This window comes from Cupriavidus sp. 05N39 (assembly GCF_056397325.1).
The window spans coordinates 1-56,700 of the sequence record NZ_JBFTNE010000003.1; the positions used below are offsets into that span (position 1 = coordinate 1).

Annotated in this window: 52 protein-coding genes and 1 pseudogene (1 of these 53 only partly in view); 26 read left to right on the top strand and 27 right to left on the bottom strand. The window is 65.9% G+C overall.

Annotated features, from left to right (window positions below; genetic code table 11):
* Positions 1 to 83: 83 nt before the first annotated feature.
* The 6 genes from iscA to AC1DN0_RS01875 form a co-directional block, all read right to left on the bottom strand.
* Positions 84 to 404 (bottom strand): iron-sulfur cluster assembly protein IscA, encoded by a 321-nt coding sequence (gene iscA / locus AC1DN0_RS01850; protein ID WP_017229301.1) that lies wholly within the window; start codon positions 402 to 404, stop codon positions 84 to 86.
* A gap of 31 nt (positions 405 to 435) precedes the next feature.
* Positions 436 to 840 carry a Fe-S cluster assembly scaffold IscU gene (iscU, locus tag AC1DN0_RS01855; protein ID WP_045238072.1) on the bottom strand — a complete coding sequence of 135 codons (405 nt, stop codon included), beginning with the start codon at positions 838 to 840 and terminating at the stop codon, positions 436 to 438.
* A gap of 49 nt (positions 841 to 889) precedes the next feature.
* Positions 890 to 2,113, bottom strand: a complete 1,224-nt coding sequence (locus AC1DN0_RS01860; RefSeq protein WP_477145520.1) for an IscS subfamily cysteine desulfurase — start codon at positions 2,111 to 2,113, stop codon at positions 890 to 892.
* A gap of 62 nt (positions 2,114 to 2,175) precedes the next feature.
* Positions 2,176 to 2,730 (bottom strand): Fe-S cluster assembly transcriptional regulator IscR, encoded by a 555-nt coding sequence (gene iscR / locus AC1DN0_RS01865; protein ID WP_035859280.1) that lies wholly within the window; start codon positions 2,728 to 2,730, stop codon positions 2,176 to 2,178.
* Positions 2,731 to 2,810: 80 nt separating this feature from the next.
* Entirely contained in the window at positions 2,811 to 4,901 is a 2,091-nt protein-coding gene (locus AC1DN0_RS01870) for a site-specific recombinase (protein ID WP_441630002.1), read from the bottom strand.
* 47 nt (positions 4,902 to 4,948) lie between these two features.
* Positions 4,949 to 5,440 (bottom strand): low molecular weight protein-tyrosine-phosphatase, encoded by a 492-nt coding sequence (locus tag AC1DN0_RS01875; protein ID WP_477145493.1) that lies wholly within the window; start codon positions 5,438 to 5,440, stop codon positions 4,949 to 4,951.
* Between the two features lie 182 nt (positions 5,441 to 5,622).
* On the opposite strand from AC1DN0_RS01875, the gene AC1DN0_RS01880 reads away from it, so the two are divergent.
* Positions 5,623 to 6,078 carry a hypothetical protein gene (locus tag AC1DN0_RS01880; protein ID WP_441630000.1) on the top strand — a complete coding sequence of 152 codons (456 nt, stop codon included), beginning with the start codon at positions 5,623 to 5,625 and terminating at the stop codon, positions 6,076 to 6,078.
* A gap of 72 nt (positions 6,079 to 6,150) precedes the next feature.
* Here AC1DN0_RS01880 and AC1DN0_RS01885 read toward each other — a convergent pair whose 3' ends face one another.
* The gene (locus AC1DN0_RS01885; RefSeq protein ID WP_441629998.1) at positions 6,151 to 6,450 is read right to left on the bottom strand and encodes a putative quinol monooxygenase; all 300 of its coding nucleotides are present in this window, start codon (positions 6,448 to 6,450) and stop codon (positions 6,151 to 6,153) included.
* Between the two features lie 83 nt (positions 6,451 to 6,533).
* Positions 6,534 to 8,633, bottom strand: a complete 2,100-nt coding sequence (gene uvrB / locus AC1DN0_RS01890; protein ID WP_477145494.1) for an excinuclease ABC subunit UvrB — start codon at positions 8,631 to 8,633, stop codon at positions 6,534 to 6,536.
* A 157-nt stretch (positions 8,634 to 8,790) separates the two neighbouring features.
* Between uvrB and AC1DN0_RS01895 the strand changes: the two genes are divergently transcribed.
* Positions 8,791 to 9,987: an amino acid aminotransferase gene (locus AC1DN0_RS01895; RefSeq protein WP_441629994.1), complete on the top strand. Its 1,197-nt coding sequence runs from the start codon at positions 8,791 to 8,793 to the stop codon at positions 9,985 to 9,987.
* Positions 9,988 to 10,261: 274 nt separating this feature from the next.
* The gene (locus AC1DN0_RS01900; RefSeq protein WP_276288595.1) at positions 10,262 to 11,503 is read left to right on the top strand and encodes a polyhydroxyalkanoate depolymerase; all 1,242 of its coding nucleotides are present in this window, start codon (positions 10,262 to 10,264) and stop codon (positions 11,501 to 11,503) included.
* A 71-nt stretch (positions 11,504 to 11,574) separates the two neighbouring features.
* Here AC1DN0_RS01900 and AC1DN0_RS01905 read toward each other — a convergent pair whose 3' ends face one another.
* Positions 11,575 to 12,210, bottom strand: a complete 636-nt coding sequence (locus AC1DN0_RS01905; protein ID WP_045238081.1) for a TetR/AcrR family transcriptional regulator — start codon at positions 12,208 to 12,210, stop codon at positions 11,575 to 11,577.
* 203 nt (positions 12,211 to 12,413) lie between these two features.
* Here AC1DN0_RS01905 and rsxB point away from each other — a divergent pair, with 203 nt between their 5' ends.
* Both rsxB and nth read left to right on the top strand, forming a co-directional pair.
* On the top strand, positions 12,414 to 13,235 hold the full coding sequence (rsxB, locus tag AC1DN0_RS01910) for an electron transport complex subunit RsxB (protein WP_441629991.1): 822 nt from the start codon (positions 12,414 to 12,416) through the stop codon (positions 13,233 to 13,235).
* The gene (gene nth, locus AC1DN0_RS01915) at positions 13,232 to 13,876 is read left to right on the top strand and encodes an endonuclease III (protein ID WP_441629989.1); all 645 of its coding nucleotides are present in this window, start codon (positions 13,232 to 13,234) and stop codon (positions 13,874 to 13,876) included. The genes rsxB and nth overlap by 4 nt, the downstream gene beginning before the upstream one ends.
* Before the next feature lie 84 nt (positions 13,877 to 13,960).
* Here nth and AC1DN0_RS01920 read toward each other — a convergent pair whose 3' ends face one another.
* The gene (locus AC1DN0_RS01920) at positions 13,961 to 14,548 is read right to left on the bottom strand and encodes a malonic semialdehyde reductase (RefSeq protein WP_035868490.1); all 588 of its coding nucleotides are present in this window, start codon (positions 14,546 to 14,548) and stop codon (positions 13,961 to 13,963) included.
* Positions 14,549 to 14,632: 84 nt separating this feature from the next.
* The gene (locus AC1DN0_RS01925) at positions 14,633 to 15,577 is read right to left on the bottom strand and encodes a DMT family transporter (RefSeq protein ID WP_477111070.1); all 945 of its coding nucleotides are present in this window, start codon (positions 15,575 to 15,577) and stop codon (positions 14,633 to 14,635) included.
* A 137-nt stretch (positions 15,578 to 15,714) separates the two neighbouring features.
* Here AC1DN0_RS01925 and AC1DN0_RS01930 point away from each other — a divergent pair, with 137 nt between their 5' ends.
* Both AC1DN0_RS01930 and AC1DN0_RS01935 read left to right on the top strand, forming a co-directional pair.
* Positions 15,715 to 16,146 carry a DUF1841 family protein gene (locus AC1DN0_RS01930; RefSeq protein WP_441629985.1) on the top strand — a complete coding sequence of 144 codons (432 nt, stop codon included), beginning with the start codon at positions 15,715 to 15,717 and terminating at the stop codon, positions 16,144 to 16,146.
* A 137-nt stretch (positions 16,147 to 16,283) separates the two neighbouring features.
* Positions 16,284 to 17,597, top strand: coding sequence for a phospholipase A (locus AC1DN0_RS01935; RefSeq protein ID WP_477111071.1), 1,314 nt, complete (start codon positions 16,284 to 16,286; stop codon positions 17,595 to 17,597).
* 29 nt (positions 17,598 to 17,626) lie between these two features.
* Here AC1DN0_RS01935 and AC1DN0_RS01940 read toward each other — a convergent pair whose 3' ends face one another.
* Positions 17,627 to 18,067 (bottom strand): thioredoxin family protein, encoded by a 441-nt coding sequence (locus tag AC1DN0_RS01940; protein WP_477111072.1) that lies wholly within the window; start codon positions 18,065 to 18,067, stop codon positions 17,627 to 17,629.
* An 89-nt stretch (positions 18,068 to 18,156) separates the two neighbouring features.
* Positions 18,157 to 18,711: a nucleotide exchange factor GrpE gene (gene grpE / locus AC1DN0_RS01945; RefSeq protein WP_035868503.1), complete on the bottom strand. Its 555-nt coding sequence runs from the start codon at positions 18,709 to 18,711 to the stop codon at positions 18,157 to 18,159.
* 275 nt (positions 18,712 to 18,986) lie between these two features.
* On the opposite strand from grpE, the gene AC1DN0_RS01950 reads away from it, so the two are divergent.
* Entirely contained in the window at positions 18,987 to 19,142 is a 156-nt protein-coding gene (locus tag AC1DN0_RS01950) for a hypothetical protein (RefSeq protein WP_035868505.1), read from the top strand.
* Positions 19,143 to 19,186: 44 nt separating this feature from the next.
* Here the strand turns inward: AC1DN0_RS01950 and AC1DN0_RS01955 are convergent, their stop codons facing one another.
* The 3 genes from AC1DN0_RS01955 to hrcA all read right to left on the bottom strand — a co-directional run bounded on the left by AC1DN0_RS01955 (position 19,187) and on the right by hrcA (position 21,881).
* Positions 19,187 to 19,582, bottom strand: a complete 396-nt coding sequence (locus AC1DN0_RS01955) for an RNA-binding S4 domain-containing protein (protein WP_441629979.1) — start codon at positions 19,580 to 19,582, stop codon at positions 19,187 to 19,189.
* A 33-nt stretch (positions 19,583 to 19,615) separates the two neighbouring features.
* Complete coding sequence (gene hemH / locus AC1DN0_RS01960; protein ID WP_477111073.1) at positions 19,616 to 20,731, bottom strand: ferrochelatase; 1,116 nt, start codon at positions 20,729 to 20,731, stop codon at positions 19,616 to 19,618.
* Positions 20,732 to 20,843: 112 nt separating this feature from the next.
* A complete protein-coding gene (hrcA, locus tag AC1DN0_RS01965; RefSeq protein ID WP_035868786.1) occupies positions 20,844 to 21,881 on the bottom strand; it encodes a heat-inducible transcriptional repressor HrcA in 1,038 nt (345 codons plus the stop codon).
* A 114-nt stretch (positions 21,882 to 21,995) separates the two neighbouring features.
* Here hrcA and AC1DN0_RS01970 point away from each other — a divergent pair, with 114 nt between their 5' ends.
* From AC1DN0_RS01970 to AC1DN0_RS01985, 4 genes are all read left to right on the top strand, one after another.
* The gene (locus AC1DN0_RS01970) at positions 21,996 to 22,913 is read left to right on the top strand and encodes an NAD kinase (RefSeq protein WP_035868511.1); all 918 of its coding nucleotides are present in this window, start codon (positions 21,996 to 21,998) and stop codon (positions 22,911 to 22,913) included.
* Between the two features lie 81 nt (positions 22,914 to 22,994).
* Positions 22,995 to 24,719 carry a DNA repair protein RecN gene (gene recN, locus AC1DN0_RS01975; RefSeq protein ID WP_441629974.1) on the top strand — a complete coding sequence of 575 codons (1,725 nt, stop codon included), beginning with the start codon at positions 22,995 to 22,997 and terminating at the stop codon, positions 24,717 to 24,719.
* Positions 24,720 to 24,765: 46 nt separating this feature from the next.
* The gene (locus tag AC1DN0_RS01980) at positions 24,766 to 25,200 is read left to right on the top strand and encodes a hypothetical protein (RefSeq protein WP_441629972.1); all 435 of its coding nucleotides are present in this window, start codon (positions 24,766 to 24,768) and stop codon (positions 25,198 to 25,200) included.
* A gap of 193 nt (positions 25,201 to 25,393) precedes the next feature.
* Entirely contained in the window at positions 25,394 to 27,076 is a 1,683-nt protein-coding gene (locus AC1DN0_RS01985; RefSeq protein ID WP_441629970.1) for a S8 family peptidase, read from the top strand.
* 44 nt (positions 27,077 to 27,120) lie between these two features.
* Here the strand turns inward: AC1DN0_RS01985 and rrtA are convergent, their stop codons facing one another.
* On the bottom strand, positions 27,121 to 27,747 hold the full coding sequence (gene rrtA / locus AC1DN0_RS01990) for a rhombosortase (RefSeq protein ID WP_441629968.1): 627 nt from the start codon (positions 27,745 to 27,747) through the stop codon (positions 27,121 to 27,123).
* Complete coding sequence (gene glnE / locus AC1DN0_RS01995; protein WP_477111099.1) at positions 27,744 to 30,581, bottom strand: bifunctional [glutamate--ammonia ligase]-adenylyl-L-tyrosine phosphorylase/[glutamate--ammonia-ligase] adenylyltransferase; 2,838 nt, start codon at positions 30,579 to 30,581, stop codon at positions 27,744 to 27,746. The genes rrtA and glnE overlap by 4 nt, the downstream gene beginning before the upstream one ends.
* Positions 30,582 to 30,812: 231 nt before the next feature.
* On the opposite strand from glnE, the gene AC1DN0_RS02000 reads away from it, so the two are divergent.
* The 3 genes from AC1DN0_RS02000 to tldD all read left to right on the top strand — a co-directional run bounded on the left by AC1DN0_RS02000 (position 30,813) and on the right by tldD (position 37,709).
* Positions 30,813 to 35,144: a YhdP family protein gene (locus tag AC1DN0_RS02000; RefSeq protein ID WP_477145495.1), complete on the top strand. Its 4,332-nt coding sequence runs from the start codon at positions 30,813 to 30,815 to the stop codon at positions 35,142 to 35,144.
* A gap of 152 nt (positions 35,145 to 35,296) precedes the next feature.
* A complete protein-coding gene (locus AC1DN0_RS02005) occupies positions 35,297 to 36,145 on the top strand; it encodes a carbon-nitrogen hydrolase family protein (protein ID WP_035868525.1) in 849 nt (282 codons plus the stop codon).
* Between the two features lie 103 nt (positions 36,146 to 36,248).
* Entirely contained in the window at positions 36,249 to 37,709 is a 1,461-nt protein-coding gene (tldD, locus tag AC1DN0_RS02010; RefSeq protein ID WP_276287790.1) for a metalloprotease TldD, read from the top strand.
* 36 nt (positions 37,710 to 37,745) lie between these two features.
* Here the strand turns inward: tldD and AC1DN0_RS02015 are convergent, their stop codons facing one another.
* On the bottom strand, positions 37,746 to 38,801 hold the full coding sequence (locus AC1DN0_RS02015) for a class I SAM-dependent methyltransferase (RefSeq protein WP_441629963.1): 1,056 nt from the start codon (positions 38,799 to 38,801) through the stop codon (positions 37,746 to 37,748).
* Between the two features lie 215 nt (positions 38,802 to 39,016).
* On the opposite strand from AC1DN0_RS02015, the gene AC1DN0_RS02020 reads away from it, so the two are divergent.
* Both AC1DN0_RS02020 and aroG read left to right on the top strand, forming a co-directional pair.
* A complete protein-coding gene (locus AC1DN0_RS02020) occupies positions 39,017 to 39,328 on the top strand; it encodes a helix-turn-helix domain-containing protein (protein ID WP_441629961.1) in 312 nt (103 codons plus the stop codon).
* 314 nt (positions 39,329 to 39,642) lie between these two features.
* Positions 39,643 to 40,722, top strand: coding sequence for a 3-deoxy-7-phosphoheptulonate synthase AroG (aroG, locus tag AC1DN0_RS02025; RefSeq protein WP_441629959.1), 1,080 nt, complete (start codon positions 39,643 to 39,645; stop codon positions 40,720 to 40,722).
* A 136-nt stretch (positions 40,723 to 40,858) separates the two neighbouring features.
* Here the strand turns inward: aroG and AC1DN0_RS02030 are convergent, their stop codons facing one another.
* Both AC1DN0_RS02030 and AC1DN0_RS02035 read right to left on the bottom strand, forming a co-directional pair.
* Entirely contained in the window at positions 40,859 to 41,257 is a 399-nt protein-coding gene (locus AC1DN0_RS02030; protein WP_477145496.1) for a c-type cytochrome, read from the bottom strand.
* A 12-nt stretch (positions 41,258 to 41,269) separates the two neighbouring features.
* Positions 41,270 to 41,617, bottom strand: a complete 348-nt coding sequence (locus tag AC1DN0_RS02035) for a c-type cytochrome (RefSeq protein ID WP_045238100.1) — start codon at positions 41,615 to 41,617, stop codon at positions 41,270 to 41,272.
* 410 nt (positions 41,618 to 42,027) lie between these two features.
* Here AC1DN0_RS02035 and AC1DN0_RS02040 point away from each other — a divergent pair, with 410 nt between their 5' ends.
* Genes AC1DN0_RS02040 through AC1DN0_RS02050 form a run of 3 tightly spaced genes read left to right on the top strand, consistent with a single transcriptional unit; the run spans position 42,028 to position 44,788 of the window.
* The gene (locus AC1DN0_RS02040; protein WP_045238101.1) at positions 42,028 to 42,906 is read left to right on the top strand and encodes an AAA family ATPase; all 879 of its coding nucleotides are present in this window, start codon (positions 42,028 to 42,030) and stop codon (positions 42,904 to 42,906) included.
* A gap of 39 nt (positions 42,907 to 42,945) precedes the next feature.
* Entirely contained in the window at positions 42,946 to 43,560 is a 615-nt protein-coding gene (locus tag AC1DN0_RS02045) for a GNAT family N-acetyltransferase (protein WP_477111075.1), read from the top strand.
* A 52-nt stretch (positions 43,561 to 43,612) separates the two neighbouring features.
* Positions 43,613 to 44,788 (top strand): vWA domain-containing protein, encoded by a 1,176-nt coding sequence (locus AC1DN0_RS02050; protein ID WP_035868545.1) that lies wholly within the window; start codon positions 43,613 to 43,615, stop codon positions 44,786 to 44,788.
* 47 nt (positions 44,789 to 44,835) lie between these two features.
* On the opposite strand, the gene AC1DN0_RS02055 is transcribed toward AC1DN0_RS02050, so the two are convergent.
* The 3 genes from AC1DN0_RS02055 to gcvA form a co-directional block, all read right to left on the bottom strand.
* Complete coding sequence (locus AC1DN0_RS02055) at positions 44,836 to 45,984, bottom strand: DUF1501 domain-containing protein (RefSeq protein ID WP_441629950.1); 1,149 nt, start codon at positions 45,982 to 45,984, stop codon at positions 44,836 to 44,838.
* Between the two features lie 5 nt (positions 45,985 to 45,989).
* Positions 45,990 to 47,363, bottom strand: coding sequence for a DUF1800 domain-containing protein (locus AC1DN0_RS02060; protein ID WP_441629948.1), 1,374 nt, complete (start codon positions 47,361 to 47,363; stop codon positions 45,990 to 45,992).
* A gap of 407 nt (positions 47,364 to 47,770) precedes the next feature.
* Complete coding sequence (gene gcvA / locus AC1DN0_RS02065; RefSeq protein ID WP_035868553.1) at positions 47,771 to 48,673, bottom strand: transcriptional regulator GcvA; 903 nt, start codon at positions 48,671 to 48,673, stop codon at positions 47,771 to 47,773.
* Between the two features lie 132 nt (positions 48,674 to 48,805).
* Between gcvA and AC1DN0_RS02070 the strand changes: the two genes are divergently transcribed.
* The 3 genes and pseudogenes from AC1DN0_RS02070 to AC1DN0_RS02080 all read left to right on the top strand — a co-directional run bounded on the left by AC1DN0_RS02070 (position 48,806) and on the right by AC1DN0_RS02080 (position 51,646).
* Positions 48,806 to 49,792 carry a tripartite tricarboxylate transporter substrate binding protein BugE gene (locus tag AC1DN0_RS02070; protein WP_441629946.1) on the top strand — a complete coding sequence of 329 codons (987 nt, stop codon included), beginning with the start codon at positions 48,806 to 48,808 and terminating at the stop codon, positions 49,790 to 49,792.
* A 12-nt stretch (positions 49,793 to 49,804) separates the two neighbouring features.
* A pseudogene (locus AC1DN0_RS02075) lies at positions 49,805 to 50,567 on the top strand (N-formylglutamate amidohydrolase).
* A 257-nt stretch (positions 50,568 to 50,824) separates the two neighbouring features.
* Positions 50,825 to 51,646, top strand: coding sequence for a BspC domain-containing protein (locus tag AC1DN0_RS02080; RefSeq protein ID WP_477143706.1), 822 nt, complete (start codon positions 50,825 to 50,827; stop codon positions 51,644 to 51,646).
* Between the two features lie 78 nt (positions 51,647 to 51,724).
* Here AC1DN0_RS02080 and AC1DN0_RS02085 read toward each other — a convergent pair whose 3' ends face one another.
* Positions 51,725 to 52,867: a M14 family metallopeptidase gene (locus tag AC1DN0_RS02085; protein ID WP_477111077.1), complete on the bottom strand. Its 1,143-nt coding sequence runs from the start codon at positions 52,865 to 52,867 to the stop codon at positions 51,725 to 51,727.
* 111 nt (positions 52,868 to 52,978) lie between these two features.
* Positions 52,979 to 53,764, bottom strand: a complete 786-nt coding sequence (gene yaaA, locus AC1DN0_RS02090) for a peroxide stress protein YaaA (RefSeq protein ID WP_477145497.1) — start codon at positions 53,762 to 53,764, stop codon at positions 52,979 to 52,981.
* Between the two features lie 39 nt (positions 53,765 to 53,803).
* Between yaaA and AC1DN0_RS02095 the strand changes: the two genes are divergently transcribed.
* Entirely contained in the window at positions 53,804 to 54,343 is a 540-nt protein-coding gene (locus AC1DN0_RS02095; protein ID WP_477111078.1) for a putative toxin-antitoxin system toxin component, PIN family, read from the top strand.
* Between the two features lie 54 nt (positions 54,344 to 54,397).
* Positions 54,398 to 55,594 carry a pyridoxal phosphate-dependent aminotransferase gene (locus AC1DN0_RS02100; RefSeq protein ID WP_477111079.1) on the top strand — a complete coding sequence of 399 codons (1,197 nt, stop codon included), beginning with the start codon at positions 54,398 to 54,400 and terminating at the stop codon, positions 55,592 to 55,594.
* A gap of 135 nt (positions 55,595 to 55,729) precedes the next feature.
* On the opposite strand, the gene AC1DN0_RS02105 is transcribed toward AC1DN0_RS02100, so the two are convergent.
* The gene (locus AC1DN0_RS02105; protein ID WP_477111080.1) at positions 55,730 to 56,371 is read right to left on the bottom strand and encodes a glutathione S-transferase; all 642 of its coding nucleotides are present in this window, start codon (positions 56,369 to 56,371) and stop codon (positions 55,730 to 55,732) included.
* Between the two features lie 224 nt (positions 56,372 to 56,595).
* Between AC1DN0_RS02105 and AC1DN0_RS02110 the strand changes: the two genes are divergently transcribed.
* On the top strand, positions 56,596 to 56,700 hold the start of the coding sequence (locus AC1DN0_RS02110) for a 3-hydroxyacyl-CoA dehydrogenase (RefSeq protein WP_477111081.1). The gene runs 1,419 nt beyond the window's last position; 105 of the gene's 1,524 nt are visible here — the first part of the coding sequence; the start codon lies at positions 56,596 to 56,598; its stop codon lies beyond the right edge, outside the window.

Consider the following 56,700-nt stretch of genomic DNA (forward strand, 5'->3'; position numbering starts at 1 on the left):
CCCAAAGGCTTTCGTCATCCTGGTGGAAGCCGACTATGCCGCGTTTCATCCCATTCTGCGCAAAGACGTCAGCCGTCGCGCGCTCAGACCCGGAACGACTCTCCGCAACCGCATTCGTCCTTGACGTTGGGGTTGTTGAAACGGAACCCCTCGTTCAGGCCTTCGCGCGCGAAGTCCAGTTCCGTGCCGTCGATATACGGCAGGCTCTTCGGATCGACGATCACCTTGATGCCGTGCGACTCGAATACGCTGTCTTCCGGCAACAGGTCGTCGACGTATTCCAGCTTGTAGGCAAGGCCCGAGCAGCCGGTCGTCTTGACGCCGAGGCGCAGGCCAACGCCCTTGCCGCGGCGGTCCAGGTAGCGCGCCACATGCTTGGCGGCTTTCTCGGTAAGCGTGATCATCGGTGCTTTATCCCTTGATGGATCGCGGAACTCAGGCGGCCTTCTGTTCGGTGGCGCCGTCGTGCTTCTTCTTGTAATCCTCGACCGCCGCCTTGATGGCGTCTTCGGCCAGGATCGAGCAATGGATCTTCACCGGCGGCAGCGCCAGTTCCTCGGCGATGTGCGTATTCTTGATTTCCAATGCCTGATCCACGGTCTTGCCCTTGACCCACTCGGTCACGAGCGACGAGGATGCGATGGCCGAACCGCAGCCATAGGTCTTGAACTTGGCGTCTTCGATCACGCCAGCTTCGTTGACCTTGATCTGCAGCTTCATGACGTCTCCGCAAGCCGGCGCGCCGACCATGCCGGTCCCCACGGCGTCATCGTTCTTGTCGAACGAGCCCACGTTGCGGGGGTTTTCATAGTGGTCGAGAACCTTCGTGCTGTATGACATTTTGGCTACCTCTTGGCGTAATTATGGGGTCTTGCGGGGGCCTTGGCGCTTAGTGCGCGGCCCACTGGATGGAATTCAGGTCCACACCGTCCTTGAACATTTCCCACAGCGGCGACAGGTCGCGCAGCTTGGCGATCTTGCTCTTGAGCAGTTCGACGGTGTAATCGATTTCTTCTTCGGTGGTGAAACGGCCTACCGTAAAGCGAATCGAGCTGTGTGCCAGTTCGTCGTTGCGGCCAAGGGCGCGCAGCACGTACGAAGGCTCCAGCGACGCCGAGGTGCAGGCCGAGCCCGACGACACCGCCACGTCCTTGATCGCCATGATCAACGATTCGCCTTCGACGAAGTTGAAGCTGACATTCAGGTTGTGCGGCACGCGCTGTTCCAGGTCGCCATTCAGGTAGACCTCTTCCATGCCCGACAGGCCGCGCCACAGGCGGTCGCGCAGCATGCGGATGCGCTCGTTTTCCGTGGCCATTTCCTCGCGGGCGATGCGGAAGGYTTCGCCCATGCCGACGATCTGGTGCGTGGCCAGCGTGCCCGAGCGCATGCCGCGCTCGTGGCCGCCGCCGTGCATCTGCGCTTCCAGGCGCACGCGCGGCTTGCGGCGTACGTACAGCGCGCCAACACCCTTGGGGCCATAGGTCTTGTGCGCCGAGAACGACATCAGGTCGCACTTCAGCGTGTTCAGGTCAATCRCCACCTTGCCGGTGGCCTGGGCCGCGTCGCAATGGAAAATAATGCCCTTGGCGCGGCAGATCTCGCCGATCTGCGCCACATCCTGGATCACGCCGATCTCGTTGTTCACCAGCATCACCGACACCAGGATCGTGTCAGGGCGGATCGCCGCCTTGAGCACTTCGATGTCGACCAGGCCGTTTTCCTGCACGTCGAGATACGTCACCTCGAAGCCCTGGCGCTCCAGCTCGCGGGTGGTATCCAGCACGGCCTTGTGCTCGGTCTTCACCGTGATGAGGTGCTTGCCCTTGCCCGAGTAGAAATTGGCCGCGCCCTTGATGGCGAGGTTATTGGACTCGGTTGCGCCCGACGTCCAGACGATCTCGCGCGGATCGGCACCAACCAGTGCGGCCACCTGCTCACGCGCCTCCTCCACCGCGCGTTCGGCATCCCAGCCGTAGGCGTGGCTGCGCGAAGCCGGATTGCCGAACTGTTCGCGCAGGTACGGAATCATCTTGTCCGCCACGCGCGGGTCTACCGGCGTGGTGGCCGAGTAATCCATGTAGATGGGGAAATGTGGGGTGCTCATCGTTATGACTGCCTTTTAGGGACCGCTATGCTTGATGTTTCTCTGTGCTCTCTGGCCGGCTGCCCGTCTTACGACTGAGCCAGGCTGAAAACCGAATTCACCACCCGCGGACGCGCGGGCTTTTCCTGTTTGTCCGCCTTGCCCAGCGGCACGGCCACGGCTTGCGCCACCGACTCTTCGCGCATGTCGTGCAACACCGCGGGGGATTTGGCGCGCTGCTGGTCGACCAGGTTCTTCAGGGAGACGGAATCGAGATACTCGACCATTTTCTGGTTCAGCGTGGCCCACAGCTCGTGGGTCATGCAGCGACCGGTTCCCTCATCTCCGTTACAATTACCTTTTCCGCCGCACTGGGTCGCGTCGAGCGGCTCGTCGACAGCGATGATGATGTCGGCCACCGTGACGTCCTCCGCCTTGCGGGCAAGGCTGTAGCCGCCACCCGGGCCGCGCACGCTCTCCACGATCTCGTGGCGACGCAGCTTACCGAACAGCTGCTCGAGGTAAGAGAGGGAAATTTTCTGGCGCTGGCTGATGCCCGCTAGCGTAACGGGGCCCTGATCCTGGCGCATGGCCAGGTCGATCATGGCGGTTACCGCGAAGCGGCCTTTGGTCGTCAGTCTCATGATGCTGGGGAGTACTTGATCATTTTGGTCAAGTATAAAAGAAGTCGACTAATTCAGTCAAGTACCCCTGCCGCATTGCATCAAACCCGCCCCTCCCCCACCGGCGCCGCCGTCTCTGGCGCGCGCGGAGGCACGATCAGGGACCAGGGGTTTTTCAGGATGCGCTGCCGCACGGCCGCGCTTAGCGCCCGGCGGTCTACCCGACGCAGGCTGCGTGAGCGCAACGCCATATTGAAGGCCAGGGCGAAACTCACTGCCACATTGAGCAAACCCATCAGCGCAATGCCCGCCACCGCCAGCCAGAACGAAGGCATTTTCAGCACGCCGAGACCCAGCACGCCAATCGAGGTGCCTACCGCCCCGGTCGACAACGTGACGTGGCGCACCTCCATATGCGGACCGAAGAAGCTGAGGATCTCCGGCCCCAGACCGAGCAGCAGGCCAAGCGAGACATTGGCCGCGACCCCCGACATATTGCGCTTCCAGAAATCCGCCATGCGCGCCGCACCCTGCACGCCCAGCACATAGCGCAGGCGGCGGTTATACGCCATCACGTCGTGCACCTTGTGCAGCGCGAACCAGTTGTCGGCCCAGCCTGCCACCAGACTGGACAGCCACAGCAGCACGCCGGTGAAGATGGCATAGACAGGCGTGGGACCGAGAATGGAGAAGGACTCAATGGTGGCGATCGCCTTCGCCGGTGTGATCAGGTTGGCACCCAGGAAGCGATTGGCCAGCCACTGGATGGCCAGCGCGACCGGAAACACTGCCGCGAGGTTGCCGAAAATCGCCGCGGCGTTCGAGCGAATCATCGCGATGGTGTCATCGACAAAGATCTCCCGGCCCTCTGGCCTGCCGACCGCGTCGAGCCGGTGCGCCAGCGCCGGGCCGGTCATCGCCGGCTGCTTGGTGGCCAGCGTGAAATGCGCGAAGTGAATCACCAGGAAGCTGCCCGCATAGTTGAGCGAGGCAAGCAGGCCCTCGATGAACTTGTCCAGGTGCAGTCCGTAGATCAGAAACTTGAGATAGACCGTGCCCACGGTGATCAGGCCGCCGCCGGCCGCGGCCCGCATCAGATCGCGGTACTCGCGGCGGTCGCGCGTGATGTAATGCTCGCCGGTTTCGGCAGAGCGCTCCACCACCTTGCGCGCCAGTTGCGAGAACGAAGTGCCGGCCAGATGGACGATGCTGCGGCGCGCCTGGGTGGAACGAATCAACGCCGCAATCAGATGGGCATGCCGGTCGCGCCGCTGCGGCTCGACCCAGGTTGCCAGCAACAGCTCGATGCGCGCAAGCCGCACTTTCATGCGCTCGATCTGGAACACGACCTCCACAGACACGCCATTCTCTTCGAGATCGTCGTACACACGCTGGGCCGCCTGGTGGCAGCCGTCAAGTAGTGCACGGAAATAGTTGAGGCGGTGCGCGAACGCCTCGCCACCGTGCTGCGCAGCCCCTTCCTCGCACAAGGCCTCGGCGGCGCTGCCCAGGCGGAAGAACGGCGTGTCCTGCACCTTGCCACTGAGGCGCGAGCGGATCGCCTGGCTCAGCCCCGTGGCGCGAACCTGGCTCACCAGTACCTGGATGCTGGTGGCCAGCGTGCGATCAAAACGATCCCATTCCGGCACCGCGGCGGCATCGCCCGCTGCCTCCGGGTCGTCCGCGCGCAACACGGCAGTCAGCCCCTCGAGCAACTCGGCGTCCAGCGCCTCGACCCAGTCGGCATCGTTGCCGTCGATAAACAGCAGCGCAAACAGGCTCGCCAGATCGCCGCGATTGGGCGGCGGTGGCAGGAAGCGCGCCTGTAGCCGATCGAGCACCTCGCTCCAGAAGCCCGGGTGAGACGCCACGCCGGTATCGCAAAGCAAGGTAGTGGGATCGTTGTCGCGCACCAGCGAGCGCACCATGCTGGCAAAGCGCCCCGCCACTTCCGGGTTGCGGCCAAGCACCTGCAGCAGGTAGCGCAGCCGAACGTGCTCGCGGCGGCTCTTGTCGGCCGCCATGCCTTCGGCGCCAGGCAGCCCGTCGCGCCGGATCCAGTAGCCCAGTTCGATCAGCCAGCTGTTACGGTCCGCCAGCGGTGCCTCCGGGTCCGCGGCCGCCAGGATTGCGTCGAGTTGCAGGCTGGCATTGCGCGATTCGCGCCATTTGCGGAACAGGGAACGAAACATGAAACCTCATGAAAATTAAACAACGGCCGGAAGGTTCGCGCCGCCGGTCAGGCCGCGCCGTCCAGCCTCTTTGCGAGCAGCATGGCGACCACGCCATCGCAGGCGTCCTCCACGTAATCGAGCACGCGTTCGAAGCCGTCGCCCTCGCCATAATAGGGATCCGGCACTTCATCCGCGGCGTGGCGGCTGGCGAAGCTCATCAACAAGCGCAACTTGTCCTGACTGCCAGGCGGGCTGATTGCGCGCAGAGCCGCCAGGTTGTCATGGTCCATGGCCAATAGCAGGTCGAAACGCGCGAAATCCTGCACCACCGCCAGCCGCGCGCGTTGCGCGGAGAGATCGTAGCCACGGGCCAGCGCATGGCGCTGCGAGCGCGCATCCGGCGCCCGCCCGACGTGGTAGCCATGCGTGCCCGCCGAATCCAGCTCGACCAGATCGGCCAGCCCCGCCGATTCCAGTTTGGCGCGCATCACGCCTTCAGCCGTTGGCGAGCGGCAAATATTGCCCATACAGCACATGAGAATGKCGTATTTCTTCATAGGAATCAGATACCTGAGGTTCATTCAGGAAGCGAAAGTGCAGCCAGGCCGCTGATACGTCCCGATGAAATCAATCGCCTGCAGCACGCCTTGGGCAGCCGTGGCAGTCCTTCACGAATTTTGCAAGCCGAATTCTACCCGCTGCCGCCTACGCGAACCGCCACGATCAAGAGGCGCCGCGGTTGCGGTTCGAAGTCGAAAAAAGCGCTGAGGGCGGCGAGAAGCGAAGGACCGCGATTGCAATCAAGCCACCCGGCCCGCTGCATTGTGGCAAATTAGCTGACGCAAAGTCGTCACCCGCTCATAATCGCGTAGTGAATATCCGCCCTAGCCATCTCCTGATATCGCCCATCTTGCTTTGCGCAAGCCTAGCGGGCGCCGCCGAACCTGCCGTGGGTGCCACCCCAGATTCAGGTTGTGAAAACCTGCTCACCGTGGTCCGGCGCAGCCTGGAGGATGAAATCGGCTCGGCATGCCCGGCGCTGGTTCCGGGGCCGGGCACGGCGTGCGCTGCGCAGCGCGAACCGCTGCGCGCCATCGTGGATTTCATCGGCAAGCGCCACGACGCTGATGCCGATGCGTGCGAAACCCTGCTGGAAGTCAATAAGCGCCTGCGATCGCTCCCCCCAAAGGGCTAGGCCACGCCCCTCGCCTGCCTTTGCAGCCGCGCGGGCCGGCCAGCCCGAAGGACTGGCCGGCGACAGTGCGACTCAGGGCAGCTTGGCCGCCAGCACGTCCAGCTTCTCGATGGAAGGCGGCTTGGCGAACAGGTCGGGGGCCTTCGCCATCAAGGCTGCCGCGACCTTGCCCGAGAGATGGGCCTGGCGCCCGGCCTCATCGGGGAACGCATCGAAGATGCCGTACATGGACGGCCCGAGGCGAAGCGCGAACCATGCAGTGGTGCCGGTTTCCTCCTGCACCAGCGGCAGGCCGCCAAGCAGGAGTTCCTCTATTTCCTTTTCCTTGCCGGGCTTCGCGTGCAGCGGAACCCACAGAGCGAACTTGACCATGAGCAGTCTCCTCACTACCGTCCGGGATTCCAACTATAGACGGTAGCAAGGCCAGCGCCCGCATGCCACAGGGGCGAGCGCCCTCAGGACGCGGCCGCGGCCGGCGGCAAGTGCTCCCCGTCGCCGCTGGCGCCGAATACCTGCCGCTTGAGCTTGGCCAACTGGTCGCGCACCTGCCCGGCCTTTTCGAACTCGAGATTCTTGGCGTGCTCGAACATTTGCTTTTCCAGCCGCTTGATCTCCTTCGCGACCTGCTTCTCGCTCATGTCTTCGTACTTGGCGCGCTCTTCCGCGGCCAGCAGTTCCGCCTTCACCTCGCCCGGGTCGTAGACCCCGTCGATGATGTCCTTGATACGCTTGACGACGCCGCGCGGCACGATGCCGTTGGCTTCGTTGAAGGCAACCTGCTTGGCTCGCCGCCGCTCGGTCTCGCCGATTGCCCGCTTCATCGAATCGGTCATCCGGTCGGCATAGAGAATGGCGGTGCCGTTCACGTTACGGGCAGCGCGGCCGATGGTCTGGATCAGCGAACGCTCGGCCCGCAGGAAGCCTTCCTTGTCCGCGTCGAGAATGGCCACCAGCGAGACTTCCGGGATATCCAGGCCCTCGCGCAGCAGGTTGATGCCGACCAGCACATCGAAGGTGCCCAGCCGCAGATCGCGGATGATCTCCACGCGCTCCACGGTATCGATGTCCGAGTGCAGGTAGCGGACCTTGACGCCGTTCTCGGTCAGGAACTCCGTGAGCTGCTCGGCCATGCGCTTGGTGAGCGTGGTCACCAGCACGCGCTCTCCGACGGATACCTTCTGGTGGATCTCGGACAGCAGATCGTCGACCTGCGTGGTCGCCGGACGCACGTGGATGATCGGATCGACCAGCCCTGTGGGCCGTACCACCTGCTCCACCACCTGCCCCGCATGCTCGTTCTCGTAGTTGGACGGCGTGGCCGAGACAAACATGACCTGCCGCATCTTGCCCTCGAACTCCGCGAACTTCAGCGGACGGTTGTCCAGCGCGGAGGGCAGCCGGAAGCCATAGTCGACCAGGGTGGTCTTGCGCGCCCTGTCGCCGTTGTACATGCCGTTGAACTGACCCATCAGCACGTGCGACTCATCCAGGAACATCAACGCATCGGACGGCAGGTAGTCGACCAGCGTGGGCGGCGGGTCGCCCGGCCTTRCGCCCGACAGGTGGCGCGAATAGTTCTCGATGCCCTTGCAGAAACCCAGCTCGGACAGCATTTCCAGGTCGAAGCGGGAGCGCTGCTCCAGCCGTTGCGCCTCCACCAGCTTGTTCTCCTTGTAGAAGAAGTCCAGGCGCTCGCGCAGTTCGACCTTGATATCCTCGATCGCCCGCAGCACCGTTTCGCGCGGAGTCACATAGTGGCTTGACGGATAGACCGTGAAACGCGGGATCTTCTGGCGCACGCGCCCGGTCAGCGGATCGAAGAACTGCAGCGAATCGATCTCGTCGTCGAACATGTCGACACGCACCGCTAGCTCGGCATGCTCGGCCGGAAAGATATCCAGCGTATCGCCTCGCACGCGGAAGGTGCCGCGCTGGAAATCGGTCTCGTTGCGGGTGTACTGCATGGCGATCAGGCGCGCAATCACATCGCGCTGGCTGATCTTGTCGCCCGTGCGCAGCGTCAGGATCATCTTGTGGTACTCGGACGGATTGCCGATACCGTAGATGGCGGAGACGCTGGCCACGATGATGGTGTCGCGCCGTTCCAGCAGGCTCTTTGTGGCCGACAGCCGCATCTGCTCGATATGCTCGTTGATCGAGGAATCCTTCTCGATGAACAGGTCGCGCTGCGGCACGTAGGCTTCGGGCTGGTAGTAATCGTAATAGCTGACGAAGTACTCCACGGCATTGCGCGGGAAGAACTCGCGGAACTCGGAATACAGCTGCGCGGCCAGCGTCTTGTTGGGCGCGAACACGATGGCCGGACGCCCCATGCGGGCAATCACATTGGCCATGGTGAAGGTCTTGCCCGAACCGGTCACCCCCAGCAGGGTCTGGTAGGACAGGCCATCCTCCACCCCCTCGACCAGCTGGCGGATCGCCTCGGGCTGGTCGCCAGCCGGCAGATAAGGCTGGTAAAGCTGGAACGGCGAACCGGGAAAGGTCGCGAACTTCTCTTCATCCAGCGCGGGTGCGACTTCAACGAGATTCGACATAGGCTGGTAGGGGAAAACCTCAGGAAAACGGGCAGATACGCTAGAATCTTGGGGTTGGCGGCCAGGTATCAAGATGGGGGCCGCCCGCACTCCCGAGCGCAGTCCGGAGCATTCTACGCCTTCCCGTTTTGTTACATAGTTGACCACGAGATCCCAAATGAGTTTGTTTTCTGCCGTCGAGATGGCCCCGCGCGACCCGATCCTGGGCCTGAATGAAGCCTTCAATGCCGATACCCGTGCGACCAAGGTCAATCTGGGTGTTGGCGTGTACTTCACCGACGAAGGGAAAATCCCTCTGCTGCGCGCCGTGCAGGAAGCCGAGAAGGCCCGCCTGACCACCGCCACTCCGCGCGGCTACCTGCCGATCGAAGGCATCGCCGCCTACGACCAGGCCGTGCAGACCCTGCTGTTCGGCAAGGAATCGCCGCTGATCACCGAAGGTCGCGTAGTGACGGCCCAGGCACTCGGCGGCACTGGCGCGCTCAAGATCGGCGCCGACTTCCTCAAGCGCCTGTATCCGGACGCCAAGGTCGCCATCAGCGACCCGAGCTGGGAAAACCACCGCGCCCTGTTCGAGGCAGCCGGCTTCCCCGTGATCAACTACACCTATTACGACGCCCCCAGCCACGGCCTGAATTTCGCCGGCATGGTGGAATCGCTGAAGTCGTACGCGGCCAACACCATCGTCGTGCTGCACGCCTGCTGCCACAACCCGACCGGTGTCGACCTCTCGCCCGAGCAATGGAAGCAAGTGGTGGAACTGATCAAGGAACGCAACCTGATCCCGTTCCTCGACATGGCCTACCAGGGCTTCGCCGATGGCATCGACCCGGACGGCGCTGCAGTGCGCCTGTTCGCCGAATCCGGCCTGCCGTTCTTCGTCTCGAGCTCGTTCTCGAAGAGCTTCTCGCTGTACGGCGAGCGCGTGGGCGCGCTGTCGATCGTCACCACGGGCAAGGAAGAAGCCCAGCGCGTGATGTCGCAGGTCAAGCGCGTCATCCGCACCAACTACTCCAACCCGCCGACCCATGGCGGCACCGTGGTCGCCACCGTGCTGAACAGCCCCGAGCTGCGCGCCATGTGGGARCAGGAGCTGGGCGAAATGCGTGACCGCATCAAGCTGATGCGCCATGCGCTGGTGGACAAGCTGGCCGCCAAGGGCGTGCCGGGCGACTTCTCGTTCGTCAAGGCCCAGCGCGGCATGTTCTCGTACTCGGGCCTGAACTCGGCGCAAGTGGACCTCCTGCGCAACGAGCATGGCATCTACGCCGTGGGCACCGGCCGCATCTGTGTAGCAGCGCTCAACAGCCGCAACATCGACGCGGTGGTCGACGCCATCGCCGCCGTGCTGTAACGGTACACGTGTAAAGTGGACGGAAAGGCGACTTCGGTCGCCTTTTCCACGTCTGGCCGCATCTTTTTACATTTTTTTGGATTTGTCAGCCAGAAGTACAGCGTTTGTCCTCTTGTCTTTTTCCGATGCAAGCGTACCTTAGGGTATATGCTGCATCGCACGATCGTTCGATAACGAGCATAATCGGTAACACATTAGCAATTCTGTGTTTGCTGCATTCGTAATATCAAGGCGTTGAATTCCAGCTTCGCCCCCAGCCTGATAGGGACCCGTCATGCTTTACCAGCTGCACGAATTCCAGCGCTCGATGCTGCACCCACTTACCGCGTGGGCGCAGGCTACAGCCAAGACCTTCACCAATCCCCTGAGCCCGATGTCCCTGGTGCCAGGCGCCACGCGACTGGCCGCCGGCTACGAACTGCTTTACCGGCTCGGCAAGGAATACGAGAAGCCGGGCTTCGATATCAAGTCGGTACGCTCCAACGGCAGGGACATCCCGATCGTCGAACAGACCATCATCGAAAAGCCCTTCTGCAAACTGGTGCGCTTCAAGCGCTATGCGGACGACCCCGAGACCATCAAGCTGCTCAAGGATGAGCCGGTCGTACTGGTATGCGCGCCCCTGTCGGGCCACCATTCCACGCTGCTGCGCGACACGGTGAAAACCCTGCTGCAGGATCACAAGGTCTATGTGACCGACTGGATCGATGCCCGCATGGTGCCGGTCGAGGACGGCCGCTTCCGCTTGGCCGACTACATCCATTACATCCAGGAATTCATCCGCCACATCGGCGCGGAAAACCTGCATGTGATTTCGGTGTGCCAGCCTACGGTGCCGGTGCTCGCGGCCATCTCCCTGCTGGCCTCGGCCGGCGAGAAGACGCCCAAGACCATGACCATGATGGGCGGCCCGATCGATGCGCGGCGCAGCCCGACCGCGGTGAATTCGCTGGCGACCAACAAGTCGTTCGAGTGGTTCGAGAATAATGTGATCTACACGGTACCTGCGAATTACCCTGGCCACGGCCGCAAGGTGTATCCGGGCTTCCTGCAGCATGCCGGCTTTGTCGCGATGAACCCGGACCGCCATCTGTCCTCGCACTACGACTATTACCTGAACCTGGTCGAAGGCGATGCCGACGATGCGGAAGCCCATGTGCGCTTCTATGACGAGTACAACGCCGTGCTCGACATGGACGCCGAGTACTACCTCGACACCATCCGCGAGGTGTTCCAGGAATTCCGTCTTGCCAATGGCACGTGGGAAATCGAAGGCAAGCCGGTCCGTCCGCAGGACATCAAGGGCACGGCGCTGCTGACCATCGAAGGCGAACTGGACGACATCTCGGGCGCCGGCCAGACGGCGGCGGCGCACGAACTTTGCGCCGGGATTCCCAAGGATCGCAAGCAGCACATCACGGCTGCCAAGTGCGGTCACTACGGGATATTCTCCGGCCGCCGCTGGCGCCAGGAGATCTATCCGGAGTTGCGCAACTTCGTGCTCAAGCACCATTGAGCCACGGCTGCCATCCATGAAAAACGCCCGCGCAAGCGGGCGTTTTTCATGGGCTCTCGCGGCGGCAAAGTTCAGCGGCGTTCCAGATAGGAAAGCAACATATCGGTGTGCAACTCGGCGAAACGCTCGTGCTCGTCCTGGGCCGCCACATCGCGCCCGATCACGGCGCTGATGGTGTAACGGTTGGAAAGCACGTAGTAACCGAGGGCCGAAATGGTCAGGTAGAGCTGCGAAACGTCAACATTGTCGCGGAACACGCCCTTCTTCTGCCCCCGCTTGACGATATCGGCAAGCACATTGACCACCGGGTTGATCAACTGGTGCAGCTGCGTGGACTTCTTCAGGTGGCGGGCCTCGTGAAGATTCTCGCTGTTGACCAGGCGGATGAACTCCGGATTGCGGTAGTACCAGTCCCACACGAAGCGGGCCAGGGTGCGCACGGCGGCCACCGGGTCTTCCTCGACGATATGCAGTTGCTCCTCCGCGGCACGAAACTCCGCATATTGTTTTTCCAGGACGGCCAGGAACAAGCCTTCCTTGCTGCCATAGTAGTAATACAGCATGCGCTCGTTGGTCTCGGCGCGGCGCGCGATCTGGTCGACGCGTGCGCCGGCCAGTCCACCCTTGGCAAATTCCTCGGTGGCCGCATCCAGGATGCGGCGGCGCGTTCCTTCGGGGTCCCGCTTGGTTCTGGTTTCGTTTCGCATGCGACGGCTGGTGAATCGTTGCGCGGATTATGGCACAGGGCAACTTGCGCGCAGCGGCCCCGGCAAAGGGCGCATCATCTCGCGTTTCTGCACTGCGGCGAAATCGGGGATAATCCCTGCCGCGCACCCGTTCCAGCCGGCCTGCCCGCCGGGCAAGAAAGAGAGAGCGGCGCCTAGCTGTCCCCGCAAACCCCAGAATATTCGTGACTGCCAACCGCCCGACCCTCGCCGATCGCCTCGAAGCCCTGCTGCCGCAGACCCAGTGCACCAAGTGCGGCTTCGATGGTTGCCGCCCCTATGCCGAAGCCATGGCAGCGGGCGACGCGGCCTGCAACCGTTGCCCGCCGGGCGGGGCCGAGGGCATCCGCCGCTTGTCGGCTCTGCTGGGCACCCCGGTGCTGCCGCTGGACCCTGAGCGCGGCATGGAACAGGCCCGCGCAGTGGCGGTGATCGACGAAGCGCTGTGCATTGGCTGCACGCTGTGCATCCAGGCCTGCCCGGTCGATGCCATCGTCGGTGCGCCCAAGCAGATGCATACGGTGCTGGAAGACTGGTGCACCGGTTGCGATCTCTGCGTGGCACCTTGCCCCGTTGACTGCATCGCCATGGTTCCCGTCACCGCCGAACGCACCGGGTGGGCCGCATGGTCGCAGGAACAAGCTGACGAAGCCCACGCGCGCTATATGGAGCGCCGCTCTCGGCTGGTGCGCGAGCGCGAGGAGAACGATGCGCGCCTCGCGGCCAAGGCAGCCGCCAAGCTGGAAGCGCTGCAGGCCGAGACCGCGCAGAGCGAGGAGGAACGGGCGGCGCAGGCGCGCAAGCAGGCCATCATCCAGGCCGCCATCGAACGTGCGCGCCTGAAGCAGCAAGCCGTCAAGCCGCGTAATACTGAAAACGTCTCCCCTGCCGTGCAGGCGCAGATCGATGCAGCCGAAGCCCGCCGGGCCAAAGCGGGTCTGGGCGAGCCAGGACAGGCCGATCCTGGCGCCACGTCCGGCGCCAACCCAGCCACCAAGGACCAATGAACGCAGCCAAGTGCCGCGCCTTGTTCGAGACACTGCGCGAAGTCAACCCGACCCCCACCACCGAGCTGGAGTACAGCTCGCCGTTCGAGCTGCTGATCGCGGTGCTGCTGTCCGCGCAGGCCACCGACGTAGGCGTGAACAAGGCAACGCGCAAGCTGTACCCGGTGGCGCACAGCCCGCAGCAGATGCTGGACCTGGGCGAGGAAGGGCTGATCGAATACATCAAGACCATCGGCCTGTACAAGACCAAGGCCAAGCATGTCATCGCCACCTGCCGCATCCTGGTGGAGCAGCACGACGGCCAGGTGCCGCGCGACCGCGCCGCGCTAGAAGCCCTGCCGGGCGTGGGCCGCAAGACCGCCAACGTAGTGCTCAACACCGCCTTCGGCGAGGCCACCATCGCGGTCGACACGCATATTTTCCGCGTTGCCAACCGCACCGGGCTGGCGCCCGGCAAGAACGTGCAGGTGGTCGAGCAGAAGCTGCTCAAAGTCGTCCCGCAAGAATTCCTGCACGATGCGCACCACTGGCTGATCCTGCATGGCCGCTATGTGTGCAAGGCACGCAAACCCGAATGCTGGCACTGCGCGATCGAGCCGCTCTGCGAATACCGCGAGAAGACCGAGGCGCCGCGCATTTAAGTGCGAGCGCGCCGGGCAGGCAAGAAAAGACCCGCACGAAGCGGGTCTTTTCTTGAACCGTGGGCGCCGCGAAGGCGCGGCCGGTCAAACGATGCGGCAGGCTTCGTCGAACGACAGGCGCGGGCTGCGCGGGAACAGCTTGTCGGCCTCGCCATAACCCAGGTTCACCAGGAAATTGACCGACCACTTGCCATCGGGGAAGAAGGCCGCATTGAGCTTCGCGGCATCGAAGCCGGCCATCGGACCGCAATCCAGGCCAAGGGCACGCGCGGCCAGGATGAAATAGCCGCCTTGCAGCGAGCTGTTCATCAGCGCGTCACGGGCAATCTTCTCCGGCTGGCCGGCATACCACGAGCGGGCATCGGCGTGCGGGAACAGCTTGGGCAACTGGTCATGGAAGTCGTTATCGAAAGCAACGATCGCGGTAACCGGCGCCGAGCGCGTTTTCTCGACGTTGCCGGCGGAAACGCATTCGACCAGGCGCGCCTTCTCGGCGGCACTCTTGACGAAGACGATGCGTGCCGGCGAACCGTTTGCCGCGGTCGGGCCAAACTTCATCGCGTCATAGATCTGATGGAGCGCGGCATCGTCCACCTTGCGGTCTTGCCACACATTGTGGGTGCGGGCTTCGGTGAACAGCTGGGCGATAGCGGCCTGATCGATCGATTTCATGCGTTCGGTTCCTGAACAAGAAGTGAGAGCCGGATTGTATCGAAATCGCCGCACTCCTCCCCCCAGGCGATTTGAGCAAAGGGTTCAATTCTGTTGCACAACCTGGCCGCCGGCACCCTTGCGCGTCAGCCACAACACACCCGCCAGGATCAGCCCGCCGCCCAGCGCCTGCGTCAGCCCGACGTGCTCCCCCAGCAGAAGTGCGGCCAGCACCACTGTCACCACGGGTTCCAGCGTGGACAGCATCGAAGCCCGTGCCGCACCGAGCCGCTGCAGGCCAGCGAAAAAGGCCAGGATGGCCAGGACGGTCGACAACAATGCGATCGCCAGCAACGCCAGCCAGCCCGCGAAGCTCTGTGGGAACTGAGGCGGCACGCCCGCCCCGGTACGCACCAGGCCCACCACGACATAAACCACGGCCGCGGCGCTGCACACCACGGTAGTGGTCGCCAGCGGGTTGACGCCCGCCGTAATGCGCGCGCCCACGATGATGTAGACCGAGTAGATCGCGGCCGAGGCCAGGCCCAGCGCAATGCCGAGCGCCGAGCCCTGGCCGCCGCCCACGGTCAGCCCCGCCCCGACCGAGCACAACACAAGCGCGATCACGGACGCCATGCTCAGGCGCTCCTTGAGGAAAACGGCGGCGAGGATGGTGACAAAGAGCGGATACAGGTAAAGCAGCAAGGCCACCAGGCTGGCCTGGGCATGGTTGAGCGCGGTAAAGAAGCAGAACGACTGCCCGACATAGCCAATGCCGCCCATGGCGGCCAGCGCGAGTACCTTGCGCCAGCCCGGCATGCCAACCCCGCGCAGGCGCATCGCCAGCGCCAGCGCGCCGGCCGCCAGCACGAAGCGCACCGCAAGCAAGCCGTAGACGTCAGTGCCGGCCTCGTAGGCGAATCGCGCGAAGATCGCCATGGCACCAAAGGCGCTGGCCGACAGGGCGATCAGCAGCACGCCGGCGAATTGCTCGCGGGCGTTGCGGACGGGCTGGTGGCCAGCGGTGGCGGAAGATCGGGAAACAGACATGGCGGTGCGCGGTCGAGGACACGCCCGGCGACACCGGGCAACGCCGCATTCTAGTAGCTGGCGGTCCGATTCGGGCAGCGCTCTGGCGGCCGAACTGCGCTGCAGCGATGGGAGAGCTCGTTTACAATACCGGCATCATGTTCAATCCCTCCCGCGAAGAAGTCCGCCGTTTTTTCTGCGAAGCATGGCAAAAGCAGCGCGCAGGCAATGTCCTGACGCCGCTCGAAGTCATTGCAGTCGACTGGATCGGCGAGCACCCCGAGTATCACAGCCTGCTCACCGACACGGAAGGCGCGCTGACCCAGGATTACACGCCTGAAGCCGGCCAGACGAACCCCTTCCTGCACCTGGCCATGCACCTGTCCATCTCCGAGCAGGTTTCCATCGACCAGCCTCCTGGCATCCGCCGGGCCTATGAGTCCCTGACCCAGCGCCTGGATTCGCCCCACGAGGCGCAGCACCAGGTGATGGAGTGCCTGGGCGAAATGCTCTGGCAGGCGCAACGCACAGGCATGCCGCCCGACGGCGAGCAATACATCGCATCGATCCAGCGCCGCGCCAGCCGCTGAGGCGCGGGATCGCACACACGTGGGCTGCGTACAAATGATCACAAAGTTGTGATGCGGAGCATGATAGGCTTTACCGCGTCGCAATATCACGCAGCGCATGCATCACCTCCTCCGGTAAATGCGGCGCACAGATCTCAATGCCACCTAGTACGTCCAAGCCGGAGGCGGGTGCCGGCGCGCCCATCCGGCGCCTCCCCGGCGCGAGGCCCGCTCTCCTGCTGGCTATCTCCATCGCGGCCGGTTGGCCTTTGTCCAGCCACGCCGCCATCGCCTTGCTGCAACCGCCAAAGGTGGTCGATGGCACCAAGCCACTGACCCTGACCTTGCTGCTGAGCGCCAATAGCGCCAACCGCAGTTTCCTCGTGTCCGAAACCCTTGAGGTCATGGCTTCGGCGGACCTGCAGGCACCTGTGCGGCTTGGCATGCGGCGCGTCACCGCCGGCCCGTCGACCATCAAACTGCGCAAGGGAGAGTACCGCACCATCGAATATGGCGCGGAACTGCCACCCAACTTGCGCGGCCTGGTGCGGCTGGATCCGGTTGACATCGATGCCGCCCCGGTTCTCGTCACGCTCAATCGCGCACCGCGCGCAGATGATCCGCCCGTGGCCCAGGTCGCGAATACACCGCCAGCGGGAACCGCACCGGAGGCAAGCGCCAGTGGCGCTAGCCCCGTGGTCCCGGTAGTTCCGGTGGCTTCTGCCAGCCAGGCAGCGCCGGTCCAGCCGGACCTCCGCGACCAGGGACGGCTCACCTTCAATGACCCGATGTATTTCATCCTGGGTGCGCACGACGGCGCCAATGCGAAGTTCCAGTTCAGCTTCAAGTTCCGCATCTACCAGGGCGAGAACCCGGCTTCGCGCGGCCTGCTCGAAAACCTGTACTTCGGCTACACGCAGTTTTCGCTGTGGGATCTGTCAGGCGATTCGCGCCCCTTCCGCGACACTAACTATCGGCCGAGCCTGTTCTATTACCTCTCGGACACTGGCGTGCACAACCGCGCCATCAGCCGGCTCTCGCTGGCAACGGGCGTGGAGCACGAGTCGAATGGCCGTGATGGCGACCAGTCGCGCAGCATCAATACCGTGTTCGTCAAACCCACTTTCTACCTGGGCGACCTGACCAACTGGCACTGGAGCATCTCGCCCAAGCTGTATTACTACGTCGAGAAGAACGACAACCCGGACATCGCCAGCTACCGTGGCTACATGGATCTGAAGCTGGCCTACGGCAAGCCCGACTCATGGGAATTTGCCGCCACCCTGCGCAAGGGCACGCAGAAGTACTACGGCAGCGTCGACGCGGCGGTGACTTACCCGCTGGCACGCCTGATCCCGGGCACGGCGGGATATCTGATGGCCGGCTACTTTGTCGGCTACGGCGAGAGCTTGCTGGACTACAATCGCAAGCTGCCGTGGCAATTCCGGCTAGGGTACGCACTGTCGCGCTGAGCCGCCGTCCGCAACGGCCCGGGTCGCGTTCAGCCCGCCAGCGGCTTGCCGCTGGCCTTCAGGCGGGCGTTGGCTACGGCCGCTGCAAACTGGCCTTGCCCGTGCCATCCGGTGGCCCGGCCCAGCTTCTTGCCTTTGTGAAAGAACATGAACACGGGAATGCCATGCAGGCCGAAGCGCTTGCCCAACTCGGGATGCGCATAGACGTTGGCGTGCAGCCAGTGCAGTTCGAGGGCATGCACCGGCTCGGGATTCGCCAGCATGCCTTTCTTCGCCATCTCGCAGTTAAAGCAGTCCACGCCCCAGAAAAACACACAAACGAGCGCGTCGCCGGCAGCGGCAATGGCCGCATCAATGTCTTCACTCGCTACTTCGCGCATGCCAAATGCATCGAAGGCGCGGTGATCCAGGTGCGCCGCCGCGCCGGCAGCGGCGCCGGGTGCGGCGGTATTGTCTGGCTTGATGGACATAAGCTTCTCCTGCAATGAAAAACGCCCGGGCCAGCGGCACCGGGCGTTGCTTGTGCCGGCCAAATGGGCGGACAGCCGAGGCGTTGCGCTTACTTGGGCGCCGCCACCGTTACCAGTGCCGGACGCAGTACGCGGTCTGCGATCATGTAGCCACGCTGCAGTACCGTGACCACGGTGTTGGGTTCCTGCGGCGCGGGCACCATGGAAATGGCCTGGTGGCGGTGCGGGTCGAATTTCTCGCCGACCGGGTTCAGTTCGACGATCTTGCCCTTCTCGAAGGCGCTAAGGAGCTGGCGCGCTGTCAATTCGACCCCTTCGCGCAGCTTGGCGATATCGCCTGAGCCATCGGCCAGCGCGGCCTGCAGGCTGTCCATCACGGGCAGCAGGTAATCGGCGAAGCTTTCGATGGCGAATTTATGCGCCTTGGTGACATCGTCCTGGGCGCGGCGGCGGATGTTCTCGCCCTCGGCAGTTGCCCGCAGGAACATGTCGTAGTGCTCCTTGGCCTTGGCTTCAAGCGCGGCCAACTGGGCCGCCACGTCGCCAGCGGCGTTCTCGGCCTGGCCGGCCGGGGCGGTGTTCAGCTCCTCGCTGGCGGGCGTGAGCGGCGGCGTGGTGGGTGGCGTCTGCTTCTGTTCTTCCATGTCGATCCGTATCAATACAAGGACGCGGCCTGCCTGGTCGCAGGCCGCCGGGTGGTCAATCGGCAAATGTAGCCTGCAGTTGGTGGCAAGCGTCTGTTTTTCAAGGGCGCACCGGGACGGTGCGGTGAAACACAAGGTTACAAAGAGAGGCGTGTGGAAATAGGGGCCATATTGCTTTGCAGCAGCGCACCCCCTAAGATGAAAACGTATAAAAATGACAAAAATAACGGGGTCGAAGATGCATCACACGTCGGGCCACTCTCGAAAGGTTAGCCATGCATAAGCTACCTGTTCTGACGGTCTTCCTACTCGCCGCATTATCGGTGATGACAGCCTTTATCTGCCTTTCCGGCGCGTTCACGCCGCGAGACACCGAGTACGGCAGCGGCAAGGCGGTTTTCAAGCACTACATCATCCCCTACGTTCGCTGACCCAGCCAGGTGAGTCCGGGCGACCGCCCACGCGGCTGCCCTCCTCACCCCATGACGCCATCGATCTGGCGCCGGTCGCGCTTGGTCGGCCGGCCCTGCAAGCGCGACGCCGGTTCATCGTTGAGCCGCCTGTTCTCCGCGTCTTGGCGCCGGCGCGCCTCGCTGGCCTCGGTTTCCGCATAGAGTGTCTGGGCGACGGTTGCCGGACCGCGGGCTCCCGCAACGCCCTTTACCACCACTTCCCAGCGTTGCTGGTGCGCCTCCAGTACGACCGTGTCGCCCGGCTTGACCTCGCGCGAATTCTTGCAGGCCTGGCCATTGACCTGGACCTTGCCCCGCTCCACCGCCTCGGCTGCCAGCGAGCGCGTCTTGAAGAATCGCGCGCACCACAGCCATTTGTCGATGCGCAGGCGGGCATCGGCCTCAAAAGATACGTTCATACCTTCACCTCCAAGCCGTAACTCCCGCGCCGCTCATGCCGCCGCACCGCGGGTCTGGGCTTGCGTGCGCCGGGCTTCCAGTTCATGCGGATGGGGCATCCGCAGCGGCCAGCCTTGCAGGTGCTGCAATCCGATCTCCGCGAGCCCGGCGATCCAGCTTTCCGCATCGTTGAGGCAAGGAATGTAGTGGAATACCTTGCCGCCAGCCACCTGGAACTCGGACCGCCCTTCCATGGCGATCTCTTCCAGCGTTTCGAGGCAGTCCGCCGGGAAGCCGGGACAAAACACGTCGACCCGGCCGGTACCGACCTTGCCTAGCTCTTGCAGGGTAGGCGCGGTATAGGGCTGCAGCCACTCCGCCTTGCCGAAGCGCGACTGGAACGTGACCTGGTACTGCCCCGGCTGCAAACCCAGCGCCTCGCCCAGCAGGCGCCCGGTCTTCAGGCATTCGCAGTGGTAGGGATCGCCCAGTTCCAGCGTCCTGCGCGGCACCCCGTGAAACGACAGGATCAGCTTGTCGCCACGCGCGAAATCCGGTGTGCCGTGTTGCGCCCAGTATGCCCCGACCTGCTGGTGCAAAGCCGCAATGTACGCCGGATGGTCGTGAAAATGCTTGACCAGCCGCAGCTCCGGCTGGTTTCGCCACGCCTTGAGCACACGAAATGCCTCGTCGAAGGCGGTCGCGGTGGTAGTGCCTGAATATTGCGGGTACAGGGGCAGCAGCAGGATGCGCTCGGTCCCCTGGCGCCGCAGCGCCTCCAGCACCGAGCCGATCGAGGGGTTGCCATAACGCATGGCGCACGCCACGGTAACTTCGTGGCCATGCTGGTTGAGCAACAACTGCAAGGCGTGGGCCTGGCGCTCGGTGTGCACCAGCAGCGGCGACCCCGTCATATGGGCTTCGCGCAGCCAGATAGATTCGTACTTCATCGCCGACGCACGCGAGCGCAGCGGCAGGATGAGGCCATACAGGATCGGCAGCCATGCGGCGCGGGGAATCTCCACGACGCGCGGATCCGACAGGAACTGCTTGAGGTAGCTGCCGACCGCTTTAGGCGTCGGCGCATCGGGTGTGCCGAGGTTGATCAGCAGGATCGCCGTACGCGGCGCCTGGCCATGCTGATAGGCCGGCTCGGGAGTAAACGTCATGTAATTTCCGGTGTGGCGGAGCGGCGCGGGCACAGGGCGCGCGGCCGCCAGGTCTCGCCGAGCTTACAGGATGAACGGAACAGGCAGTCTGTGAGACCGGGCCAGGACGACACTAGTTCTGGCTGAGCGCGCTGGACAACAGGCGCGCGGTGATGTCGACGATCGGGATCACCCGCTCGTAGGCCATGCGGGTCGGCCCGATCACCCCGAGCGTGCCGACGATCTGGCCGTCGACTTCGTAGGGCGCGGTAATGACCGCCATGTCTTCCAGCGGCACCAGCTTGCTCTCGCCGCCGATGAAGATCTGCACGCCCTGGGCGTGGCTGGAGACATCGAGCAGCTTGAGCAGGCCGGTCTTGTGCTCGAACACGTCGAACAGCTTGCGCAGTTTTTCCATGCTGGAGGAAAGATCCTCCACTTCGAGCAACTTGCGCTCGCCCGAGATAAAGACGTGATCGTCCTCTTCCTCGGCCATGGCGTTGCTGCCCGCCTCCACCGCGGCCTGCATCAGTTGCGACATATCCATGCGCAGCGCCTGCAGTTCGCCGCGCAGGTGGTCACGCACATTGTCGAAGCTCATGCCGGCAAAGTGCGAGTTGATGAAATTGGCCGCCTCGACCAGTTGCGACGGGGAATACGGCAGTTCGGTCTGGATGATGCGGTTCTGCACATCGCCCTCCGGCGTGACGATGATCAGCAGGATGCGCTTGTCCGAGAGCCGCATGAATTCCACCTGGCGGAACGCCTGGGCGCGGCGCGGGGTCATCACCACGCCGGCGAACTGAGACAGGTTGGACAAGGTATGAGCCGCCGAGGTGATCATCCGCTGCGGCCCAAGCTGCTGGCCGCGCAACTGGCCCTGGATCTTGCCGGTCAGTTCAGCCAGGTTGAGCGCGCCATCCAGCGGCTGGGCGGTCAGCATGGTGTCGACGAACAAGCGATAACCCCGCGGCGTCGGAATGCGCCCCGCCGAGGTATGCGGGCTGGCAATAAACCCCATTTCCTCCAGATCCGACATCACATTGCGGATGGTGGCAGGGGACAGATCGAGCCCGGAGTACTTCGACAAGGTCCGTGAGCCCACGGGTTGTCCCTCGGCGATATAGCGCTCGATCAGGGTTTTGAGAAGCGTTTTTGCACGTTCATCCATGATGTTCCCGATTTTACGCAAGTTTACCCCGTTCGGGCGGCTCATCCGTGTTCCGGCCCGGCCGCAGGTGCCCATCTGCTGACAATGGTCGCGGCGGTATGGTCTAATCCCGGCATGTCTTCGCTCCCCACGCCCGGCGCCGCGCGCGCGCCCTTTCGCACCGTCGCCCTGATCGGCAGGTACGCCACCGCCGGCATCGAGGGCCCGCTGGAGGATCTGGCCGCCTGCATCCTCAGGAACGGCCAGGATGTGGTGTTCGAGCGCGAAACCGCGATGGCTACCGGGCTGACCGACTATCCGGCGCTGGCGCCGGACGAGATCGGCAAGCATGCGGATGTGGCGGTGGTGCTCGGCGGCGACGGTACCTTGCTGGGCCTGGCGCGCCAGCTGGCCGGCTACCCGGTGCCGCTGATCGGCGTGAACCACGGGCGCCTCGGCTTCATGACCGACATCCCGTTGCAAGACGTGCATTCGGTGCTGCCCGACATGCTTGCGGGCCGCTACGAGTCGGAGACCCGCATGCTGCTGGAGTCGCAGGTGGTACGCGACGACGGCGTGATCTTTTCCGCGCTGGCCTTCAATGACGTCGTGGTCAACCGTTCCGGCATCTCCGGCATGGTCGAACTGGCCGTCTCCGTGGACGGCCACTTCATGTACAACCAGCGTTCGGACGGCCTGATCGTCTCGACGCCGACCGGCTCGACCGCCTATGCGCTGTCGGCGGGCGGCCCGATCCTGCACCCCACCCTGTCGGGGCTGGTGCTGGTGCCGATTGCCCCGCATGCGCTGTCCAACCGCCCGATCGTCCTGCCGCATGACGCCGAAGTCTCGATCGAGGTGGCCACGGCGCGCGACGCGAGCGTCAACTTCGACATGCAGTCACTGACCTCGCTGCTGCCGGGCGACCGCATTGTGGTTCGCCGGTCGGCCAAGACCGTCAACCTGCTGCATCCGATCGGCTACAACTATTACGCCACGCTGCGCAAGAAGCTGCACTGGCACGAGTACCCGAGCGAAGACAACCGGCTCTGAGCCGCGCCGATCCTGACCGATCCGGCCCAGATCCGCCGCCCCCAAACCGAATCCGCCCCTGACCCCGACCCGTCGCCCACGATGCTGCGCAGCCTGTCCATCCGCGATTTCGTCATCGTCGATACGCTCGACCTCGACTTCTCCCCGGGCTTCACCGTCTTCACCGGCGAGACCGGTGCCGGCAAGTCGATCCTGATCGATGCGCTGGCCCTGGTGCTGGGTGAGCGCGCCGACGCCGGCGTGGTCCGCGAAGGCGCCGCCCGGACCAGCATCAGCGCCACCTTCGCCACCCCCGCCGGGCTCGATGACTGGTTGGCCGAACACGACCTCACCGGCGACGATGGCACCGTGCTGCTGCGCCGGACCGTCGACGCCGGCGGGCGCAGCAAGGCCTTTATCAATGGCGCCGCCGCCACGCTGGGCCAGTTGCGCGACATCGGCGACCGCCTGGTCGATATCCACGGCCAGCATGCCCACCAGTTGCTGCTGCGCCCGGACGCCCAGCGCCTGCTGCTGGACGCCCATGCCGGCCTTACCGCCCAGGCGGGCGCCGTAGCCGAGGCCTGGCGCTCGTGGCGTGCCTGCGTGCGCCAGCGCGAAACCATCGAGCACCGCTCGCGCGAGATGCAGCTTGAGCGCGAACGGCTCGAATGGCAGGTCGGCGAACTCGAGAAGCTGGCGCCGCAACCTGGCGAGTGGGAAGACATCCAGGCCGAATACAACCGGCTGTCGCACGCCGCGGGGCTGATCGAGGGCAGCCGCGCCGCGCTGGAAGCGCTGTCCGAGGCCGATGGCTCGGTACTGTCGGCACTCAACAGCGTGGTACAGCGCCTGCGCCAGCTGGCGGGCGTCGATCCCGGCCTGGGCGACGTGCTGGCGGCGCTGGACCCGGCCCTGGTGCAGGTCGAGGAGGCCGCTCACTCGCTCAACCGCTATGTCGACCGGCTCGATCTCGACCCCGAACGCCTTCAACTGGTGGAAGCGCGCATGCAGGCTCTGCACACCACCGCGCGCAAGTACCGGCTGCCGCCTGAGCAACTGCCCGACGAACTGATGGCCCGCCGCCAGCAGCTCGACGACCTCCAGTCCGCCCAGGACCTGAACAAGGCGATGGCGCGCGAGGCCGCGGCCCGAGCCGCTTACCTGACCATCGCCCAGCACCTAGGCGCCGCCCGCAAGGTGGCGGCCGAAAGCCTGTCGGCCGCCGTCACGGACGCCATGCAAGGCCTGTCCATGGCGGGCGGCAGTTTCGCGGTGGCGCTGCACCCGCTCGACGAAGGGCAAAGCCACGGCCTGGAACAAGTCGAATTCCTGGTGGCCGGCCATGCCGGCGTCAGCGCGCGTCCCCTCGCCAAGGTGGCCTCGGGCGGCGAACTTGCCCGTATCAGCCTGGCGATCTCCGTCATTACCAGCGAGGCCGCGCCTACCCCGACCCTGATCTTCGACGAGGTCGATACAGGCATCGGCGGCGCGGTGGCCGAAGTGGTAGGCCGCCGGCTGCAGGAGCTTGGCCGCGCCCGCCAGGTGCTGTGCGTGACCCACCTGCCGCAAGTCGCCGCCCAGGCCGGCGCCCACCTGCTGGTCAGCAAGGAGACCAGCCAGCCCGAAGGCAAGGGCTCGGTCACCCGCTCGCGCATCCGCGCCCTCGACCCGGCCGGCCGCGTGGTCGAGACCGCCCGCATGCTGGGCGGCACCACCGTGACCGCCACCACCGTGCAGCACGCCGAGGAAATGCTCGCGCAAGGCATGCGCGGCGCCGCCGGCACGGCCCGGGAAACGCGCCGTTCGCGCCGGAGCGCAAGCTGATCGCCCGCGTCCCGCACCGGCCCAGTAACCATCCAGGAGCTTTCCCATGTCAACCGGCAAACTGCCGCACTCCCGCTCAATGGCTCGCCCGCTGCGGATCACCGCCGCCTGCGGCCTGCTGGCACTGCTCGCACTCACCGCTTGCCAGGCGCAGCAGCGCCCCTATGCGCCGGCCGGCAGTATCAGCGCCGACCGCGCCGTGGGCGACATCATGGTGCGCTTCAGCGCGCCGCCGGTGACCGGCTCCGAAGAGGCCGGCCGCCTGCTGGAGTCGATTTCCGGGCCGATCCGTTTCGTCGTCAAGCGGCCGATGTCGGGCGGCGTCTGGCTGGTCACTGCCATTTCGCAATCCGGTGATGCTACGATGGAACAGGCCGTGGCCACGCTGCGAGCCGCTCCCCGCATCGAGCTGGCCGAACCGGACCGGGTGCTCAAGCCGAATCGCACCATGCCCATGGGACGCGACATGCCGCCGGGCTGAAGCCGGCGTGCCCGCACTGCGGGCATGGCGGGACGGGCAGGCTCTGTAGTCGGTTTCCCTGACTTGAACGTTGTAGGTTGAATGCTGTAACCGTGGTTCCCGGCGCGATCGCGCTCTTGCAGATTCCGGGGCGCTCCGCACGGAAAGCCCCACCGCGGTCAGTCCGACGCGGGCCTAACGGGAGATGGCAGACATGCAGCAACAGCTTCAGTACCGGTCATGCTGCACAAGACGCATAGCGCGCCACGGCGCCCTGCTGCTGGCGCTGGGCGCCGCCCTCTGGCTGGGGGCACCGGCAGCCGCCAGCGCGGGGCCCGACCCCGCCGCGCGCCCGGCGCCGCGCTATAGCGGCAACTTCATCGTACGCTGGCGCGACGGCAGCAGCGCTGCCGCCAGCGGCCAGCCCGACCGCATGCTGAGCGTTCACCAGAACACCGGCGTGGCGCTCGCGGTCAAGCGCCAGATGGGCGGCAGCCTGCAATTGCTGAGCGTCTCCGGCAGCGATGCCGCCGACCCCGAGGCCACCGCCGCCCGGCTGCGCCAGGATCCCCGCATCGCGGAGGTGGTGCCGGACCGCTGGCTGCACCTGCATGACACGGCACCCAACGATCCCGAATTCGCGCTCAACCAGCCCTACCTCGGCACGCCCGCGCAAGTGGTGGGCGGCGTCAACCTGCCGCCGGCATGGGACCGCACCCGCGGCAGCAGCAGCCTCGTGATCGCGGTGCTCGATACCGGCTACCTGCCGCATCCGGACCTGGCCGCGCGCATCGTGCCTGGCTATGACTTCATTACCGACACCAGCATCGCCAATGACGGCGACGGGCGCGACACCGATGCTACCGATGCTGGCGACGGCGTGCCGAGCGGATTCACCTGTCCCGGCACATCGGCGCCAACCACCACTGCCACCAACAATAGCTGGCACGGCACCCGCGTGGCGGGGACGCTGGGAGCGCTGACCAACAACGGGGTGAATATCGCCGGCGTGGACTGGAACGCACGCATCCAGCCGGTGCGCGTATCCGGCCGCTGCGGCGCGTTGCTGTCCGACACCGTGGATGGCATGCGGTGGGCCGGCGGCCTCGCCGTGCCCAATGCTCCGGCCAACCCCACCCCCGCGCGCGTGATCAACGTGAGCCTGGGCGGCGGCACCTGCTCCAGCATCGAGCAGCAGGCCGTGAACGACCTCGCTGCCAACGGCGTGATCGTGGTTGCCGCCACCGGCAACAGCGCCAGTGCGGTCGAGGCGCCTGCCGACTGCAGTGGCGTGGTGGCCGTCACGGCCCACGCCAACGACGGCGAGAACGCCGGCTATGCCAATGTGGGACCGCAAGTCTCGCTGAGCGCGCCCGGCGGTGGCTGCGGCAATTCCAAGGTCGTGCAGGGCAGCAACGGCAGTACGTGTTCGGTGGCGAATTCCTTCATCCGCACCCTCTCCAATGACGGCACCACGTCGCTTGGCAATTACACGGTCACCAGTTCCCAGGGCACGAGCTTTGCCACGCCGCTGGTGTCGGGCGTGGCTGCGCTGATGCTCGCGGCCAATCCGGCGCTGACACCCGCCCAGCTGCTTGCCACCCTGAAGAGTTCCGCGCGCCCCCACCCTGCAGGCACGTTTTGCACGACCACCACGGGTACCGGCAAATGTGGTGCAGGCCTGCTCGATGCCAACGCCGCCGTCATCGCCGCAACGCAGGTGGCCCAGCCGCCTCCACCCAGCCCGCCCAGTACGCCCAGTACGCCTGGCACATCCTCCGGCGGCGGTGGCGGTGGCGGCGGTGCGCTGTCGTGGCCGCTCGCGCTGGGCCTGTGCGTACTTGGCTTGCTGCTGAGCTGGTCCGGACGGCGCCGGCTACCGGCGAAACCGCGCTAAGCGAATGACGCTGTGCCGAGGCCGGGTATCCTGCCTCGGCATGCCTATGCGGCTGACTGGCCGCGACGGCGTTGCCACCACTCCTGCGCTAGCCAAAGCGCCAGGCCGGCCACCGTGCCGGCCGCGTGCGAGATACGCACCACCCCGAAGCCCCACTGCGCGTCGAATACCACCGGCGCGAGCCACGACTGCTCTAGCCAGGTCTTGACCAGCACGCCCAGGCAAAGCACCACCCCAAGCACGCGCGACACGCCGCTGCCAACCAGCAGGCGCAGACCACCCCAAAGGGCCAACCCGTGCAGCGCGCCCGACAATCCGCCATACCAGCCTACCGAGGGAACCCGGCACAGCGCCATTTGCACCGCTATGCCGCAGGCAACCAGCACCGCCAGCATCGCGCCGGCGCGCGCCTCGCGCCCGACCAGCAGCATCAGGCCCACGGCAGCCAGCAGATCGGCCAGCCAGTGCTGCCAGCCGAGGTGGACCCACATCGCCGTAAACAGGCGCCACCACTGGCCGGCCGCGCCGTGGCCCATGACCGCGTCGCGCAGATAGAGTCCCTGCGCATGCAGCCACGGTACAAAGGTAAAGGCGGCGCTCAGGACGGCAGTCGCCGCCAGCGCGGCCAGCAAAGCCGGCCAGCGCGCGGCGCCGGCCACGGGTGGATTCATTTTCCGGGCTCCGCCGGCTCGCCGAACACCGCCTGCCAGAGCGCGCGGACTTGCGCCGCCTGCGGCGCCACGGCGGCCGGCGCAACACGCGCGTGAACCTGGCCATCCAGGCGCAACTGGTGCTGGCGCGCGCGGAATACGCGATACGCGTCGCCCACTTCGCGCGCCAGCGTGGCATCGATCAGGCCAAGCTCGCCGGCGGTGCGCAGCAGCGCAATATTGCCGGCATTGCGCGTCAGCGCGGGATGGTCGTGGCTGTGCAATAGCACGAGGTATTGCACCGTGAACTCAATGTCGACCATCCCGCCACGGTCGTGCTTGAGGTCGAACAGACCGCTTGGGTTGGGATGTCCCTCGGACACCTTGTGGCGCATGGCGGTGATCTCGCCGCGCAGCGTGGCGGCATCGCGCGGCTGGCGCAGGATCTCGTCGCGCAGGCTTTCGAAGTGCGCGCCGATCACCGGGTCTCCCGCGCAAAAACGTGCGCGCGTGAGGGCCTGGTGCTCCCACACCCAGGCCGTGTTGTCGCCCTCGCGCTGCTGGTAGCGGCGGAAGCCCTCGAAACTGGTCACCAGCAGCCCCGCCTCGCCATTGGGGCGCAAGCGCGTGTCGACGTCGAACAGCGTGCCGGCAGCGGTATGGCTGGTCAGCCAGGTGATCAGCCGGCGCGCGTAGGCGGCATAGACGTCGGGCGCGCGTTCGTGTTCGTCTTCGTAGAGGAAGATGATGTCGAGGTCCGAGGCATAGCCCAGTTCCTTGCCGCCCAGCTTGCCGTAGGCGATCACGGCAAAGCGCGGCTGCTCGGCATGCCGCGTGGCAAGCTGGCGCCAGACGGCCCGCAAGGTCACGTCGAGCATGGCATCGGCCAGGTCCGACAGACGGTCGGCGATCTGCTCCACCGTCAGCATGCCTTGCAGGTCTTGCAGCAGGATGCGGAAGGTCTCGGCATGATGCTCGCGGCGCAGGATGTCCATCTGCGCTTCGATCTGTCCGTCGGCCGCATCGAGGCGCGCGGCCAGGCGGCTGCGGAATCCGTTCCAGTCGGGCGCGCCGGCCAGCGCATCGCTGTCGAGCAGCTCGTCGAGCAGCTGCGGATGACGCGTGAGATAGGCTGCCGCCCAGCTCGATGCGTGCAGCGTGTCGGCCACGCGCGCCATCGCCTGCGGGTATTCCGACAGCAGCGACAGGTAAGACGCGCGGCGGCTGATGGCATCGAGAAAGTCGACAAAGCGCGCGATGGTGCGGTCGGCGTCGTCCTGGCGCGAAGCCAGGTCGAGCGCGCGGTTGACCAGCAGGTCGAAGCGCACCCGGCTCTGCTCCGACAACGCCCGGTAGCGCAGCGAAGCGCCAATGGCGCGCAAGCGGTCGAGCAACGCGTTGCAATCCTGAAAGCCGGCACCCGCCAGGCGCTCGCATGGCGGTTCGTCCTGCTCTTCCTGTATCAACGCCGGCCACAGCGCCTCGCAAGGCGCGTGGGCTTCATCGGGATCGGAGAAGGTGGCTTCGAACTGCTGCGCCACCGGATCCTGTAGCGACGAAAGCCGTTCCAGCAAAGCCGGCCAGTCGGCGCAGCCCATCATGCGTGCCACGGCCAGTTGCTCATCCGCGGCGGTGGGCAGGTGGTGGGTCTGGGCATCGTCGCGATACTGCAGGCGGTGCTCGAGCTGGCGCAGGAAGCGGTAGGCATCGGCCAGTTGCTCGGCCTGGCCGGCAGGCAGCAAGCCATGTTCCACCGCCACCGCCAGGACTTCCAGGGTGGGCCGGATGCGCAGCGCCGGGTCCTGCCCGCCGCGGATCAGCTGGAAGACCTGGGCCATGAACTCGATCTCGCGGATACCGCCGCGGCCCAGCTTGATATTGAAGGCACGCTGGTTCACGCGCTGCCCGCCGCCGGGCGCCGCCAGTCCGCCGCTGCGCTTGGCGGCCTCGGCGCGGATCTGCGCGTGCAGCGAGCGGATCGCGGCAATCACGCCGTAATCGAGGTAGCGGCGAAACACGAAGGGCGTGGTGAGGCTAGACAGCTGCGCCGCGGTGCGCTGCGCATGCGGCGTGTCCAGCGCCGACACCACCCGGCCCTTGATCCACGCGTAACGCTCCCATTCGCGCCCCTGCACCATCAGGTACTGCTCCAGCATGCCGAGGCTGCACGCCAGTGGCCCGGCGTCGCCGTTGGGGCGCAGGCGCATGTCGACGCGGAACACGTAGCCATCGGCAGTCACGTCGGCCAGCAGGTTGATCAGGCGGCGTCCCAGGCGGATGAAGTACTCGTGGTTGGACAGGCTGCGCTGGCCGCCGCGCGTATCGCCGTCTTCGTCGTACAGGAAGATCAGGTCGATGTCGGACGACACATTGAGTTCGCGGCCGCCGAGCTTGCCCATGCCGACCACCACCAGTTCCTGGACCTCGCCGCTGCTTTCCCCGACAGGCCGGCCGTAGGTCGGCGCCAGGTCCGCTTCCAGCATGGCCAGGCCATACTGGACGCCCAGTTCGGCCAGGTCCGTCATCGCGCCAGTGACCTCGCCCAGAGGCGCCAGGCCGCGCAGGTCGCGCTCGATCACCACGCACATCACTTCGGCGCGCAAGCGGCGCAACGCGCGCTTGATGGCCTCCTCGACATCGGCCGACGGCTCATGCAGGGCCTTCAGCCGCGCCTCCATCCAGGCCCGCGTCAGCGGCTGCTCGCGCGCGCGCGCAACGATTCCGGCAAGCTCCGGGCGGGCTTGCACCATACGGCGGGTGTAATGCGAATAGGCGGGCGAGTACAATGCCATGCCGGCGCAATCGACCGGCACGAGTTCCGTGGCGGCCACTGTCGCGTACAGGCCCGTGGCCATGTCGGCCACCGCTTGCCTGGCAGCGCTGGAAGTGTTGCCGGAAGCATGTTCGCCGGCAGCGCCGGCCTCGGTAGCGGCGGGATTGGGCGCAGCCGTGGAACTCGTCGGATCAGTGGAAGTCATTCCTGTTACTTGGAAGCGCGTGAGCCGGCACTGTGCCGGCCCGCGCGTTATGCACGGCCGGTCAGGCACCGAATTGGAGAGCGCCTAGTATTGTCGGATAATCTGCGCATGTCCAGCCGCGCCACCCCACCCGCCGAGCCCGGCCCCACCACCGGCGGCACGCCGGCGCTCGACGGGGCCGCCGGTGCAGGCTCTACTCCTTTGCAACTTTCCAGGCGGAGCCCGCTGGCATTGGCGCGCGCGCTCGGCCGTGTCCTGCTCGCAGCCTTGCGCCATCCCATGTGGCGCGGCCTTGGCCGCGTCTTGATACGACTGGCCCTGTCGCTGCTGGTGGTCGCCATGCTGGCCGGCCTGCTGATCCGCTTCGTGCTTTGGCCCGAGGCCTCGGCGGCCCGCACCTGGCTGGAACAGCGCGGCTCGGTGGCGCTGGCGGCCCATTTGAGCATCGGCCAGCTGGACACGTACTGGGACGGCTGGCACCCTGCCTTCCATGCCCGCGACGTCAAGGCGGTCGATGGCGAACAGCGTGTGCTGCTGGCGGCCGGCACGCTCGACGGCAAGTTGTCATGGCGATCGCTGTTAAGCATGGACGTGCTGTTCCAGCGAATCTCCGCCAGCCATACCGACCTGCTGGTACGGCGTTCCGCCGACGGCAAACTCCAGGTAGCCGGGCTGGCCGTGGACACTACCGGCGCCCAGCCGCAAGACAACCGGCTGTTCGACTGGCTGCTGTCCCAGGGCAAGGTCGAACTCACCGACGGCAAGCTCCGCTGGCTCGACGAAAAGAACCACCTGCCCCAACTCGACGTCGGCAATATCCAGCTCAGCGTGCAGCGCCTGGGTTCGCGCCACCTCTTCAAACTGGAAGCGCAGTCGGCGACGCTCGCGCCCCGCCCCCTCGTGGTGCAGGCGGATTTTCGCCATGACTACCTGCATCGCACCGGCGACTGGCGCAATTGGCACGGGCAGGCCAGCTGGGACCTCGGCCGGCTTGAGCTGCCGGTACTGCAACGCTACACGGCGATCTTCGAGCGGGTCGCGCGCGGCACCTTCAGCACCGACGGCACGATCGAATTCCGCGGCGGCCAAGTCACCCGCAGCCAGGCGAGGCTGCGCGCCAATGGCGTGGACCTGAAACTGGCCGGCGCGCCCGAACCACTCAAGCTGGCCAGCGCCCAGGCCTTCGTCCTGCACCGCGCCGGCCGCGACCGCGACAACATCCTCACCATCGACACCCTGCTGTGGCAGCCCGAACCCGCCGAGGGTCCGGCCGTGCCGCAGGCACGGCAAGACCAGCCTGCCTCGGCGGCGTCGGCCGCCGCAGCCGAGGCAAGCGCCGCCGCCAGCGTGGCGAGCGGAGAAAGCGCCTGGCGCGAAGGCATGCGCAAGGTGGTGGTGGGCTGGGCCACCGACAACAAAGGCCAGTTGCGCAAGTTCACGCTGAAGGCGCCCACGTTCGACCTGAACACCGTGCGCGCGCTGGCCACCTCTCTGCCGCTCGACACCGCCTTGTCGCGCCAGCTGCGCGCGCTCCAGCCCTCCGGCCATATCGACAACCTGGATGTGAACTGGACCCGCGATCGCCAGGGCATACTCAGCCGCCGCGACGGCCAGCGCCACTTCAACGTGCAGGGCACGCTGCGCAACGTCTCGGTGCTGAGCCAGCCCGCAAACCCGCCGGCGGGTGCCAGCGGCAAGCCCCACCTGGGCGTGCCAGGATTTGCGCGGCTCTCCGGCAGCTTCAGTTTCGACGAGAGGCAGGGAAGCGCCCGCTTCGAAGGCAGCAATGCCGCCCTGGTGTTCCCCGGCATGTTCGACGAGCCACGCCTGCCCTTCGACCAGATCAGCGGCGAAGTGCGCTGGACCAACGACAACGGCAAGCTGGCGGTGCGCACCGACGGCGTGCAGTTTGCCAACGCGGATACCGCAGGCAGCGTGCGTGGTACCTGGCATGCCGGCGGCGACGGGCACGGCGGCATTGCCGATCTCACTGGCGAACTGGTGCGCGCCCAGGTCAACCGGGTGCCGCGCTACCTGCCCACAGGCATCCCCGCCGCGACACGCCAGTACCTGGCCGGCGCCCTGGTGACAGGCGAAGCCAGCGACGTCCAGTTCCTGCTCAAGGGCGACCTGGAACACTTCCCCTTCCACAGCCCGCACGAAGGCGCCGGCGACTTCCGGGTCGAGGTGCCGATCCAGCATGTCAGCTACCAGATCGCGCCCCACCTGAGCGCGGCGCCGGGCAGCGCCGCCAGCGCCAGCAACGGCGGCAAGGCGTGGCCGAACTTCACCGACATCAGCGGGCGCTTGCTGTTCGAACGCGGCGGACTGTCCTTCGTGGCGCAGCGTGCCGGCGTGCAAGGCGTTGCCGGCGTCACGCTGCAGGATGTCAATGGCCGCATCGCCGACCTGGCGGATCACGGCCGCCTGGTGCTGGACGGCAGCGCCAGCGGAGCGATGACGGGCTTCCTGCGCTTCGTGGCCGCCAGCCCGGTACGCGACTGGACCGGCCAGGTGACCAGCGACATGCGCGCCCAGGGCAATGGCGAGCTGCGCCTCAAGCTGGATCTTCCCCTCACCGCGGCGCAGGACGCCAAGGTCGATGGCCAGTTCCGGCTACCGGGCAACGATGTGGTGCTCACCCCGCAATTGCCCGTGCTGGCGGGCACCACCGGCGTCGTCGCCTTCAACGAGCACGGCTTCCAGCTCAACGATCTGCGCGCCCGTTTCCTCGGCGGCGAGATTCGCGCCAGCGGCGGCAGCCAGGCGGACGGCACGGTACGCGTCAATGCCGGCGGCAATGCCAGCGCCCAGGGCATGCGCGAGGCGCTCACCGGCTCGCCGATGGCCGGCCTGGCGCAGAAACTGGAAGGCAGTACCGCCTATAGCGCGGTGATCGGAGTGCGCGAGCATCAGCCGCAGATCACGGTCACTTCGGAATTGACCGGCCTGGCGGTGGGCATGCCTGCCCCGCTGGCCAAGAGCGCCAGCCAGGCCCTGCCCTTGCGCYTTGAGCTCCGGCCCGCCGCGGCCCGCGCCGGCAGCGAGGAGATGCTCGTGCAGTACGGCAACGTGCTCAATGCGCGCTATCTGCTGCGCCGCAACGCCGATGGCATGGAAGTGCAATCCGGCGGCATCGGCGTCGAACAGCCGGCGCCGCAACCGGCCAGCGGCGTCGTGGCGGCGCTGACCGCCGGCCGCTTCGACCTCGACGCCTGGCATGGCCTGCTCACGGATAGCGGCAAGGCCGGCGCCGGCGCCGGCGCGGTTACCGTGCCCTCCGCGTTCATGCCGGAGAAGTTCTCCGCGCGGGTGCGCGCGCTGCAGGCCTATGGCCGGCAACTCGACGATGTCGTGCTGGAGGCCAGCCGCGAGAGCGCCGGCTGGACCGTTCAGATCGATTCTCGCCAGATCGCGGGCAACCTGCGCTGGCGTAGCGATGCAGCCACGCCGGCAGGGGCGCTGACGCTGCGTCTTTCGCGCCTGAATATCCCCGACACCACCGATGCGGGCAACGTTGCCGATACGCTGGCCGACAATACGAGCGAGTTGCCAGCGATTGACCTGGTGGCCGATCGCTTCGAACTGCACGGCCGCGATTTCGGCAAGCTGGAGGTCAAGGCGCACTCCGGCGATAGCGGCGGCGAGCCGGCATGGACGCTGGAGCGCCTTGTCATCGAACAACCCGGCGCCACCTTCACCGGCAGCGGCAGCTGGCGCATGCCGCGCCGGCTGCGCGAAGGGGCCGATGCGGAGCGCCGCACGCGGCTCGATTTCAAGCTCGATGTCCGCAACGGCGGCCAGGTGCTTGAACGCATGGGCCTGCCGCACATCCTGGCCGACAGCCACGGCACCTTCGAGGGCCGGGTGGCGTGGCGCGGCTCGCCGATGTCAATCGACTACCCCACCTTGTCGGGCCAGATGAAGCTCAAGCTGGAGAATGGCCAGATCCTCAGCGTAGATCCGGGCGCGGCCAAGCTGCTGGGCGTGCTCAGCCTGCAGGGCCTGATGCGGCTGGCCACCTTCGACTTCCGCGGCGTGGCGGGCCAGGGCATGGTGTTCGACGAGATCACGGGCACCGGTACTATCGAGAGCGGCGTGGCCAGCACCAAGGACTTCGCGCTCAAGGGCGCGCAACTGCGGGCCTCGATGGCGGGCAGCGCGAATATCCCGCGCGAGACGCAGGACCTCGATGTGACGGTGGTGCCGCGTATCAACGCCACGTCCGCCTCGGTGGCAGCAGCCTTTATCAATCCGGCGCTGGGCATCGGCACGCTGGCTGCCCAGTTGATGTTCGCCGATGAATTCTCCAAGGCCTTTAGCCGCCGGTACCGCATCAGCGGCGGCTGGGCGAACCCGCAGATTACCAAAGTGGGGGAGAATAGGGCCGACACGCCCCCTGTGCAGGGCCCGTCGAATCGCGTCTACCCGGCACCATGACCGACCCGTTTGCATGAACGGCCAAGGCCCGGGTCCAAAGCGATCGCCCATGCCCGGCAAGTCCGGCTGCGCCGGCGCCAGGATCTGGCCGAGCCGCACGGATGGGGCGGATTCGCTCCCCTGCAGCCGCCGCCAGCCAAGGAAACCGCTTCATGACCGCAACCGCCTCCGCCCAAGCCGCCAGCGCGGCACCATTTCGCGTCGCTGCGATCCAGACAGTCAGCGGTGTCTCGCCCGAGGCCAACCTGGCCCGCGCCGAAGCGCTGATCGCGCAAGCGGCGCAGGGCGGCGCCGAACTGGTGCTGCTGCCGGAGTACTTCTGCATGATGGGACTGCGCGAAAGCGACAAGGTCGCCATCCGCGAGCGCGACGGTGACGGTCCGATCCAGGCCTTCCTGGCCGGCGCCGCTCGCCGCCACCGCATCTGGCTGGTAGGCGGTACCTTGCCCTTGTGGTGCGAGGACGAGGCACGCGTCTACAACACCTCGCTCGCCTACGACCCGCGCGGCGAACGCGTGGCGCGCTACGACAAGATTCACCTGTTCGGCTTTACGCGGGGCACCGAAAGCTACGACGAATCTCGTACCATCCTGGCCGGCAATACCCCGGCCAGCTTCGAGGCGCCCTGTGGCCGCGTCGCCATGTCGGTCTGCTACGACCTGCGCTTCCCGGAACTCTATCGCCAGCTCGCCGCCGCTGGCGGYGGCACCAGCTTGATTTTGATGCCGGCCGCCTTCACCTACACCACCGGCCAGGCGCACTGGGAAATCCTGCTGCGTGCCCGCGCCATTGAAAACCAGTGCTATGTGCTGGCCGCGGCACAGGGCGGGAAGCACGAGAACGGCCGCCGCACCTGGGGCCACTCCATGCTGATCGATCCCTGGGGCGAGGTGATGGCGGTGCTGCCGGAAGGCGAAGGCGTGGTGAGCGGACTGATCGATCCCGCGCGCCTGGACGAAGTGAGGCAGAACCTGCCTGCGCTGCGCCATCGGGTGCTGTAGGATGTACAACCAGACAAGGCCGGCTCCCCGGAGCCGCCAACATCCCCAGATTTCCACGCGGCGGCGCCTTGGCGCCGCCGCGGCACGACGATAAAGGACAACCATGAACGCCGGCGACCTCGGAATCCGCAACCTCGCCACCGCCCAGCAATTGCTGCTGGCTCCCTACGGCCTCGACGAAGTGAAGCTGCAGCGCGTGCTGGCGGACATCTTCACCCATAAGGTCGACTACGCCGACCTGTACTTCCAGTACACCCGCAACGAAGCGTGGAGCCTGGAAGAAGGCATCGTCAAATCGGGCAGCTTCAGCATCGACCAGGGCGTCGGCGTACGCGCCGTGTCCGGCGACAAGACGGCCTTCGCCTACTCCGACGACATCAGCCTCGACGCCCTGCTGAAGGCCGGGGCCGCGACCCGCACCATCGGCCGCGCCGGCAGCGGCCGCGTCAAGGTGGCGGGCAAGATGGCCTCCCAGGGCGGGCGCAACCTGTACTCGCCCAACGACCCGCTCGATTCGATGGAAGCCGCCGACAAGGTAGCGCTGCTCGAACGCGTGGAACGCATGGCGCGCGCCAAGGATCCGCGCGTGGTGCAGGTCATGGCGGGCCTGGCCGGAGAGTACGACGTGGTCCTGGTGGCGCGCAGCGACGGCGTCATCGCCGCCGACGTGCGGCCGCTGGTGCGGGTCTCCGTCACGGTGATCGCCGAGCAGAACGGGCGCCGCGAGATCGGCTCCTCCGGTGGTGGCGGCCGCTATGCCTACGGATATTTCAGCGACGAACTGCTGCAGAAGTATGTGGATGAAGCGGTGGCCTCGGCCCTGGTCAATCTCGAGGCACGCCCGACTCCCGCCGGCGCCATGACGGTCGTGCTCGGCCCGGGCTGGCCCGGCGTGCTGCTGCACGAAGCCATCGGCCACGGGCTGGAAGGCGACTTCAACCGCAAGGGCTCGTCGGCCTTCGCCGGCCGCATGGGCGAGCGGGTGGCGGCCAAGGGCGTGACCGTGGTGGACGACGGCACGCTGGCCAACCGCCGCGGCTCGCTCAACCTCGACGACGAGGGCAACCCCACCCAGTGCACCACGCTGATCGAGGACGGCATCCTCAAGGGCTATATGCAGGACACGCTCAACGCGCGCCTGATGAAGATGCCGGTGACTGGCAACGCGCGCCGCGAAAGCTACGCCGCGCTGCCGATGCCGCGCATGACCAACACCTATATGCTCAACGGCAACCGGGATCCGCAGGAGATCATCGCCAGCGTCAAGCGCGGCCTCTACGCGGTCAACTTCGGCGGTGGCCAGGTCGACATCACCAACGGCAAGTTTGTCTTCTCCGCCAGCGAGGCCTACCTGATCGAGGATGGCAAGATCACCGCGCCGGTCAAGGGCGCCACGCTGGTCGGCAACGGTCCGGAATCGCTCAAGGACGTCACCATGATCGGCAACGACATGCGCCTGGACTCGGGCGTGGGCGTATGCGGCAAGGAAGGCCAGAGCGTGCCGGTGGGCGTAGGCCAGCCGACACTGCGCATCGAAAACATGACGGTGGGCGGCACCGCCTGAGGCCAGGCTTGGCGCCGGGCGCGGCCGCTCTTCCCTTCAGGGCCGCGCCTCGTAGATCAGATTGAACGGCGTTTGCGCCGCCCGGCGGAAGCGCGAAAAGCCGCCCTGCTGCACCACCGAGCGCATGCGCGCCTCGCCCGACTGGGCGCCCAGGCACAGGCCCACCTCCTGCGAACGCGACGCCGGCGTGCAGATGAAGGTCGAGGCAGAGTAGTACACCCGCCCGACCGGATTCAGGTTCTCCTCCAGCCGGTCATTGGCGAAAGGCTCGACGATCATCCAGGTGCCGTCCGGGCGCAAGGTCTCGCGCACGTGGGCGGCCGCGCCAACCGGATCTCCCATATCGTGCAGGCAATCGAACACGGCCACGAGGTCGTAGTCCTTGCCGCCATACTCCTTGGCTTTTGCCACCTCGAAATGCACCCGATCACGCAGGCCGGCGCGCGCCGCCGCCTCGGTGGCGAAGCGGATCGATGGCTCGTGGTAGTCGAAGCCGTGGAATTCCGATGCGGGATAAGCCTGGGCCATGATGATGGTGGAGGCGCCATGCCCGCAGCCCACGTCGGCCACGCGCGCGCCCGCCTGCAGCCTGGCCTGCACCCCTTCGAGCGCCGGAATCCACTCCGAAGTCAGGTGCGCGGCATAGCCCGGCCGGAAGAAACGTTCCGTGCCGTGGAACAGCGACGGATCGTGCTCATGCCAGCCAAGTCCGCGCCCGTTGCGAAAGGCATCCACCATCTTGGGGATCGCCTTGAACTGTGCCACCGCGATCTGGAAGGCGCCCGGAATAAAGGCGGGACTGCCCTCCTGGGCCAGCGCGAATGCCTGCTCCTCCGTCAGGCTGAACATCTCGCTCGCCGCGTCATAGGCGACATAGCCACTGGCCGCCTGCGCGGACAGCCACTCACGCAGATAGCGTTCATCCGTGTGCGTCTTCTCGGCCAGCACCTGTACGGTCATCGGCTTCTCGGCCAGGGCCTTGTAAAGCCCCAGCGCATCGCCCAGCACGATGGTCGCGGCATGCATGACCGCCCCCAAATCCTGGACGAACTGATCCATGAAGGCCTTCAGCCTCCCTTCGTCGATCGGCATGGTGTTTTACTCCTCCCAAATGGCCCCGCCCGTGCCGGACAAGCCTGGCACGCCACGTTCGCCTGTCTTCCCCCGGGCAAACCTGTGCAGGGACCGCCACCGCGCCGCTGCGCGCGCCGGCTGCGCCTATACTGGCCTCATCCATGTTGGTTCACACACGGGAGCGCGCCAATACGCAGCATTGCGTACCGCCGCGCTGGCCCTTATCTGCCGCAATGCGTACATCGAGCCTTAGCCAGGACGTCCATGCGGTCTCCATGCTCGCCAGGCTGACCGTGCGCGAGCAGCAGGTGCTGCGCTGGCTGGCGCATGGCAAGACGGATCGCGAGATCGCCACCATGCTCGGCATCAGTGCCCGCACCGTGCAAAAGCACCTGCAGCATGTGTACGTGAAGCTGGGGGTGGAGAATCGCACTGCCGCCGTAATGCGCGGGCTGGAGCTCGATCCGGGGCCCGCCACGAGGCGGCTCGAAAATGTGCCGGGGGTACTGCCGGACGCTTGCCAAGCCCCTGAAAACGCGCTATAAAGATGCTTCGTTGCCCGATGATCAACCGCCGCAGCCCGCAGATTTGGCAGGCTTGGCGCAATTTTCTGCCATCTCGTGACGCGTTGCCGCAAATAACCGACGCCAGTTGAGCCTGATCCCATCCATGTCCGCTAAGTTTTATTTTTACTTTTTTAGCGATCTCGCACCGCTGGCGGATGGAGAGGGACGATCGTAAGTGCCTCCAGAATTCAAAAAAAGCCGCCAGCGAACCTGGCGGCTTTTTTTATCCCGGCCCGCACCAAGCTCTAGCCCAGACACCCCAAACACACGACCCTACAAAATCCGGAGCCATCATGCTGAAGAACACCGACGACCTGCGCATTCGCGAACTTAAGGAATTGTTGCCGCCGGCGCACCTGATCCGCGAATTCGGCTGCTCCGAAAAGGCGTCCGACGTGATCTACGGCGCTCGCCAGGCCATGCACCGGATCCTGCACGGCATGGATGACCGCCTGATCGTCATCATCGGCCCCTGCTCCATCCACGACACCCGCGCCGCGCTCGAGTACGCCAAGCTGCTCAAGGTCCAGCGCGACCGTTTCGCCGGGGAACTGGAAGTGGTGATGCGGGTGTATTTCGAGAAGCCGCGCACCACGGTGGGCTGGAAGGGGCTGATCAACGATCCGCATATGGATGGCAGTTTCAAGATCAACGATGGCCTGCGCACCGCCCGCGAACTGCTGCTGAATATCAGCGAACTGGGCGTGCCGACCGGCACCGAATACCTCGACATGATCAGCCCGCAGTACATCGCGGACCTGGTCAGCTGGGGCGCCATCGGCGCGCGCACCACCGAGAGCCAGGTGCACCGTGAACTGGCCTCCGGGCTGTCGTGCCCGGTAGGCTTCAAGAACGGCACCGATGGCAACGTCAAGATCGCGGTCGATGCGATCAAGGCTGCCTCGCAGCCCCACCATTTCCTGTCGGTGACCAAGGGCGGCCACTCCGCCATTGTCTCGACATCCGGTAACGAGGATTGCCACATCATCCTGCGCGGCGGCAAGACGCCCAACTACGATGCCGCCAGCGTGCAGGAAGCCTGCGAAGCCATCTCCAAGGCCGGCCTGGCCGCGCGCCTGATGATCGATGCCTCGCACGCCAATAGCAGCAAGAAGCACGAGAACCAGATCCCGGTCTGCGAGGACATCGGCCGCCAGATGGCAGCAGGCGACGAGCGCATCGTCGGCGTGATGGTGGAGTCGCACCTGGTAGGCGGCCGCCAGGATCACATCCAGGGTACGCCGGTGGAAGATCTCACCTATGGCCAGTCGGTCACCGATGCCTGCATCGGCTGGGATGACTCGGTGAAGGTGCTGGAAACGCTGGCCAATGCSGTGAAGGCACGGCGCCTGGCCGAGAGCACCGGCAACTGATCCGGCCCGGGACCTTGCCCGGAGCGCCCCGGCGCGCCGGGCAAGGTCCCGCCCTCGTGTCACAAGCAAGAAAAAAGCCGCTGGACATCAGCGGCTTTCTTTCTTCGTCGCGCGGCGCGTGCCGGCGGCGGGGTGCTTACTTCTTCAGAACCAGGCCACCCGGCAGCGACTCGATGTAGACGGCGATGTCCTTCAGTTCCTCGCGCGTGAAGGGCCGCGGCTTGCCGTCCTTGCCCGTCACGCCGGGGTTGGCATTGACCTGGCCAGCCATGATGGCGTTGGAGCGCCCCACCTGCGGGTTGGTGGTGATCTGGTAGGCAACCAGGGCGTGGTACAGGTAGTCGGCGTGCTGGCCGGCCAGCTTCGGGTAATMCGGGCTGATCGGGGCGTTCATGCCGGCACCGTGGCAGGCCACGCAGTTGCCCTTCTCCACCAGCGCCTTGCCGGCGGCCAGGTCGGCAGCCGAGGCCGTGATGGCCGAGGCGCCCAGCACGAGTGCGCCGATCGCGAGCGAAAGCGTCTTAAGCGTATTCATGGATGGGTCCTCTTACTTCTGGGTGTTGTTTTGCGAGCCGGAGGTCTGCTGCGCGTAGTAGGCAGCCACGTCGGCGATGTCCTGGTCGGTCAGGGTCGCGGCAATGCCACGCATGGTCGGGTGCTTGCGGTCGCCCTTCTGGTATTCCTTCAGCGCGTTCTCGATGTATTTGGCGTTCTGGCCACCGAGCAGGGGCACCTGGTACACCTCGGGGAAGGAGGCCCGATAGCCGGGAATACCATGGCAACCAATACACATCGCGACCTTGTTTTTGGCGGCGTCCACATTGCCCTTGACTTCCTGGGCTTGCGCAGCCGTTGCGGCCGCGCCCAGCACCACCATCGTGAGGAGCTTTTTCATTGTCGTAGCTGATTGGAAGTGTTAAACCCTGCGTGACCTRCCCGACCGGTCGGAAATGGCTTCAGAATGCGTCCGGCAGGATCGCATCGGCCTGCGGCCGGATGCGGCGCTGCCAGTGTGGGCCGCCAGCTTGGGCCGGACACCTGGGCACTGCCAGGCATGTCGGCGCTGTCTCCGCCTCATTCTGGAACCATCTCTTGTCGATTGCCGCCTCCCGGCAAGGACCGCGGGAGTGACAAGGCGGACAGAGCGTGGGGGTGGAGTCGTGGACGTGGGGGGCGCGTCAAACCGCCGCATTGTACAGCAGGCTGCACGTGACAGTCCAGCCATGGAGCGGCGAGCCACACGCGAACCGGAAAGCTCTTTTATACTGGCCCATTCCGACACGCACAAACCCCTCAGGTTGCCTCATGTCCAACACCACCAACGCCAGCCAGAACCAGCAGTCCCGTTTCGAAGGCACGCAGCAGTACGTCGCCACCGATGACCTCAAGCTGGCCGTCAACGCGGCCCGCGCCCTGCAGCGCCCGCTCCTGATCAAGGGCGAGCCCGGCACCGGCAAGACCATGCTGGCCGAGGAGGTGGCGGCGGCGCTCGGCATGCCGCTGCTGCAGTGGCATATCAAGTCCACCACCAAGGCACAGCAAGGCCTGTACGAATATGACGCGGTGTCGCGCCTGCGCGACTCGCAACTGGGCGATGACCGCGTCCACGATATCCGCAACTACATCATCAAGGGCGTGCTGTGGCAGGCCTTCGAGGCCGACCAGCAAGTGGTGCTGCTGATCGACGAGATCGACAAGGCCGACATCGAATTCCCCAACGACCTGCTGCGCGAAATCGACCGCATGGAGTTCTATGTGTACGAGACGCGCGAGCTGGTCAAGGCGCGCCACCGCCCGCTGGTGATCATCACGTCGAACAACGAGAAGGAACTGCCCGACGCCTTCCTGCGCCGCTGCTTCTTCCACTACATCAAGTTCCCCGACGCCGAGACCATGCAGCGCATCGTCGACGTGCACTATCCCGGCATCAAGCGCGAGCTGGTGGCCGCCGCGCTCGAGTCCTTCTATGAAATGCGCAACCTGCCGGGCCTGAAGAAGAAGCCCTCCACCTCCGAACTGATCGACTGGCTCAAGCTGCTGATGGCCGAGGACATCCCGCCCGAAGCACTCAAGAGCCCGGACAAGAAGGCCGCGATCCCGCCGCTGCACGGCGCGCTGCTGAAGAACGAACAGGACGTGCACCTGTTCGAGCGCCTGGTGTTCATGAACCGCGCCAATCGCTGAACACAGCCAGGCACCGCAACGGCATCGGACCACCAAGCCATGGCACGTTTTATCGAACCCATCACCCTGCGCGGCCAGCACGCCTTGCTGGAACCGCTGCGCCCCGAGCATGAAGCGGAGGTACAGGCCGCGGTCGCGGACGGCGAACTGTGGAAGCTGTGGTACACCTCGGTGCCGGCGCCTGACCAGGTCCGCGCCTGGCTCGACACCGCGCTGCAGATGCGCGAGCAACAGGGCGCGATGCCGTTCGTGATCCGCGAGATCCGCGACGGCGTGCCGGGCGCGGTGGTGGGCGCGACCCGCTACTTCAACGTCGACGGCACGCACCGGCGCCTGGAGATCGGCCATACCTGGCACGCGCAGCGCGTGCAGCGCAGCGCGGTCAATACCGAATGCAAGCTGATGCTGCTCACGCACGCGTTCGAGCAACTGGCGTGCATCGCGGTGGAATTCCGCACGCACTGGATGAACCATCAGAGCCGCACTGCCATCGCCCGTCTCGGCGCCAAGCAGGACGGCGTGCTGCGCAACCACCAGCGCATGCCCGACGGCTCTCTGCGCGACACCGTGGTGTTCTCCATCATCGCCAGCGAATGGCCGACCGTGAAGCGCCACCTGCAATACCGCCTGGACCCGCCGGGGCGCGCATCGTGAACACGCCCGCGAACCACCGCCCCCGCTCCGGAAAACTTTAAGCGAGACCACCATGCTGATCGATTTCTTCTTCTCGCTGCGCCACGCCAAGCTGCCGGTGTCGGTCAAGGAATACCTGACCATGCTGGAAGCCCTCAAGTCCGAGGTCATCACGCCGTCGATCGACGAGTTCTACTACTTGTCGCGCATGACGCTGGTCAAGGACGAGAAGCACTTCGACAAGTTCGACCAGACCTTCGCGGCCTACTTCAAGGGCGTGGAAAGCCTGGTCGACTGGAAATCCGACATTCCGCTGGACTGGCTGCAGAAGACGCTGGAGCGCGAGCTGTCGGCCGAGGAAAAAGCCAAGATCGAAGCCATGGGCGGGCTCGACAAGCTGATGGAGCGGCTCAAGCAGCTGCTCGACGAGCAGAAGGAAAAACACGAGGGCGGCAACAAGTGGATCGGCACGGGCGGCACCTCGCCGTTCGGGCATGGCGGCTATAACCCGGAAGGCATCCGCATCGGCGGTCCCTCCAAGGGCAACCGCACCGCCATCAAGGTGTGGGAGACGCGGGCGTACAAGGATTACGACGATCAGGTCGAACTCGGCACGCGCAATATCAAGGTGGCGCTGCGCCGCCTGCGCCGGTTCGCCCGCGAGGGTGCCGAGACCGAACTGGACCTGGACGACACCATCCACTCGACCGCGGCCAACGCGGGCCTGCTTGATATCAAGCTGCGGCCCGAGCGCCACAACAAGGTCAAGGTACTGATGCTGATGGATGTGGGCGGCTCGATGGACGACCACATCAAGCGCGTGGAGGAATTGTTCTCGGCGACCAAGACCGAGTTCAAGCACCTGGAGTACTACTACTTCCACAACTGCGTGTATGACTACGTGTGGAAGAACAATCGCCGCCGCCATGCGGAGAAGATCGCTACCTGGGACCTGATCCACAAGTACACGCCGGACTACAAGGTGATCTTTGTCGGCGACGCCACCATGAGTCCGTATGAAATCCTGCAGCCCGGCGGGTCGGTGGAGTACAACAATCCGGAAGCGGGCGCGGTCTGGCTCAACCGGCTGATCGAGCAGTTCCCGCGCTTTGTGTGGCTTAACCCTGAACCGGAAGGGCTGTGGCAGTATCGGCAATCGGTGACGGTGATCAACCAGATCATGAAGTCGCGGATGTATCCCGTCACGCTCGCCGGCCTGGAGCAGGCGATGCGCCTGCTCTCCAAGTAACCGGCAATATCCGGCATCACCCGGGCCTGGACTGCCGCGCGCCTGACTCAGGCGCGCAGCAGTCCGCCCAGCATCCCCCCCTGCCCGCCCCCGCGTCCGAACAGCGTGCGCGCCACGCGCTCGCCATCCAGCCCGAAGCTTTGTGCCGCTGCCGCGGCGATCAATCCGTCCAGTTCCGTCGTTGGCGCGAGATCGCGTCCCTGGTAGAGCGCACCCGGCGCCAGGCCCGGCCAGTCGGCCAGCACCCGCCCGCCTTTGACGGCGCCGCCCATCAGCATCGCCGCCGCCGCCGTGCCGTGATCGGTGCCGCCGGTGCCGTTGGCGGCGGCGGTGCGTCCGAACTCGGTAGCCACCAGTACCGTGGTGCGTTCCCATGACGGGCCCAACCCGTCGCGCAGCGCCGCCAGCATGGCGTCCAGCGCCTTGAGCCTGGCAGCCAGCCGCGGCGCCTGTGCGCTGTGYGTGTCCCAGCCGCCGGTTTCGATCATGGCGATGCGAGGCCCGTCCGCCCGCGCCAGGAAGCCGGCGGCAAGGCGCCCCAGGCTCGCCGGGTCCTGGCGCGCGCCGGCATCGCCGGCGAGTCCGCGGGCTTGCATCGCGGCGTTCCAGAGCGGATGCAGTTGCGCATCCATCTCGTAGAGCTGCCCGACACGCGCCAGCAGGTCATCCGGCGCGGCCGGCAAGGCCGATGGCGCATAGGAGCTGACATCGGCCGTCCCGCGCAAGGCTGCCGGGACGGTCGGCGCGAAGGCGATCGCGTTATCGGTCCGCTTCGGCAGCATGCCCACCAGCCGGTTCAGCCAGCCGTCCTTGACCTGGTAGGGCGCGTTGCCGCCGGTCTCCAGCACATTCTGGCCGTCGAAGTGCGAGCGCTCGCGGTAAGGCGATGCCACCGCCTGCACAAAGAGCGCCTGCCCGGCGGCATAGAGACGCGCCGTCTCCGCCAGCGCGGGATGCAGCGCGAATGTGCCGTCGAGCCGCGTGGCCTGCGTGGCGTCGATGGCGAGCGCGCCGCGCAGGCGGGCGTAGCCGGGATCGGCGTAGGGAATCACGGTGTTCAGGCCGTCGGCGGCGCCGCGCTGGATGACGAAGACAAAGCGCCGGTCGGAATCCACGCTGGCCAGCGTGAGGCGCGGCAGTGCAAGCATGGCGCCCGCGCCGGCGGTGGCGCGCAGGAAATCTCGGCGGGAAAACATGGCGATCACCTCCTTTGGAAATCGGGCGAGACCAGCAGCAAGGCCAGCGCGGTCTGGGCGCTTTCGGCGCGTGCGATGGCGCCGGCGGTCGGTGCGGACAACGAACCGGCGAGCAGCCGGGGACCAAGCTCGCGCGCATCGAGCCGGTCGCCGACGCGCGCGGCCAGGCGCTGCGCCAGTTCCACCCGCCGCACCAGCGCATCGGGCGCGGCCCAGCTCGCGGCGATGTCGTCGTAGCCCGCGGGCGATCCCGGCCGCCAGACCGGCTGGCCAAGCTGGGTCAGCATTGGCGCGAAATGCTGCGCGCCCGGTTCGCGCAGCCCCAGCCCGCGCAGCGAGGACACGGCCCACTCCCACGGCGTCTTGAACTTGGCCGGCGCGCCGGCCCACGCCTCGGGCGATTCCACCAGTGCGCGATACACCTCGGACAGCGCGCCGCCGCTGCGCAGGTATGCATCTGACAAACGTGTCACCAGTGCCGGCGGCGGCGTATCGGCGACGAAGTGCCGCGCCAGCTTGGTGGCGAGATGGTTCGCGGTGGCTTCGCTGTGCGCGAGATCGTGCAGCACCGCCAGTGCCTGCGCCTCGCCTTGCTGCGCGTAGGTGCGGCCCAGGATGGTCCGGGCGCCGGGCTCATGCAGGCGCGGCCGGAACTCGAAGTACCCTGGCTCGCCTTCTGCGCGGGCACCGAGGCCACCAATGCTCCAGCCGGTCAGCGCGCGCGCGAACTCGGTGACGTCGGCCTGCTGGTAGCCGCTGCGCACACCCAGCGTATGCAACTCCAGGATTTCGCGCGCCAGGTTTTCGTTCAGCCCGAGCTGCCGTCCGGGCGCGCGCTGCGCGGCCATGCTGTCCGGCCCGATCGAGCGCACCTGATCCAGGAAGATCTGCATGGCGGGATGCCGCTCCACCGCCACCAGCATGTCCTCGAAGCGCCCAAGCACGTGCGGGCGGATCGCCTCGGCCTCGAATGCGCCGGCCAGCGCGGCTACCGCCGGCTTCTCGACCGAGACCGCGAAGTGATTGGACCAGAAGTGCACCAGCCGCTCGACGAACGGCGCGGGCGTAACCAGCGCGCTCGTCACGCGTGCGTCCACGGCATTGCGATAGGCCTCGCGCGTCTCGCGCTGCAACTGCTGGCGAGCGGCGGCTTTGACGTCAGCCTGCGACTGGCGGACCTCGCGCTGCTGGGCGCCATACGCGCCGGCCAGCGCCGCCGTATCGGGCTGCCCGCTCCAGGGCGCCGGCCTGGCCTGGTAGCGCTCGAACTGGTCGAGCAGCCAGCCACGCGGATCGGCGGGCGGGGATTCGTCGGGGCGCGCGCCCAGCCCGAAGCGGTTGACCGCGATGGCTGCGGTTGTCGTGGCGGTGGTGGTCATGCGTTGCTCTCCCGGAAGTCCGCGTCTTGCACCGGGGCGGCGTGGCGACCTGCCGCCCTGCTGGTTGCTGCTTTGTCGCTCAATGGCTCTGGTCCCGCCTTGCCGGCTCATCCTCCGTGAATGCCGCGCCCGCCCCCGCCGCGTCAGTAGGCAAAGACCGGCGCGCGATAGTGGTGGCAGGCCGCGCCGGCAAGATCGCGCAGCCGGACAGCGTAGCGTCGACAATCCGTACGAGGCTGGCCGTGGGCAAAACAGGGAAGGGAAATGTCGACCCGCACATGAGATTCTCCAGTCCAGGCCCCGGCGCCACTAGCCCCCCGGGGCCGTCATGGCTGACATATCTCTTAAACGCAGTCGGCCGGAAAATCGTTTGCGGAAAAACGTAAGTCTTGATTACAAAGGGTCCGTCATGCCACCACGTCGACCCCTTCCATCACCCACTGGCGGAAGGTTTGCAGGGCCGGCAGATGCTGTTTCTGCTCCGGATAGCAAAGGTAGTAGCCCTTCTTGCTCAGCACCCGTGCCGGATGCGCCACCACCAGCACGCCGGTGGCAAGCTCTTCCTCGATCAGGCAGCGCGGGATCAGCGCGACGCCAAGCCCGGACATCGCCGCCTGGGTAAGCAGCGAGAACTGGTCGAAGCGCGCGCCGCTCCACGCCTTGCGCGTGGCGACGCCAAGCTCGGCGAACCAGTCGGGCCAGGCTTCGGGCACGGTGGTGTGATGCAGCAGGGGAAAGCGCAGCAGGGACGAAGGCGTGCGCACCATCCCTTCGGGCTCGCCCGCCAGCAGGGCGGGCCGGCACACCGGCAGGACTTCGCGGCCGGTCATGTAGTCGGCCAGGCTGCCCGGCCACATGCCATCGCCGAAACGGATGGCGGCGTCGAGGTCGGGCTGGGAAAAATCGTAGCCCTGCGCATGCGGCACGAACTCCAGGCTGACGTCGGGATGTTTCTCGAAAAACTGCGGCAGGCGCGGGATGAGCCACTTGGCGCCAAGCGTGGGCATGCTGGCAATGTGCAAGGTGCCGCCGCGGCCCTGCCGGGCGATCAGTTCCACCGTGGCGGCTTCGATCTCGGTCAGGCTGGGCCGGATACGGTCCAGGTAGCGCTGGCCGGCATCCGTGAGCATCAGGCGCTGGCGCACGCGCTCGAACAACTCCACGCCGAGAAAGGCTTCCAGGCTGCGCACTTGCTTGCTCACCGCACCCTGCGTGACATGGAGCTCCCTCGCCGCGGCGGTAAAACTGTTGTAGCGCGCGGCGGCCTCGAAGGCCTGCAATTCAGTCAGCGACGGACACAAGCGCCGCATAGATAACCCCTTACTTCGCTACCAAACGGAATGATCCCACGATTTTAATTCGTTTGCGGTGTCGTTGCCCAAACAAGCAGAATCGCGAAAGCCCTTTTTCTCCCCTCTCTCCCTCCATTCAGGAACCGAACCATGCAACGCCGTAACATGCTCCGCCTCCTTGCCGCCGCCACTGGCGCCGCCGCCGCTGGCCTGTCGCTTTCGGCCGCGGCCCAGGGCAGCTACCCGACCAAGCCGATCTCGCTGATCGTGCCGTTCCCCGCAGGCGGCACCACCGACATCGTCGCGCGCATCGTGGCCGACAAGCTCGGCCAGCAACTGGGCCAGACCGTGGTGGTGGACAACCGCGGCGGCGCCGGCGGCAGCATCGGTACCGGCTACCTGGCCAAGGCCGCGCCGGACGGCTACACCCTGGGCATCGCCACGGCTTCCACGCATGGCATCAACCCCGCTGTGTACCCGCGCCTGTCCTACGATGCCACCAAGGACTTCACCACCATCACCAACCTGGCTTCGGTGCCCAACGTGATGAGCATCAACCCGGCTGTGAAGGCCAACGACATGAAGGCCTTCATCGCCCTGGCCAAGAGCCAGCCGAACAAGATGGCTTACGGCTCGGCCGGCAACGGCAGCGTCTCGCACATGATGGGCGAACTGTTCAAGATGAGCAGCAAGACCGAACTCCTGCACGTGCCGTACAAGGGCGTGGGCCCCGCGCTGAACGACGCGCTGGCCAACCAGGTGCAGGTGCTGTTCGACAACCTGCCCTCGTCGCTGCCCTTTATCGAAGGCGGCAAGCTGCGCGCCCTGGCCGTAGCCTCGCCCAAGCGCGTGCCGGCCCTGCCCAATGTGCCGACCTTCGCCGAACTCGGCCTGCCCGAAGTCAACGATGCCGCCTGGTTCGGCCTGATCGCGCCGGCCGGCCTGCCCGCCGACGTGCAGACCAAGCTGCACAACGCCGCTGTCAAGGTACTGGCGATGCCCGAAGTAAAGGCTAAGCTGGAGAAGCTGGGTGCGGTGCCGGTTGGCAATACACCGGCCGAGTTCGCCGCGCAGATCAAATCCGAAGTCGCGAAGAACAAACGCATCGCCGCCGCAGCCAAGATCACCCTGGATTAACCGACACCCATCATGACGGAAGCAGACCGAAAGACCGGGCTCAGCCCTTACCTCCTGCAACTGCCGCAAGGCGAGAGCAGCCCGCTCTTTCTCGATTCCCCGCACAGCGCCACCAGCTACCCGGCTGATTTCCGGCCGGCCGCCGGCCTGCCCCTGGCGCTGCTGCGCCAGGCCGAAGACACCTTCGTCGACGAGTTGTACGCCGACGCTCCCGCACGCGGCATTCTCGAAGACCCGACTCGGCAAGGGGCTGGTGTGGCGCGTGCTGGATACCGGCGAAGCCATCTACGACCGCAAGCTGAGCGTGGCCGAGGTGCAGGCGCGCATTGCGCAGTACTACCTGCCCTACTACGCCCAGCTGCAGAAGCTGGCCGACCAGGCTATCGCCAGCCATGGCAGCGCGTGGCACATCAACTGCCACTCTATGCCCAGCGAAGCGGCGCAGTACGCCACCGAGCATCCGGGGCTGCAGCATCCCGACTTCGTGGTCGGCGACCGCGACGGCACCACCTGCGATACGCGCTTCACGGACCGCGTCGAAGGCGTGCTCAAGGAGATGGGCTACGACGTCTGGCGCAACCACCCCTATAAGGGCGTGGAGATCGTGCGCGTGGTGGGCCAGCCGGCACAGAAGCGCCACAGCCTGCAGCTCGAGATCAACCGCAAGCTGTACATGGACGAAGTCGGCCTCGTGCACAACGCCGGGTTCGGCAAGCTGAAGGCCGATCTCAACGCGCTGCTGGAAGAGCTCAAGGTCTTCGTCAAGGCCGCTTGAGCGTACCGGAAACCATGCGGCCCGCCGTGCAATGCAGGGCAGGCCGCACTGGCACCGCAGCGCGCGCCAAATCCCGCACCGCCGCTCCCGCGGCGGTCTTTGCCGCCGCGCCGAAGGCTGCACTCGGCTGCAACGCCGGCAGCAACCCGCTTCGGGTGGAACCCTTACGCCGGGAGATTTCGGAACTTTGCTGCATGGGTTTCCTCTATCATGGCAGACCTTTGCCAACCCCTTATGCTCCAAAGCAAGACGATCCCGTGATCCGACGACTCTCTGACCTCATCAGCAGCCGGCTGTGCTCGCTCGCTGCTGCAGTGGCAGGTGCGATCGCCCTGGTGGGCTGCGCCGATACTCCGCTCAATGATCGCGACGCCGTGGCAACGCCCGGCATCGCCACCCAGGCCGCCGCCAAACCCGCGACCCCTGCCCCGCCCGTGGCCGCCGCCACTGCGGCACCGCCCACCAAGACCGTGACGCTACCCGCGCAAGGCCGCGTGAGTCTGGCCGAGTACCGTGCGCAGATGCGCCAGCAACTGATGCAAACCGAGAATGCGAGCGCGGATGTGGCCGATTGCGCCGCGCACGCCAGCTGGGTGGTGCCCCGCTCGGCCAGCTACGACGCACTGAAGATCCCCACCGGCGCGCTCGGCGCCGGCCAGGCCACCGTGGAACCCTGGGATGGCCGCTTCTCGCAAGGCAAGCAGGCGGTTCCGGTCAGCGCCGTGGTGACCTTTACCGCCACCGCCCACAAGCGCCATGCCGAAGCCCAGTGGGAACCGGTCAAGGTGCGCTGCGGCTATGCCGACGGCATGATGCTGGCCTACGAGCTGCTCGATGGCAGCGGCACCATCATCAGCGAACCGGCCGCCGCGCCCGCCGTACGCAGCAGCGCGACTACGCGCCAGGCCACCAGCAGCAAAGCCCGCAAGGGCGGCAAGGCGAGCAAGTCGGGCTCTGGGAAGGCCACCACCAGCACCAAGTCCACCAAGGCAACCTCTTCCAAAGCCGGCAGCAGCAGCAGCAGCGCCAAGCCGGCCACCAAGAGCAGCAGCAAGTCGACCACCAAAAAGACGAATTAATGCCAACGCGCATTAAGGCGAACTGATGCGCCCCGCCAGATAGCCGCCCGGCGGGCGGCTATCTGGCCATCCGTGCGTTCAGCCCAGTTGCTCCAGGATGGCCTGCAGCATTGCCGCGCCCAGCAAAGCGCTGCGCGCGCCGTTCCAGCCCACCGCCGGATCGGGCTGATCGGCATTGTCCTTGAACGGCATCTCCAGCGTCAGCGACAGGCAGCCAAAGGTATGGCCGATGTACTTCGAGGCCAGCTTGAGCGCGTCCGCGTTGTACTTGCTGGCGGCATAGCCGTGGACGTCCTGGAAGTCCGGCGTCGCGCGCTTGAACGCGTCGATGAAACGCAACTGTTCGGCACGCTGTGCTTCGGTGAAGCCGGGCAGCATCTCGCTGCCGGCGACGAAGTTATAGGGCAGGCCTTCGTCGCCGTGGATGTCGAAGAACATGTCGCAGCCGGCGGCCTCGATGGCGCGGCGCACGTGATACACCTCGGGGCTCGTCTGCTGGCTGGGAGCCATCCATTCGCGGTTGAGGTTGGCCCCGGCCGCATTGGTGCGCAGGTTACCGCGCGCCGAGCCGTCGGGATTCATATTGGGCACGATGTGGAAGACGGCGCGCTCCAGCAGGCGGCGCGCCACCGGGTCCCCGGCCCACAGGCCCGTGCCCGTCAGGCGTTGCAGCACGCCCTCGCAGAACCACTCCGCCATGGTTTCGCCGGGATGCTGGCGCGCGATCATCCAGATGGTCTTCTTGCCGTCGCCGGGCGTACCCACCGTGACCGCGGTCATGTCGCGGCCGTCCACGGTGCTGCCCAGGTGCGACAGGCGCGCCAGCGGCGAGCGCTGGCAACCGGCAAGCAGCGACAGGTGGCGGTCTTCGGAATAAGGCTCGAAGTAGGCCAGCCAGATGCTGTCGTGCTCGGGCGTGAAGGCCACCGTCATGGTGCTGCCGTCGAAGGTGGTCGGCACGCGGAACCAGTGTGCGCGGTCGTACGACGCCACGGCTTCGTAGCCGCGCCAGCCATCGGGGTAGGTACAGTCGCCGGCATTGAGGAATTTCAGGCGGCAGGCCTGCCCTGCCGTGCCCTGCAAGCGGAAATGGAACCACTGGCGAAATTCGGCGTGCGAGTCGGCGCGGATGCGCAGGCGGATGTCGTCGGCCTGGGCGAGCGACTCGACTTCGATGGCGCCCGCATCGAAGCTGGCGGAGATATGCAGGGCTCTGGTCATGGCGTGGCATCTCGCAGGGTTCGCGCCGGGATACCTCTCTCTGGGCAAGCCCTGGCGCTGGGTTCGGGGGCGGGCCGGCAACTGGCCGGCGGGCGTTGGTCTGTCTGCGCGTCAGTCTTCCAGGCGCCGGCGGAATACCCAGCGCGCGTCGTCGGAGGCTGCCGCATCGAAGGCGTAGCCATGCTCGGCGAAGCGCTGGAGCCTTGCCGGTTCGGTGATGCGGTGGGTCACCGCATAGCGGGCCATATAGCCGCGTGCCCGCTTGGCGTGGAAGGAAATGATCTTGTAGCGGCCCCCTTTCCAGTCCTCGAATACCGGCGTAACGATCCTGGCCGCGAGCACCTTGGGCCGCACCACCTTGAAATACTCTTCGGAGGCCAGGTTGACCAGGGTGGGGCTACCCTCGCTCTTCTGCTCCCTGAAGTCCTCCTGCAGCAAGCGGGTGACGTCGTCGCCCCAGAAGGCATAGAGATCCTTGCCCGCCGCATTGTCCAGCCGCGTGCCCATTTCCAGCCGGTAGGGCTGCATCCAGTCAAGCGGCCRCAAGACGCCGTACAGCCCGGAGAGGATACGCAGGTGCTTCTGCGCGAAGGCGAGATCTTCGCTGGACAGGGTGGACGCGTCCAGGCCGTCGTACACGTCGCCATTGAAGGCGAGCACGGCCTGCTTGCTGTTGGCCGCGGTAAACTCSGGCSWCCAGTCCSCGWAGCGGRCGGCATTGAGCACCGCGAGCTTGTCGGAGATGTCCATCAGCGCGCCGATATCCTGCGGCGCGAGCTTGCGCAGGCGCTCGATCAACACCGCCGAGCGGTCGATGAAACGGGGCAGCGTATGGGTCTTCAGACGCGGAGGCGTCTCGTAGTCGAGCGACTTGGCAGGGGACAGGACGATGAGCATGGCAAAATCGCGGCAAACACAAAGGCCAGATTGTAACGAATGCACCCTGAATCCACCGCAGTACCCGCCAATTCCCCGCCGGCCGAGCCCGCCTTTGCCGCCCTGCCCGCGCCGCGGGTCGTGCTCGACTCCAATATCTGGGTCGACCTGCTRGTCTTTGCCGACCCCCATGTCGAACCCATCCGGGCCGCGCTGCACAGCGGCGCCATCGCCGCGGTAATCCGGCCCGACTGCCGCGAGGAACTGCGCCGTGTGCTGGCTTATCCGCAATTTGCCCATTTCGGCGTCGACATTCCCGTCGCCATGGCCACGGTGGACCGGTTGACCACCGCCTTCGCCATCCCGGAGGAAACCGAGACGCTGGCGGCGCGCCTGCCGCGCTGCCGCGACACCGACGACCAGAAGTTCATCGAACTGGCGCACTTTGCCCAGGCGGCCTGCCTGGTGTCCAAGGACAAGGCTGTGCTCAAGCTGAAGAGCCGGCTGCGCCGCCAGAGCGGCGTGGACATCCTGCTGCCCCAGGCCTTCGCCGGCTGGCTGGCGGCACGCCGTGCGCAGGCGCAGGCCGATCCCCGCTAGAATGCCAGCAACGTTTCCCGTCCATCCAGACCGTCCAGCCTGACGCAGCTTCCCATGCCCACCACCAATCCGAGCGCCCCGTCCGGCGCCAGCACCCTCGATCCGCTCACCCCGCCGATGTCGCGCCTGCCCAACGTCGGCACCACCATCTTCACCGTGATGTCGGCGCTGGCCGCCGAGCGCAACGCGGTGAACCTGGGCCAGGGCTTCCCGGATTTCGACTGCGACCCGAAGATCGTCGATGCGGTCGCGCATGCCATGCGCTCGGGCCTCAACCAGTACCCGCCGATGGCGGGCGTGCCCAGGCTGCGCCAGGCCATCGCCGACAAGATCGGCAAGCTGTACGGCCATGCCTACGACTGGGACAGCGAGATCACGGTCACGGCCGGCGCCACCCAGGGCATCCTCACCAGCATCCTGTGCGCCGTGCATCCGGGCGATGAGGTGATCGTGCTGGAGCCCTGCTACGACAGCTACATCCCCGCCATCGAACTGGCCGGCGGCAAGGTGGTATCGGTCGCGCTGGACGCGCCGCACTTCCGCATCCCCTTCGACCGGCTCGCCGCCGCCATCACGCCGCGCACGCGGATGCTGCTGATCAACACCCCGCACAACCCCACCGGCACCATCTGGCGCGCGGGCGACATGGAGCGCCTGGCCGAACTGCTGGCAGGCACCGATATCCTGCTGCTGTCCGACGAGGTCTACGAGCACATGGTGTTCGACGGCCAGCTTCACCAGTCGGTCTCGCGCCATCCCGAACTGGCACGGCGCAGCTTCGTGGTGTCGAGCTTCGGCAAGACGTATCACGTCACCGGCTGGAAGGTGGGCTATGTGGCCGCGCCGGCGGCGCTGTCCGCGGAATTCCGCAAGGTGCACCAGTTCAACGTGTTTACGGTGAATACGCCGGTGCAGTACGGGCTGGCCGAGTACATGGCGGACCCCGCGCCTTACCTGGAGCTGCCGGCTTACTACCAGGCCAAGCGCGACTTCTTCCGCGCCGGGCTGGCCACCACGCGCTTCAAGCTGCTGCCGTCGGATGGCACCTACTTCCAGTGCGTGGACTACTCGGCCATTTCCGATATGAGCGAGGCGGATTTCTCGATGTGGCTGACGCGCGAGATCGGGGTGGCGGCGATCCCGGTGTCGGCGTTCTATTCGCAGCCGCGCGAGTCTGGCGTGGTGCGGTTCTGCTTTGCCAAGAAGGAGGAGACGCTGGCGTTGGCTCTGGAGAGGTTGAAGGCGTTGTAAGAGCGCCTGCGGGACTGCGTGCGGCGCTGGTTACCCAGGCAGAACGGTCCTGCGAGCCGCTCCCGCCCCTGACGCAAGACCATCAACGCAAAACGCCTGCGGATCGCGGGCGTTTTGCCTGGAGCAATCCCTGACTTACTTCCGCCCGCTCAGCATGAGCTCCGTGTTCGCCTTGCGATCCGCGTTCACCTTTTGCACGGTGGGCCGCTCACCCATCCGCTTGAGGTAATCCCTGACCGGCAGGTCGGACAACATGTCCGTACCGTAGATGATCTTGGTGCACGACGAAATCAGCGGGAAGTGCACCACCGCGGCGCAGTCCGCCAGCGTGAAGGTCTCGCCAGCCAGGTAAGGCGAGAACTTCGCCAGCTTGGCGAACGCGGGGATATATCGCTCCAGCAGCTTCTTCTGGCGCTCCTTCACACCATCGCTCACCTTGCCGCCAAAGAACGCTTCCGGATAAAGCTCGCGCGCGGTCAGTTCCAGGTAAAGCTCGAGGAAGGTCACCAGTTCGCGTACCTTCGCGGCCTGGTAAGGGTCCGCCGGCAGCAGCGGAGATTGCGGATAGGTCGACTCGATATAGGCGTCCAGCACTTCGGACTCGCATAGCGGGCCGTGATCGGTGATCATGTAGGGCACCTTGCCCAAGGGCGAGGCTTCGAGATCGGTCTTGCCGATCCAGGCCAGTTCTTCCTCGAACGGCAGGTTCTTCTCCAGCAAGGCCAGCTTGACCTTGTTGTAGTARTTGCTGGCGGCAAAGCCACAAAGTTTCAGCATGTCGTCTCTCTCCTCGTTATTTGCGATCCACAGGGGGGGAATCGCGATGGAATCAGGGGGCATCGTGTCCTGCGCATACCTGATCAACAGGCATTGTGAGCCATGACAGACTCTGGTGGTCCGCTCTGGCCGATCAGCGCACGCCGCTTGCATCGCCCCACTGTCGCGGATGATGCAAAAAACGTACGATCGTGCTAATTTAACCACACTTTTCTGGAAGCACTATGAGCACTTTCATCATCGACACCCTCGGCATCGTCGGCACGGGCGCCATGGGCCGTGGCATTGCGCAGATCGCCGCGCAAGCCGGCCTGACCGTCAGCCTGTAC

Coding starts and splice junctions, on each gene's coding strand:
- iscA (WP_017229301.1), bottom strand. CDS start 404: ATGATCACGCTTACCGAGAAAGCCGCCAAGCATGTGGCGCGCTACCTG.
- iscU (WP_045238072.1), bottom strand. CDS start 840: ATGTCATACAGCACGAAGGTTCTCGACCACTATGAAAACCCCCGCAAC.
- iscR (WP_035859280.1), bottom strand. CDS start 2,730: ATGAGACTGACGACCAAAGGCCGCTTCGCGGTAACCGCCATGATCGAC.
- AC1DN0_RS01870 (WP_441630002.1), bottom strand. CDS start 4,901: ATGTTTCGTTCCCTGTTCCGCAAATGGCGCGAATCGCGCAATGCCAGC.
- AC1DN0_RS01885 (WP_441629998.1), bottom strand. CDS start 6,450: ATGGTCAAGTTCGCTCTGTGGGTTCCGCTGCACGCGAAGCCCGGCAAG.
- AC1DN0_RS01900 (WP_276288595.1), top strand. CDS start 10,262: ATGCTTTACCAGCTGCACGAATTCCAGCGCTCGATGCTGCACCCACTT.
- AC1DN0_RS01905 (WP_045238081.1), bottom strand. CDS start 12,210: ATGCGAAACGAAACCAGAACCAAGCGGGACCCCGAAGGAACGCGCCGC.
- nth (WP_441629989.1), top strand. CDS start 13,232: ATGAACGCAGCCAAGTGCCGCGCCTTGTTCGAGACACTGCGCGAAGTC.
- AC1DN0_RS01920 (WP_035868490.1), bottom strand. CDS start 14,548: ATGAAATCGATCGATCAGGCCGCTATCGCCCAGCTGTTCACCGAAGCC.
- AC1DN0_RS01925 (WP_477111070.1), bottom strand. CDS start 15,577: ATGTCTGTTTCCCGATCTTCCGCCACCGCTGGCCACCAGCCCGTCCGC.
- AC1DN0_RS01930 (WP_441629985.1), top strand. CDS start 15,715: ATGTTCAATCCCTCCCGCGAAGAAGTCCGCCGTTTTTTCTGCGAAGCA.
- AC1DN0_RS01935 (WP_477111071.1), top strand. CDS start 16,284: ATGCCACCTAGTACGTCCAAGCCGGAGGCGGGTGCCGGCGCGCCCATC.
- AC1DN0_RS01940 (WP_477111072.1), bottom strand. CDS start 18,067: ATGTCCATCAAGCCAGACAATACCGCCGCACCCGGCGCCGCTGCCGGC.
- grpE (WP_035868503.1), bottom strand. CDS start 18,711: ATGGAAGAACAGAAGCAGACGCCACCCACCACGCCGCCGCTCACGCCC.
- AC1DN0_RS01950 (WP_035868505.1), top strand. CDS start 18,987: ATGCATAAGCTACCTGTTCTGACGGTCTTCCTACTCGCCGCATTATCG.
- AC1DN0_RS01955 (WP_441629979.1), bottom strand. CDS start 19,582: ATGAACGTATCTTTTGAGGCCGATGCCCGCCTGCGCATCGACAAATGG.
- hemH (WP_477111073.1), bottom strand. CDS start 20,731: ATGACGTTTACTCCCGAGCCGGCCTATCAGCATGGCCAGGCGCCGCGT.
- hrcA (WP_035868786.1), bottom strand. CDS start 21,881: ATGGATGAACGTGCAAAAACGCTTCTCAAAACCCTGATCGAGCGCTAT.
- AC1DN0_RS01970 (WP_035868511.1), top strand. CDS start 21,996: ATGTCTTCGCTCCCCACGCCCGGCGCCGCGCGCGCGCCCTTTCGCACC.
- recN (WP_441629974.1), top strand. CDS start 22,995: ATGCTGCGCAGCCTGTCCATCCGCGATTTCGTCATCGTCGATACGCTC.
- AC1DN0_RS01980 (WP_441629972.1), top strand. CDS start 24,766: ATGTCAACCGGCAAACTGCCGCACTCCCGCTCAATGGCTCGCCCGCTG.
- AC1DN0_RS01985 (WP_441629970.1), top strand. CDS start 25,394: ATGCAGCAACAGCTTCAGTACCGGTCATGCTGCACAAGACGCATAGCG.
- rrtA (WP_441629968.1), bottom strand. CDS start 27,747: ATGAATCCACCCGTGGCCGGCGCCGCGCGCTGGCCGGCTTTGCTGGCC.
- glnE (WP_477111099.1), bottom strand. CDS start 30,581: ATGGCCACGGGCCTGTACGCGACAGTGGCCGCCACGGAACTCGTGCCG.
- tldD (WP_276287790.1), top strand. CDS start 36,249: ATGAACGCCGGCGACCTCGGAATCCGCAACCTCGCCACCGCCCAGCAA.
- AC1DN0_RS02015 (WP_441629963.1), bottom strand. CDS start 38,801: ATGCCGATCGACGAAGGGAGGCTGAAGGCCTTCATGGATCAGTTCGTC.
- AC1DN0_RS02020 (WP_441629961.1), top strand. CDS start 39,017: ATGCGTACATCGAGCCTTAGCCAGGACGTCCATGCGGTCTCCATGCTC.
- AC1DN0_RS02035 (WP_045238100.1), bottom strand. CDS start 41,617: ATGAAAAAGCTCCTCACGATGGTGGTGCTGGGCGCGGCCGCAACGGCT.
- AC1DN0_RS02040 (WP_045238101.1), top strand. CDS start 42,028: ATGTCCAACACCACCAACGCCAGCCAGAACCAGCAGTCCCGTTTCGAA.
- AC1DN0_RS02045 (WP_477111075.1), top strand. CDS start 42,946: ATGGCACGTTTTATCGAACCCATCACCCTGCGCGGCCAGCACGCCTTG.
- AC1DN0_RS02050 (WP_035868545.1), top strand. CDS start 43,613: ATGCTGATCGATTTCTTCTTCTCGCTGCGCCACGCCAAGCTGCCGGTG.
- AC1DN0_RS02060 (WP_441629948.1), bottom strand. CDS start 47,363: ATGACCACCACCGCCACGACAACCGCAGCCATCGCGGTCAACCGCTTC.
- gcvA (WP_035868553.1), bottom strand. CDS start 48,673: ATGCGGCGCTTGTGTCCGTCGCTGACTGAATTGCAGGCCTTCGAGGCC.
- AC1DN0_RS02070 (WP_441629946.1), top strand. CDS start 48,806: ATGCAACGCCGTAACATGCTCCGCCTCCTTGCCGCCGCCACTGGCGCC.
- AC1DN0_RS02085 (WP_477111077.1), bottom strand. CDS start 52,867: ATGACCAGAGCCCTGCATATCTCCGCCAGCTTCGATGCGGGCGCCATC.
- AC1DN0_RS02100 (WP_477111079.1), top strand. CDS start 54,398: ATGCCCACCACCAATCCGAGCGCCCCGTCCGGCGCCAGCACCCTCGAT.